Source organism: Pseudomonas sp. 2725 (genome assembly GCF_050434585.1).
In the GTDB taxonomy this organism is placed as follows: domain Bacteria; phylum Pseudomonadota; class Gammaproteobacteria; order Pseudomonadales; family Pseudomonadaceae; genus Aquipseudomonas; species Aquipseudomonas jessenii.
The window spans coordinates 115,344-173,014 of sequence record NZ_JBNDIV010000010.1 but is presented as its reverse complement, the minus strand read 5'-3'; the positions used below and the strand labels follow the sequence as shown (position 1 = coordinate 173,014).

Here is a 57,671-nt window from a genome sequence, read left to right as displayed (position 1 = left end):
AGGGCACCCGCTTGCTGCCAGTAGCTTTCGAGCCAGCCGTGCACGCGCTCCTCGGGCCAGCTGAGGAATGCGTCCTTGAAAAGGCAGGTCACGTCGTAGGTCACCGGGCCATACACCGCATCCTGGAAGTCCAGCACACCGGGATTGGGCTCGCTGAGCATCAGGTTGCGCGGCATGTAGTCGCGATGCACCAGGACTTTTGGCTGTGCCAGGGCGCTGTCGATCAACAGTTCGCTGACCTGCTGCCAGAGCACTTGCTGCGCCGCGTCCAGTTCGATGCCCAATTCGCGCTTCACGTACCACTCGGGGAACAGCTCCAGCTCGCGACGAAGCAAGGCCACGTCATAGCTCGGCAGAGGCGCAACCATCGGCAGCTGCTGGAAAGCCAGCAACGCTTGCAGGGCATCCTTGAACAAATCGTCGGCGTTTTCGCTTTCGATAACGTCCAGGTAGGTCTTGTTGCCCAGGTCATTGAGCAAAAGAAAGCCGCGTTCGAGGTCTTCGGCATAAATTTTCGGCACATTTATTCCGGATTTCGCCAGCAAAAAGGCGATATCCACGAAGGGTTTGCAGTTTTCCTGGGGCGGCGGCGCGTCCATCACGATGAAACTTTTGTGACCGCCTTCCCAGCGGAAATACCGCCGAAAACTCGCGTCGCTGCTGGCCGCAGTCAACGTGGCCGGGGGTACGACGCCCCAGCCCTGCTCGGCAAAAAGGGTCGCCAATTGTTCATCGAGCCAAACTTTCAGGTGTTGCAAGCGTACATCTTGATCAGGCATTGCAAGGGTCTCCGACGGCGCTAGCCGTCAAGCGGGTCATGCTTTATTATCCAGCATCTTTTTCAGACCATCGAGAGGCGTGCGGCCCACACCGCGGGCAGATGGCACGCAGGAAGCCCGGACTAATAAGATGGCATTGAAATCCCCCGCGTTTCGTAAAAAATTTCCGTTGTTGGTTACCGGCAGTTTGCTGGCGCTGCAACCCCTTGCCACTTCCTACGTGGTCGCCGCGGAACAGTTTGACTGCTCAGTCTCTGCTTCGGGTTCCTGGGACTGTGCGCCAAAGACGCCGGCGGCTGCATTGCCACCGCGTCCCGTCCATGACGGCAGCGCAGTTTCCGCCACCGGCGAAGCCCCGGCCGAAAACGGTTCCAGCGAAGACGCCGGCGCCAAGCCGGTGCTGGTCACCGAATCCAAAGGCCGTGGCCTGAAGTCGCGTAGCGCAGACTACAGTCACCTCGACTGGGTTCCCCGCGAGCAGCTTACCGCCGCACAATTGGCCGAAACCGGTCCTTATTGCTCCGGTTCCTATATCGAACCGATTCGTCCTGGCATGGATGACAAGACGGATAAAAGTGACGCTCCAACCTTTATCGGCGCAAAAGCCTCCCGCTATAAGCAGGATGAGCAAGTTGCGACCCTGGCCGGCGACGTTGTCATGCGTCAGGGCAGCATGCAGGTCGAAGCCGACGAAGCCAACCTGTATCAGGCCGAAAGCCGTGGCGAACTGAACGGCAACGTGCGCATTCGCGACAACGGTGCCCTGATCGTCGGCGACCACGCCGACGTGCAGCTCGACACCGGTGAAGCCAAGGTCGACAACGCCGAATACGTGATGCACAAATCCCGCATCCGCGGCAATGCGCTGTACGCCAAACGTGCCGAGAACGCGATCATCCGGCTCAAGGATGGTACGTACACCACGTGCGAACCGAACAGCAACGCCTGGCAGCTCAAGGGCAACAACATCACCCTGAACCCGGCCACCGGTTTCGGTACGGCGACCAACGTGACGCTGCGAGTCAAGGACATTCCGGTCCTGTACACGCCGTACATCTACTTCCCGATCGACGACCGTCGCCAGTCGGGCTTCCTGCCGCCGACCATCGGCACCGGCAGCGATACCGGCTTCATGCTGGTCACCCCGTACTACTTCAACCTGGCGCCGAACTACGATGCCACGTTGTACCCACGCTACATGGAAAAGCACGGCTTGTTGATGGAAGGCGAATTCCGCTACCTGACCAAGTCCAGCGAAGGCCAGTTCGGCGCGGCGTACCTCAACGACGAAAGCGACGAACGCGACAAGCAGAGCGACGCCGAAAAAACCCGCTACATGTACAACTGGCAGCACAAGGGTGGTCTCGACTCGCGAGTACTCACGCAAGTCGACTACACCAAGATCAGCGATCCGTATTACTTCCAGGATCTGCAGACCGACCAGATTGGCATCAAAAACAACGACTACGTGAACCAGCAGGGCTCCGTCACCTATCGTGGCGACAGCTATTCCGCTCGCGTGAACGCCCAGGCATACGAACTGGCGAGCGTATCGAACATTACGCCGTACGATCGCCTGCCGCAGCTCACCCTCGACGGCATGCTGCCTTATCATCCGGAAGGCCTGGACTTCACGTACAACACCGAACTCGTACGGTTTGACCGGGATCTGCAGAGCGGGACATACTTTGACGAAGACGGTGTCGGCTCTCCCCGTCTTGATAACAACGTTCAAGGTCTGGCCCGCGCCAATGGCGACCGCCTGAATCTCGCGCCCGCCATCAGCCTGCCGATGAACACGACCTACGGCTTCCTGACACCGAAGCTCAAGTACCAGTACACCCAGTATCAACTGGACCTGGACAGCACCGGCAAAGGTCAGATTGCGAATCAGACCGCAGAACAGGACAGGCTCCTGGGAACATTCGACAGCAACCAGAACCGCGGCGTACCGATCGCCAGCATCGACAGCGGCCTGTACTTCGATCGCAATACCCAGTATTTCGGCAAGAACTACCGCCAGACCCTCGAGCCGCGCCTGTTCTACCTGTACGTGCCTGAGGTCGACCAGGAAGACATCCCGATATTCGATACCAGCGAATACACCTTCAACTATGCGTCGCTGTTCCGTGACAACCGCTTCTCCGGCTCCGACCGTGTCGGTGACGAGAACAAACTGTCCCTGGGTGTGACCAGCCGCTGGATCGAAGACAATGGCTTCGAACGTCAACGCCTCAGCGTCGGCCAGGCCTTGTACTTCAAGGACCGCGAAGTTCAGTTGCCGGGTATCGATGCAAAAACCCGCAAGGATACGCAAGCCAACGTTTCGCCTTACGCCCTGGAATACGAATATCGCTGGAACCGCGACTGGCGCACCACGGCCGATTACAACTGGGACCCGGACAGCCGCAGCCCTCGCTCGGGTAGCGCGATGTTCCATTACCAGCCTGAAGACAACCCGAACAAGGTCATCAACGCCGGCTATCGCTATCGCAATGACCAGGTCCGTTACGACCAGAACACCGGTCAATGGAGCGTTGGTGGCGGTGACTACGGCACCCCTGGCCAGCCTGGCTACGTGAAGGATTACTACAAGATCAAACAGCACGACTTCTCGGTGATCTGGCCGATCGTGCCGCAATGGAACGCCATCAGCCGTTGGCAGTATGACTACAACCGCAACCGTACCCTGGAAGCCTTCGGTGGCTTCGAGTACGACAACTGCTGCTGGAAACTGCGCCTGATCAACCGTTACTGGGTCGCTTATGACGAGTTCAGTCAGGAAGCACCGCAAAACGAAAAAGGCGACCATGGCGTCTTCCTCCAAATTGTTCTGAAGGGACTCGGCGGCCTGACTGGCGCCAAGGTAGAGAGCTTCCTCGACAAAGGCATTCAAGGTTATCGTGAACGTGAAGACCAAGCTTTCTGATTGTCTGCGCCCGCTGATGCTGGGCGCGCTGTTCCTGAGTACGGCCGCGAACGCCGCCGTACAGTCCATCGATAAAGTGGTGGCCATCGTCGACAACGACGTGGTCATGCAGAGCCAACTGGACCAACGCGTTCATGAAGTTCAGCAAACTATTGCCAAGCGTGGCTCTGCCGTGCCGCCGGCCAGCGTGCTGGAGCAGCAGGTACTTGAGCGCCTGATCGTCGAAAACCTGCAATTGCAGATCGGCGAGCGTTCCGGCATCCGCATTACCGATGAAGAGTTGAACCAGGCTGTCGGCACCATTGCCCAGCGCAACAACATGTCGGTCGAGCAGTTCCGCGCCGCCCTGACTCGCGACGGCCTGTCCTACGACGACGCACGTGAGCAGATTCGCCGCGAAATGGTCATCAGCCGTGTACGCCAGCGTCGGGTTGCCGAACGCATTCAGGTCTCCGAGCAGGAAGTGAAGAACTTCCTGGCGTCGGACCTGGGCAAAATGCAACTGTCTGAAGAGTTCCACCTGGCCAACATCCTGATTCCTACGCCGGAAAGCGCCAACTCCGACGCGATTCAGAGTGCAGCCAAGCAGGCCGATGCGATTTACCAGCAGCTCAAACAAGGCGCTGACTTCAGTCAGTTGGCGATCGCCAAGTCCGCCAGCGAAACCGCACTGGAAGGTGGTGACATGGGCTGGCGTAAAGCCGCTCAATTGCCGCCGCCGTTCGATCGCCTGCTGAGCACCATGCCGGTGGGCGATGTCACCCAGCCAATGCGCACCCCGGGCGGCTTCATCATCCTGAAGATCCTCGAAAAGCGTGGCGGCCAGACCCAGATGCGCGATGAAGTGCATGTGCGCCACATCCTGGTCAAACCGAGCCCGATCCGCGACGAAGCAAAAACCAAGGCCCTGGCTGACTCGCTCTACAGCCGTATCGAGGCTGGCGAAGACTTCGGCGAGTTGGCGAAAAGCTACTCGGAAGACCCGGGTTCCGCCCTCAACGGCGGCGATCTGAACTGGATCGACCCGAACGCACTGGTGCCCGAGTTCCGCGAAGTGATGGCCAGTACCCCGCAAGGTCAGCTGTCCAAGCCGTTCCAGACTCAATACGGCTGGCATGTCCTGGAAGTCCTTGGCCGTCGCGCCACCGACAGCACCACACAGGCTCGCGAGCAGCAAGCAATGACCGTTTTGCGTAACCGCAAATACGACGAAGAGCTGCAAACCTGGCTGCGTCAGATCCGTGACGAAGCGTACGTGGAAATCAAACTCCCTGGCGCCGACCAGGCAGCGCAGTGAAACCCCAACGTTTCGCGCTGACACCCGGCGAACCGGCCGGCATAGGTCCCGACCTGTGCCTGCTGCTCGCCTCGCAAGCCCAGCCTCACCCCCTGATTGCCATTACCAGCCGCGACCTGCTCATTGAGCGGGCCGCGCAACTGGGTGTGGCTATCGATTTGCTGCCGGTCACACCGGACAGCTGGCCGGATGTACCCGCGCCAGCCAACAGCCTGTATGTCTGGGATACACCGCTCAACGCCAAGGTCGTCGCCGGGCAACTGAACAAGGCCAACGCTGCCTTCGTACTGGAAACCCTGACCCGCGCCGGCCAAGGCTGCCTGAGCGGAGATTTCGCCGGCATGATTACCGCGCCGGTGCACAAAGGCGTGATCAACGAATCCGGCATCGCCTTTTCCGGGCATACGGAATTCCTCGCCGACCTGACCCACACCGCGCAAGTGGTGATGATGCTGGCCACGCGCGGCTTGCGCGTAGCCCTGGTGACCACTCACCTGCCCCTTCGCGAGATTGCCGATGCAATCACGCCGGAGCGTCTGGAGCGCGTCACGCGAATCCTGCACGCCGACCTGCAAAACAAGTTCGGCATCGCCCGGCCACGCATCCTGGTTTGCGGGCTCAACCCCCATGCCGGCGAAGGCGGACACCTGGGCCATGAAGAAATCGATATCATCGAACCCACATTAGAGCGCCTGCGCGGCGAGGGCATGGACCTTCGAGGCCCCCTGCCCGCCGACACTCTGTTTACCCCCAAATATCTGGAGCACTGCGATGCGGTGCTGGCGATGTACCACGATCAGGGCCTGCCGGTGCTGAAGTACAAAGGCTTCGGCGCGGCAGTCAACGTGACCCTCGGCTTGCCGATCATCCGCACATCGGTCGACCACGGCACCGCCCTGGACCTGGCCGGCAGTGGCAAGATCGACACCGGCAGCCTGCAAGTCGCCCTGGAAACCGCCTACCAGATGGCCGAGACCCGTTTATGACCGAGCAATACCAACACAAGGCGCGCAAACGCTTTGGCCAGAACTTCCTGCACGATGCCGGCGTTATCGACCGCATCCTGCGCTCCATTCATGCCAAGGCAGAAGACCGCCTGCTGGAAATCGGCCCGGGCCAGGGCGCACTGACCCAAGGCCTGCTCAGCAGCGGCGCGCAACTCGACGTGGTGGAGCTGGACAAGGACCTGATCCCGATTCTCAACCAGCAGTTTGCCGGCAAGAGCAACTTCAACCTGCATCAGGGCGATGCGCTGAAGTTCGACTTCAACAGCCTCAATGCCGCGCCTGGCAGCCTGCGCGTGGTCGGCAACCTGCCGTACAACATCTCCACACCGCTGATTTTTCACCTGCTGCACAACTCGCACCTGATTCGCGACATGCACTTCATGCTGCAAAAGGAAGTGGTCGAGCGCCTGGCTGCCGGCCCTGGTGGTGGCGACTGGGGTCGCTTGTCGATCATGGTTCAGTACCATTGCCGGGTCGAGCACCTGTTCAATGTCGGCCCGGGCGCGTTCAACCCGCCGCCGAAAGTCGATTCGGCCATCGTGCGCCTGGTACCCCACGCGGTACTGCCACACCCGGCCAAGGATCACCGCCTGCTGGAACGCGTCGTGCGCGAAGCTTTCAACCAGCGCCGCAAAACCCTGCGCAACACTCTCAAGCTGCTGCTGAGCAATGCCGAAATCGAAGCAGCCGGCGTCGATGGCAGCCTGCGTCCCGAGCAACTCGACCTGGCCGCGTTCGTGCGCCTGGCCGACAAGCTCAGCGAACAAAAGCCTACCGCTGACTGACAGGCGATGAGCGCTATCGGGTAGGACGCCACTCTGGTCTACTACCCGATACTTGGCCTAGACTGAACCCCAACAGCTACGCCCCGCGTCCCGCTTCGTTTTTAAGGCCCTTTGCATGTCCGATCCTCGCTATCAGGTCGACGTCAGCGTCGTCACCCGCTATCTGGCAGAACAATCGCAACCCGAGCACGACCGCTTTGCCTTCGCCTACACCATCACCGTGCAAAACAACGGTGAAATGCCCGCCAAACTGCTTTCACGGCACTGGGTCATCACCGATGGTGACGGGCATGTCGAAGAAGTGCGCGGTGCAGGCGTAGTCGGCCAGCAACCGTTGATCGAGCCCGGCAAGAGCCACACCTACAGCAGCGGCACGGTCATGACCACCAAGGTCGGCACCATGCAAGGCACCTATCAGATGCTGTCCGACGACGGTAAACATTTCGATGCCATCATCGCGCCTTTCCGCCTGGCGGTGCCCGGAGCCCTGCACTGATGGCAACGTACGCTGTCGGTGACCTGCAAGGCTGTCTTCAGGCCCTGCAATGCCTGCTCAAACAAGTGGCGTTCGACCCGAAACGCGATCGTCTGTGGCTGGTGGGCGACCTGGTGAACCGCGGCCCGCAGTCGCTGGAAACCTTGCGCTTCCTCTACAGCATTCGCGAATCGCTGGTGTGCGTGCTCGGCAACCATGACCTGCACTTGCTGGCGGCCGGACGCAATATCGAACGCCTGAAGAAGGCCGACACCCTGCGCGAGATCATTGAAGCGCCCGATAGCGCTGAACTGCTCGAATGGCTGCGCCAGCAAAAACTCATGCACTACGACGAACAGCGCAACCTTGTACTGGTCCATGCCGGCATTCCACCGCAGTGGTCGCTGCGCAAGGCCTTGAAATGTGCCGCCGAAGTCGAGGCTGCCTTGCGTGACGACAACCTGTTGCCGCCCTACCTCGATGGCATGTACGGCAACGATCCGGCGAAATGGGACAACGACCTCAAAGGCGTGACGCGCCTGCGGGTGATCACCAACTATTTCACCCGCATGCGTTTCTGCACCGCCGAAGGCAAACTCGACCTCAAGAGCAAGGAAGGCCTCGATACCGCACCACCTGGCTACAAACCCTGGTTCCAGCACAAGGAACGCAAGACCAAGAATCTGAAAATCATTTTCGGTCACTGGGCAGCGCTGGAAGGCAACGTCGAAGAGCCGGGTATTTCGGCGCTCGATACAGGCTGTGTCTGGGGCGGCGCCCTGACCCTGATGAACGTCGACAGCTTTGAGCGCCTGTCCTGCAAATGCGATGAACACGGTCATGCCGTACCGCCAGTCGCCTCATCCATTCCCCAAACATCGCCAGCCAGCGCCCCGCGCTAGACTGCCCATTCAGCCGAGCCACAGGAGCCCGCCATGAGCGAATTCAAACGTATTCCCCCGGAACAGGCCCAAGCCCTGCGCAAACAAGGCGCAGTGGTGGTCGACGTCCGCGACCCGGCCACTTTTGCCGCCCTGCACATCGCAGGTTCCAAGCATCTGGACAACCATTCCCTGCACGCTTTCATCCAGGGTGCCGACCTCGATGCACCGACCGTGGTGGTCTGCTATCACGGCAATTCCAGCCAGGGCGCGGCCGCTTACCTGATCAGCCAGGGCTTCTCCGACGTCTACAGCATGGATGGCGGATTCGAGTTGTGGCGTACGACGTATCCTGCGGAAACGGCGCAAGGCACCACTGAATAATTTTTTTGTAACGTTGCAGGCCCCGGCTCCCGCGGGCTAGCGCGGTGGCAGACGAACGGTCTGCCACAACTAATTACGTATCTCGCCTTTACCTCCCGAATTCCCAACTATCCTTAAGCCCAGGCCATCCAAAACAGGGGAGAGCCGGTACACCGGCGCACGGGTCATCGGGAGTAGCTTTCGGAGTAGTCAGCTCCGGGAGAGTTCTGGGGGGTAAACAGCAATCGCCTGTTCGGTTGCTGCCAGCATCGACTGAGTGATCCGGCGTCGGCTCCACGTATCGAGCGAGGTGACGTCATGAGTATCTTTAGCCACTTCCAACAACGCTTCGAGTCCACACGCCAGGAAGAACTCTCTCTGCAAGAGTATCTTGAGCTGTGCAAACAGGACCGCAGCGCCTACGCCTCCGCCGCCGAGCGTCTATTGCTGGCCATCGGTGAACCGGAACTGCTCGACACCTCGACCAACTCGAGACTGTCGCGCATCTTCTCCAACAAGGTCATCCGCCGCTATCCGGCCTTTGAAGACTTCCACGGGATGGAAGAATGCATCGACCAGATCGTGTCGTATTTCCGCCATGCCGCTCAGGGCCTGGAAGAGAAGAAACAGATCCTGTACCTGCTCGGCCCTGTCGGTGGCGGTAAATCGTCCCTGGCCGAGAAGCTCAAGCAACTGATAGAAAAAGTGCCCTTCTATGCAATCAAGGGCTCGCCGGTTTTCGAGTCGCCCCTGGGTCTTTTCAACGCCACCGAAGATGGCGCGATCCTCGAGGAAGACTTTGGCATTCCACGGCGCTACCTCAACACCATCATGTCGCCATGGGCGACCAAACGCCTGGCCGAATTCGGTGGCGACATCAGTCAGTTCCGCGTGGTCAAACTCTACCCGTCGATCCTCAACCAGGTCGCTGTGGCCAAGACCGAACCTGGCGACGAAAACAACCAGGACATCTCGGCGCTGGTGGGCAAGGTCGATATCCGCAAACTGGAAGAATTCCCGCAAAACGACGCCGACGCCTACAGCTACTCGGGCGCCCTGTGCCGGGCCAACCAGGGCCTGATGGAATTCGTCGAAATGTTCAAGGCACCGATCAAGGTGCTGCACCCACTGCTGACCGCCACCCAGGAAGGCAACTACAACAGTACCGAAGGCCTCGGCGCAATTCCGTTCACCGGGATCCTGCTAGCGCACTCCAACGAATCGGAGTGGCACACCTTCCGCAACAACAAGAACAACGAAGCCTTCATCGACCGGATCTACATCGTCAAAGTCCCGTACTGCCTGCGGGTCAGCGACGAAGTGAAGATCTACGACAAGCTCTTGTTCAACAGCTCGCTGGCCAAGGCCCATTGCGCGCCCGACACCCTGAAGATGCTGGCCCAGTTCACCGTGCTCTCGCGCCTCAAGGAGCCGGAAAACTCCAACATCTACTCGAAGATGCGCGTGTACGACGGCGAGAACCTAAAGGACACCGATCCGAAAGCCAAGTCGATCCAGGAATACCGCGACAATGCGGGCGTCGACGAAGGCATGAACGGTCTGTCGACCCGCTTCGCGTTCAAGATCCTGTCGAAGGTGTTCAACTTCGACCCGCACGAAATTGCCGCCAACCCGGTGCACCTGCTCTACGTGCTGGAACAACAGATCGAGCAGGAACAGTTCCAGGCCGAGACCCGCGAACGCTATCTGCGCTTCCTCAAGGAGTACCTGGCACCGCGCTACATCGAATTCATCGGCAAGGAGATCCAGACCGCCTACCTCGAGTCCTACAGCGAGTACGGCCAGAACATCTTCGATCGTTATGTGCTGTACGCCGACTTCTGGATCCAGGACCAGGAATACCGCGACCCGGAAACCGGCGAGATCCTCAACCGCGTAGCGTTGAACGAAGAACTGGAGAAAATCGAAAAACCGGCCGGCATCAGCAATCCGAAGGATTTCCGCAACGAAATCGTCAACTTCGTACTGCGCGCCCGAGCCAACAACAACGGCAAGAACCCGACCTGGCTCAGCTACGAAAAACTGCGGGTGGTCATCGAGAAGAAAATGTTCTCCAACACCGAGGACCTGCTGCCGGTCATCAGCTTCAATGCCAAGGCCAGCAAAGAGGACCAACAGAAACACAACGACTTCGTCACACGGATGGTCGAGCGCGGCTACACCGACAAACAGGTACGACTGCTGTCCGAGTGGTACCTGCGGGTCAGAAAATCACAGTAACCCGCTGCCGGTCAGACCGGTTGTCGTCAGCCAGAGGCCTGTGTACGCGTTTTCTGTTACACAGACCTCTGGAAGGTGTTCGAAAGTCGGTAGCGAGGTACAGGCAGCATCCAAAAGCGCTTGGGGGAGCGTGAACATCCCTTGGCACCGGTCCGATGCTGCATAACCGCTCGCCCCTTTCAGGACAGCTTCTAAGGAGCAGTCATGAGCTATGTGATCGACCGACGTCTCAATGGCAAGAACAAGAGCACGGTGAACCGCCAGCGTTTTCTGCGGCGCTACCGTGATCACATCAAGAAGGCTGTCGAAGAGGCGGTCAGCCGGCGCTCCATTACCGATATGGAACACGGCGAACAAATCAGCATTCCCGGCCGCGACATCGACGAGCCGGTGCTTCATCACGGTCGCGGTGGCAAGCAGACGGTCGTGCACCCGGGCAACAAGGAATTCACCAGTGGCGAACATATCGCCCGGCCACCGGGAGGCGGTGGCGGTCGAGGCCCCGGCAAGGCGGGCAATTCCGGCGAGGGGATGGACGAATTCGTCTTCCAGATTACCCAGGAAGAGTTCCTCGAGTTCATGTTCGAGGACCTCGAACTGCCCAACCTGGTCAAACGCAACCTGACCGGCACCGACACCTTCAAGACCGTGCGCGCCGGGATCAGCAACGAGGGCAACCCGTCGCGGATCAACATCATCCGCACCCTGCGCTCAGCCCACGCCCGGCGAATCGCCCTGTCCGGCAGCAGCCGCGCAAAACTGCGTGAAGCCAAGGAAGAACTTCTGCGACTCAAGCAAGAAGAACCGGACAACTTCGGCGATATCCAGGAAATCGAAGCAGAAATCGAAAAACTCAGCGCGCGCATTCACCGTATACCGTTTCTCGACACCTTCGACCTCAAGTACAACCTGCTCATCAAACAGCCCAACCCCAGTTCCAAGGCCGTGATGTTCTGCCTGATGGACGTGTCCGGCTCGATGACCCAGGCGACCAAGGACATCGCCAAGCGCTTCTTCATCCTGCTGTACCTGTTTCTCAAACGTAACTACGACAAGATCGATGTCGTGTTCATCCGCCACCACACCAGCGCCCGCGAAGTGGATGAAGAGGAGTTTTTCTACTCCCGGGAAACCGGCGGCACCATCGTCTCCAGCGCCTTGAAACTGATGCAGGAGATCATGGCCGAGCGTTATCCGAGCAACGAGTGGAACATCTACGCCGCCCAGGCCTCAGACGGTGACAACTGGAACGACGACTCTCCGATCTGCCGCGACATCCTGATCAACCAGATCATGCCATTCGTGCAGTACTACACTTACGTTGAGATCACCCCGCGCGAACACCAGGCCCTGTGGTTCGAGTACGAGCGCATCGCCGAAGCCTTTTCCGATACATTTGCCCAGCAACAACTGGTCTCGGCCGGGGATATCTATCCGGTCTTCCGTGAACTCTTCCAGCGCAGGTTAGTGACATGACCGCCAAAGAGCAGAAACGCCAACCCATTTCCACCGGCTCCGAATGGACGTTCGAGCTGATCCAGGCCTACGACCGCGAAATCAGTCGTATTGCGGCCGGTTACGCACTCGATACGTATCCCAACCAGATCGAAGTGATCACCGCCGAACAGATGATGGACGCCTACGCCTCGGTCGGTATGCCGCTGGGTTATCACCACTGGTCCTATGGCAAGCACTTCCTCAGCACCGAAAAGTCCTACACCCGCGGCCAGATGGGGCTGGCGTACGAGATCGTGATCAACTCCGACCCATGCATCGCCTACCTGATGGAAGAAAACACCATCTGCATGCAGGCGCTGGTGGTGGCCCATGCCTGCTACGGGCACAACAGCTTTTTCAAAGGCAATTACCTGTTCCGCACCTGGACTGACGCCAGTTCGATCATCGATTACCTGGTGTTTGCCAAGCAGTACATCATGCAGTGCGAAGAACGCCACGGTATCGACGCGGTCGAGGATCTGCTCGACTCCTGCCATGCGCTGATGAACTATGGTGTCGATCGTTACAAACGCCCTTATCCGATCTCCGCGGAGGAAGAACGTCGCCGGCAAAAGGACCGGGAAGAGCATTTACAGAAACAGATCAACGATCTGTGGCGCACCATTCCCAAGGGCGCGGACAAGTACAGCGACAAGGACAACGCACGCTTCCCCGCCGAACCCCAGGAAAACATCCTGTACTTCATCGAAAAACATGCGCCGCTGCTGGAGCCATGGCAGCGGGAAATCGTGCGTATCGTGCGCAAGATCGCCCAGTATTTTTATCCACAGCGTCAGACCCAGGTCATGAACGAGGGTTGGGCCACGTTCTGGCACTACACACTGATGAACGACCTGTACGACGAAGGCCTGGTCACCGACGGCTTCATGATGGAGTTCCTGACGTCCCACACCAGCGTGGTGTTCCAGCCTGGCTTCGATAGCCCCTACTACAGTGGCATCAACCCCTACGCCCTGGGGTTTGCCATGTACCGCGACATCCGCCGCATGTGCGAAGAGCCTACGGAAGAAGATCGCCGCTGGTTCCCTGACATTGCCGGTACCGACTGGCTGGCAGCCATCAAGTTCGCCATGAGCAGTTTCAAGGATGAGAGCTTCATCCTGCAGTACCTGTCGCCCAAGGTGATCCGCGACCTGAAGCTGTTCAGCATTCTCGATGACGACCAGAAGGACGACCTGCTGGTGCCCGCCATTCACGACGAAGGTGGCTACCGCATCATCAGGGAAACCCTCGCGGCACAGTACAACCTGGGCAATCGCGAGCCTAACGTGCAGATCTACAGCATCGACCGTCGCGGTGACCGCTCCCTGACCCTGCGTCACCAGCAGCACGACCGCAAACCGTTGGGGGACTCGACCGAAGAAGTGCTCAAACACCTGCACCGCCTCTGGGGCTTCGACATTCACCTGGAAACCCTGCAAGGCGATCAGGTCATGAAAACCCACCATGTGCCGCCCAGAAGCGAGCACAGCGAAGGTGATTACGGCCGCCTGGACTTGGCCGTCATCCATCTTTGATCCGGTTTGTGCCTCCGAAAGCTCGATGCAACGGTTATCCTGTCGAGCTAACGGAGGTTTTTTATGCGTATTTATAAAGTCGGCGGTGCGGTACGTGATCGCCTGCTGGGTAAACCGGTTACCGATATCGACTGGGTTGTGGTCGGCGCTACCACCGAAGAAATGCTCGCCAAGGGCTTTCGCCCGGTGGGCGCGGACTTCCCGGTGTTCCTTCATCCCAAAAGCGGTGAGGAATACGCCCTCGCCCGCACCGAGCGCAAAAGCGGACGCGGTTATGGCGGGTTCACTTTTCACGCCAGCCCTGAAGTCACCCTCGAAGAAGACCTGATCCGCCGCGACCTGACCATCAATGCCATGGCCGAGGACGATCAGCAGAACCTGACCGACCCGTACCACGGCCAGCGCGATCTTGAAGCGCGCCTGCTTCGCCATGTTTCCCCGGCATTTGCCGAAGATCCACTCCGCGTCCTGCGTGTTGCCCGCTTCGCGGCGCGTTACGCGACGCTGGGTTTTACCGTTGCCCCGGAAACCCTGGCGCTGATGCGCCAACTCAGCGAGTCAGGCGAACTTGAAGCGCTGACCCCCGAGCGCAGCTGGAAGGAAATTTCCCGCGCCCTGTTGGAGGATCAGCCACAGGTATTTGTTGAGGTTCTGCGCGCATGCAGCGCACTCAAGGTTCTGATGCCCGAGGTCGACGCGCTGTTTGGCGTACCGCAACCACCCGCCCATCACCCGGAAATCGATACAGGTGTACATACCCTGAGCGTGTTGCAGCAAGCCGCACTACACAAACAGCCACTCACCGTGCGCTGGGCGTGCCTGCTGCACGACCTGGGCAAGGGACTGACGCCAGAGAATGAATGGCCGCGACACATTGCCCACGAGTTCAAGGGCCTGAAGCTGATCAAGGCGGTCAATGAACGCTTCAAGGTGCCGAAGGACTGCCAGGAACTGGCGCTGCTGGTGGGCGAGTACCACACCCATGGGCATCGCGCCCTTGAACTGAAGCCATCGACATTGCTGGAATTGTTGCAAAGCTTCGACATTTACCGTCGGCCACAGCGGTTCGAGGAGTTCATCGCCGCCTGCGAGATGGATGCGCGTGGGCGCAAAGGGCTGGAAGAAAGAAGTTACCCACAGGCAGATTACTTGCGCGGCGCGGCAACTGCGGCGCGTAGCGTGGCGGTTCAGCCGTTGCTGGAGAAAGGCTTCAAGGGGCCGGAGTTGGGGGAGGAGATCAAGCGCGAGCGGCTAAAAGCCTTGAAAGCCTACAAAGAGGCTGCGTCGACCTGAAAAGCTTCGCGGACAGGCTCGCTCCCACAGGCTTACGCCAACCCTGTAGGAGCGAGCCTGCTCGCGAAGACGTCAGTAAGGTCACAACAAATCTGAAGGTGTCAGCTGTTCACCGCACCATTCGAACGCTACTGGCGCCAACACCTGATCGATCTGCGCTTCAGCCCACAAAGTCGCAAAACTCTTGCCTGCGCCCGGGTGCACGCGATCCGGCGCTATCAACGACAACGGCCACAGAACGAACGCATTTTTCAGAATTTCTGCCCGCGGCAAGATCAAGCCATCGAAATTGCCCACCAGGTCACCGAACAACAATACGTCGATATCCAGCGGCAAACCTCGGCGATCCGGTGCGTAACGACCGTTATCCGCCTCAATGAACTTCAATCGACGATCAAGCTCCATCAGCGGCAGATCGGTATACGCCGACACCACGAAATTGAAGAACGGCCCGCTCTTGATGCCCACCGGCTGGCTTTCGAACACCGCCGAACAGCGGATATCGACAAGGAATGCCGCTAGAGCATCGAGTCCCGCCCGCAAATGGGTTTCACGCTCGATATTGCTACCGAGCCCGAGGTACACCTGAGTCAGCGACATCCGCGCTCGATCTCCACGCCCACACCGCCGGTGGCAGCCGGGACGGCCCCGGGCTTGGTCAACTTAAGGCGCATCCAGGTGATCTTGAATTCGCTCATCAGCACTTCAACCAGGCGCTCGGCAAAGGTTTCCACCAACTGGAATTGCGCCTGCTCGGCAAACGCCTGGATGCGCGAGGAAACACTGGCGTAGTCGAGCGCCAGGGTCAGGTCATCACCGGCTGCGGCCGGGCGATTATCCCAAGCGAAGCTCAGGTCAAGACGCAAGCACTGTCGGATGCCTCGTTCCCAGTCGTAGGCACCAATCACCGTGTCGACTTCCAGGCCCTCGATAAACACTCTGTCCAAGCACTTCTCTCCGCTACACGACAAGGGCGCAATGCGCCGTTAGAATCAGGGCTTCCTCGCCCGGAATAGTTAGCATGTTTTGGTTATTGGCGATCCTCGCCTACCTGCTCGGCTCTCTGTCCTTTGCCATTTTGCTCAGCCGCATGACCGGTAACCCCGATCCGCGAATGAGTGGCTCGGGCAATGCCGGTGCCACCAACATGTTGCGCCTGGCCGGCAAGAAGCTCGCCATCCTGACCCTGCTCGGGGACCTTTGCAAAGGCCTGCTGCCGGTACTGATTGCGCGTCTTGCGGGTCTTTCGCAGCAGGAACAGGCCTGGATCGGCGTCTATGCCGTCATCGGCCATCTGTTTCCGTTGTACTTTCGCTTTCGCGGCGGCAAGGGCGTCGCCACCGCTGCCGGCATGTTGCTGGGACTGTACCCGCCCGCTGCCCTTCTGGCGGTCTGCACCTGGCTCTTGACGTTCTACCTGACCCGCACCAGCTCCCTGGCCGCCCTCATCGCCACACCGCTGACCTTGCCGTTGCTGGCCTGGCAAGAACCGGCCGCCCTGCTGCCCATGAGCACGCTCACCGGGCTGATCGTCTGGCGTCATCGCGGTAATCTACGCGACCTGTTTGCCGGGCGCGAACGGCATTTCTAGCCGCCGGACATGAGCACCGCTCATCACAATGCGGTCAACTGCTCCATCGGCCAACGCGCCTGCACGCTGATCGCCAGGCTTTCCTGCTGACCGGCCTGCAAGCGCTGGCAGCCGGCAAAGGCAATCATCGCGCCGTTATCGGTGCAGAACTGCGCACGGGCATAAAACACATCGCCCTTCATGTCGCCGAGCATTTTCTCCAGGGAAGTGCGCAACGCCTTGTTGGCACTGACGCCCCCTGCAATCACCAGGCGCTTCATGCCAGCGGCCTTCAGGGCACGCTTGCACTTGATGGTCAAAGTCTCCACCACGGCCTGCTGGAATGCCAGCGCGATGTCGCAACGGGCTTGCTCTCCGTCGTCCCCGGCGTTGACGCACTGTTGCCAGGTGTTCAGCGCAAAGGTTTTCAGGCCACTGAAGCTGAAATCCAGGCCCGGACGGTCGCACATCGGCCGCGGGAAGACGAAACGCCCTGCAACGCCCTGTTCTGCAAGGCGAGCGATCTCCGGCCCGCCCGGATAATTGAGCCCCATCATCTTGGCCGTCTTGTCGAAGGCCTCGCCGGCGGCGTCATCCAGGGTCTCGCCCAGAAGCGTGTACTGACCGATTCCGTCGACCTGAACCAGTTGCGTGTGACCACCCGACACCAACAAAGCGACGAACGGAAATTCCGGCGGTTGCGACTCCAGCATCGGCGCCAGCAAATGGCCTTCCATGTGATGCACGCCAAGGGCCGGAATACCCCAGGCAAAGGCCAGCGCCTGAGCACAGGAAGCCCCTACCAGCAAGGCACCCACCAGGCCAGGACCCGCGGTGTAGGCGATCGCATCGATCTCGGTCGGCACGCAGTCGGCCTCGGCCAACACCTGACGAATCAAGGGCAGCATGCGTTTGACGTGATCGCGTGAAGCCAGCTCCGGCACCACGCCACCATAGGCACGGTGCAGGTCGATCTGACTGAACAACGCGTCGGCCAGCAGGCCGCGTTCACTGTCATACAATGCGACACCAGTTTCGTCGCAGGATGTTTCTAATCCCAGTACTAGCATGGGTTTGCGCCTTGTTTAGGCTGAATTCGAAGGCGCGCATAATAGTCGTCGCGTGATGCCCCTACCAGCGGTTTTCGATCAGAGGCTTTGCATTCCGAGCGTTGAGGGGTTAACATCCGCAACCCTTAAAAACCGACGTCTTCAAGTGCTCTTTTGCCGCGAGGATGTTGACCCCGGTAATGAATGAAGGTAGCTCTGGATGCCAGCCGTCAAAGTAAAAGAGAACGAACCCTTCGACGTAGCTCTGCGTCGTTTCAAGCGCTCCTGCGAAAAAGCCGGTGTACTGGCTGAAGTTCGTAGCCGCGAATTTTACGAGAAGCCAACTTCTGAGCGTAAGCGCAAAGCAGCAGCCGCTGTTAAGCGTCACGCCAAGAAAGTTCAGCGCGAACAGCGCCGCGCCGTTCGTCTGTACTAATACACAGACGATCGTAGCAAGCTTCTGCCAAGCCCGGCCCTCAGCCGGGCTTATGGCATTTGCGTAAAACGCTTGATGCTTCACTGTCAAAGCCGCAGACGCGACCGAGACAAATCTGCTTCACCGCGTCAGACCTGGCTCTTTTGCCAGCGGTGCACGTCTTTTCTGACGAGCCTTTCAAGGCTACTGACGAGCACACCCACTGATTCCTCTCACGACGATCAGCCCAAGGCACCTGCTTGCGTGCCAGATGATGAGCTATCCGGGGCCTTTGATTGGCCACAGCGGATTCAGCGCAACACATTCAAACAGTCGAATACTGATTGGCATTAACGTCAGTGGATTTTCGGCAGATACACTTCCCGACAGCGATTACGCAGACGACACTGGTCGAGCCGCACACTTTGCGCGCCTCAAACAATGACCGCGTTCGGTCGCCGTACGTTTCGGGTTCCTTTTCAGCGCAGATGACGAGAACGCCATGGCCGGGCTAATTCCCCAGAGCTTCATTGACGACCTTCTGAACCGCACCGACATCGTCGATGTGGTCAGCTCGCGCCTGCAATTGAAAAAGGCCGGCAAAAATCACACTGCCTGCTGCCCGTTCCACAAGGAAAAGACTCCGTCGTTCAGCGTCAGCCCCGACAAGCAGTTCTATTACTGCTTCGGCTGCGGCGCCGGCGGCAACGCCCTCGGCTTCATCATGGACCACGACAACCTGGATTTCGTCCAGGCTGTCGAAGAACTGGCCAAAGCCGCCGGCATGGAAATCCCCCGCGAAGAAAGCGGCCGGCCGCACAAACCGCGACAGCCGACCGATTCGCCGCTGTATCCGCTACTGAGCGCCGCTGCCGACTTTTATCGCCAGGCCCTCAAAAGCCACCCATCGCGCAAGGCCGCCGTGGAATACCTGAAAGGTCGCGGGCTGACCGGCGAAATCGCCCGGGACTTCGGCCTGGGCTTTGCTCCGCCTGGCTGGGACAACCTGTTCAAGCACTTGAGCAGCGATACCCTGCAACAAAAAGCCATGATCGATGCCGGCCTGCTGATCGAAAACGCCGAAAGCGGTAAACGCTACGACCGCTTCCGCGACCGCGTGATGTTTCCGATCCGCGACAGTCGCGGGCGCGTCATCGCCTTCGGCGGCCGGGTATTGGGCGACGACAAGCCGAAATACCTGAACTCCCCGGAAACCCCGGTTTTCCATAAAGGCCAGGAACTCTACGGCCTGTATGAAGCGCGCAAGACCAACCGCAACCTCGACGAGATCATCGTCGTCGAGGGCTACATGGACGTCATTGCCCTGGCCCAGCAAGGCCTGCGCAATGCCGTCGCGACCCTGGGCACCGCCACCAGCGAGGAACACCTCAAGCGGCTGTTTCGCGTCGTGCCCAGCGTGCTGTTCTGCTTCGACGGCGACCAGGCCGGCCGCAATGCGGCATGGCGGGCGCTGGAGGCGACACTTTCGAGCCTGCAGGACGGTCGTCGCGCACGTTTTTTGTTCCTGCCCGAAGGCGAAGACCCGGACACTCTGGTCCGCTCCGAAGGCACCGACGCCTTTCGCGCACGGATCAACCAGCACGCGCAGCCACTGGCCGATTACTTCTTCCAGCAACTGACGGAAGAAGCCGACCCGCGCTCGCTTGAGGGCAAGGCCCATATGGCCACCCTCGCCGCGCCGTTGATCGACAAAGTCCCGGGCGCCAACCTGCGCACCCTGATGCGTCAGCGCCTGAGCGAAATCACCGGCCTGAGCGGTGAAGCGGTCAGTCAGCTGGCACAAAGCGCCCCGCAAGAAGCACCGCCGGCCTACGACCCGGGCATCGATTACGACGCGATGCCCGATTACAGCGACTATCATCAGCCGCAGGCACAGGAAATGTATGTGCCGCAGCAGGAATGGACGCCGAAGAAACCCGGTGCAGGAGGCAAGAAATGGGACAAGAAACCGTGGGACAAGAATGGCAAACGGGGCGGTGATCGTGATCAACCCCGCGCGCCACGGGTGCCCGCCGCCGTAGAACCGCCAACCCTCGCCGCCTTGCGCACGTTGCTGCATCACCCGCAACTGGCCGAAAAAGTCGAGGATGCCGGGCACTTCGCCGCCGAGGATCACACCAACACGCAATTGCTGGTGGCGCTGCTCGAAGCTGTACAGAAGAATCCCAAGCTAAACTCAATTCAACTGATTGCGCGTTGGCACGGCACAGAACAAGGCCGCTTGCTGAAGGCCTTGGCGGAAAAGGAATGGCTGATTGATGGAGATAACCTTGAACAACAGTTTTTCGACACCATTACTAGCTTGTCAGCCCGCCAACGCGAGCGAAACCTGGAACAACTTCTGCGAAAAGCGCGTCAAAGCGAATTGACCAGCGAAGAGAAAAATCAACTGCGCGACCTCTTGAGTCGCAATGTTTCCGCATCAAACCCGACCTCAACTGGCGCGTGAGGTCATAGCTCAGGTATAATCCTCGGCTTGTTTTTTGCCCGCCAAGACCTTCAGTGGATAGGGTGTTATGTCCGGAAAAGCGCAACAGCAGTCTCGTATCAAAGAGTTGATCACACTTGGTCGTGAGCAGGGCTACCTGACTTACGCGGAGGTCAACGACCACCTGCCGGAGGATATTTCAGATCCGGAACAGGTGGAAGACATCATCCGCATGATCAATGACATGGGGATCAACGTATTCGAGGTTGCGCCAGATAAGGATTCCCTTATGCTGGCCGACGCCGATACCGACGAAGCCGCAGCCGAAGAGGCCGCTGCAGCGTTGGCTGCGGTCGAGACCGACATTGGTCGCACTACCGACCCGGTGCGCATGTACATGCGCGAAATGGGTACGGTGGAGCTCCTCACGCGTGAAGGCGAAATCGAAATCGCCAAGCGTATTGAAGAGGGCATCCGTGAGGTGATGAGCGCAATCGCGCACTTCCCTGGCACGGTTGATCATATTCTCTCCGAGTACACCCGCGTCACCACCGAAGGTGGTCGCCTGTCCGACGTTCTGAGCGGTTATATCGACCCGGACGACGGCATCGCGCCGCCTGCGGCAGAAGTGCCGCCGCCGATTGACGCGAAAGCCGTCAAGGCGGATGACGATTCCGACGACGAAGAGGGTGAAGCCTCCGATGACGAGGAAGAAGCCGAAAGCGGTCCGGATCCGATCATCGCTGCACAGCGTTTTGGCGCTGTGGCCGATCAGATGGAAATCACCCGCAAGGCGCTGAAAAAGCACGGTCGCAACAACAAGGCAGCGATTGCCGAGCTGTTGGCCCTGGCCGAGCTGTTCATGCCGATCAAACTGGTGCCGAAGCAATTCGAAGGCCTGGTCGAGCGTGTTCGCAGTGCCCTGGATCGCCTGCGTCAGCAAGAGCGCGCAATCATGCAGCTCTGCGTTCGTGATGCGCGCATGCCGCGTGCCGATTTCCTGCGCCAGTTCCCGGGCAACGAAGTCGACGAAAGCTGGAGTGATGCCCTGGCCAAAGGCAAAGGCAAATACGCTGAAGCCATTGGTCGTCTGCAGCCGGACATCATCCGTTGCCAGCAGAAGCTGACCGCGCTGGAAACCGAAACCGGTTTGACCATCGCCGAGATCAAGGACATCAACCGTCGCATGTCGATCGGTGAGGCCAAGGCCCGCCGCGCGAAGAAAGAGATGGTTGAAGCCAACTTGCGTCTGGTGATCTCCATCGCCAAGAAGTACACCAACCGTGGCCTGCAATTCCTCGATCTGATCCAGGAAGGCAACATCGGCTTGATGAAAGCGGTAGACAAGTTCGAATACCGTCGCGGCTACAAATTCTCGACTTATGCCACCTGGTGGATCCGTCAGGCGATCACTCGCTCGATCGCCGACCAGGCCCGCACCATCCGTATTCCGGTGCACATGATCGAGACGATCAACAAGCTCAACCGCATTTCCCGCCAGATGTTGCAGGAAATGGGTCGCGAACCGACCCCGGAAGAGCTGGGCGAACGCATGGAAATGCCTGAGGACAAGATCCGCAAGGTATTGAAGATCGCTAAAGAGCCGATCTCCATGGAAACCCCGATCGGTGATGACGAAGACTCCCATCTGGGTGACTTCATCGAAGACTCGACCATGCAGTCGCCAATCGATGTTGCAACCGTTGAGAGCCTTAAAGAAGCGACTCGCGAAGTACTGTCCGGCCTCACTGCCCGTGAAGCCAAGGTATTGCGCATGCGTTTCGGTATCGACATGAATACCGACCACACCCTTGAGGAGGTTGGTAAGCAGTTCGACGTGACCCGTGAGCGGATTCGTCAGATCGAAGCCAAGGCGCTGCGCAAGCTGCGCCACCCGACGAGAAGCGAGCATCTGCGCTCCTTCCTCGACGAGTGATCACAGAACCCCCGGCCCAGGCCGGGGGTTTTGCTTTGTACAGATTAAATCCCCCTGCTTCCCCCCTCCGCCCTGTAGCCGTCTACACTCGAAACATTCCCCCGAGCCATAACGAGACCGTTATGCCCAGACTGCCGACCGTGCTTTTTTTGCTGTCGCTGATGACCTGGACCGCAACGGCTGGCGCGCTGACTCTCACTGACGAAGAACGTAGCTGGCTGGCGGCTCACCCGGAATTGCGCCTGGGTGTCGATGCGTCATGGCCGCCCTTCGAGTTTCGTGACGATGAGGGCCGCTACCAGGGCCTTGCCGCGGATTACATTGAGGTCATCCGCAAAAGGCTGGCAACCCGGCTCACGCCCATCGAGCCGGTGAGCTGGACCGCCGTCCTGGAACAGGCCAAGAAGGGCAAGCTGGACCTGCTGCCGGGCATCATGTCGACCCCGGAACGCCAGAATTACCTGTCGTTCACCCGCCCCTATCTGGATTTTCCGATTGTCATCCTGGCCCATGTCGGGGGCCCTCAGCCACATAACCTGAAAGACCTGTACGGCCTGAAAATCGCCGTGGTGGAAAACTACGCCCCCCACGAACTGCTGCGCACCCACCATCCCGACTTGAACCTTGTGGCGATGCCCAACGTCAGTTCGGCGCTGCAGGCGCTGGCCATCGACGAAGTAGACGCAGTGGTAGGCGATCTGGCTTCCAGCGTCTGGAGCCTGCGCCAACTCAAGCTCGATGGGTTGTATGTCAGCGGTGAAACACCCTATCGCTATCAACTGGCCATGGGTGTACCCCGCAACAACAAAATGCTGGTCGGCATTCTCGACAAAGTCCTGGCGGACATGAGCCCGGCAGAAATCAGCGCCATTCAGGAGCATTGGGTCGGTAACGTCCTCGATCATCGAACTTTCTGGAGTGACTTACTGGTATACGGCCTGCCCGGATTGCTGCTGCTGACTACTGTGCTGGCGGTGGTTATCCGCATCAACCGCCGCTTGAGCTCGGAAATCGCCCGCCGGGTCGACCTTGAACAGGAACTGCGCAGCAGCGAATACCACTACCGCGGCCTGGTGGAGAGCCTGTCGGCAATCGCCTGGGAAGCAAAAGTCACGGACTTCACCTACAGCTATGTATCGCCCCACGCCGAAGACCTTCTCGGTTATCCCCTGTCCCATTGGCTGATTCCAGGCTTCTGGCGCAACATCATTCACCCCGCCGACCTGACCCGAGCCCAGACCTTCTGCGATCACGAAGTACTGGCCGGGCGCGATCACCGCCTCGATTACCGGGTGATCACCGCCGACGGCCGCTGCCTGTGGGTGCGAGATATCGTCAGCCTGATCGAGCACGGGCATGAGCCGGTGCTGCGCGGCTTGATGATCGATATCACCGACGCCAAGCGCACTGAAGAAGCACTGCGCCTGTCGGAACAGAAATTTGCCTCCGTGTTCCAGCAATGCCCGGACATTCTGGTGATCGCGCGCCTGAGCGACGGTTGCCTGCTGGAGGTCAACGAAGCGTTCGAGGAGCAAATCGGCCTCAAGGCCGAGGACGTCATTGGCCAGACCGCCACCAACCTGAACATCTGGGGGATTCCCGGTGTCGGGCCGGGCCTGCTGCAACGCTTGCAGGCCGGCAGCATCCGCAACCTGGAAATGCCCTTTCGCCGCAGCAACGGCCAGGTGTTTACCGGCCTGATCTCCGCCGAACCGTTCGACCTCGACATGACACCGGCGCTGGTGGTTGTGGTGCGGGACATCACCCAACTCAAGGAAACCCAGCAACAGCTACAAACATCCGAAGAAAAGTTCGCCAAGGCCTTCCACGCCTCCCCCGACGGTTTGCTGCTGTCACGGCAAAGCGATGGCTTGCTGTTGGAGGTCAACGACGGTTTTAGCCGCATCACCGGGTTCAACAGCGCCATGTCGGTGGATCGTTCGGCGCTGGACCTGGGGATCTGGGTCAACCTCAATGAACGCAAGCAAATGCTCGATCTGCTGCGCCGCGATGGCTTTGTCCGCGACTTCAGCTGCCATATCCGCCGCAGCGACGGGCAGATCCGACTCTGTGAAGTATCCAGCCGTCCACTGCCGATTGGCGATGACGACTGCATGCTGACCATCGCCCGGGACATCACCGAGCGGCACCTGATGCAGGAAAAACTGCAACAGGCCGCCACCGTGTTCGAAAGCACCGCCGAAGGCGTGTTGATCACCGATACCCAACAGCACATCAGCGCGGTCAACCGTGCTTTCACCGAAATCACCGGTTACAGCGAAAGCGAAGCCCTGGGCCACACGCCACGCCTGCTCGCCTCGGGCCTGCATGACAGCGCGTTCTACGCGGCCATGTGGCATCAATTGACCGCCGAAGGCCATTGGCAAGGCGAGATTTCCAACCGACGCAAGAATGGCGAGCTGTATCCAAGCTGGCTGACCATCAGTGCCGTGCGCAACCGGGAGAACTTCATCACCCACTTTGTCGCGGTGTTCGCCGACATTTCCAGCCTCAAGCACGCCCAGGCCAAACTCGACTACCAGGCACACCACGACCCGTTGACCGGCCTGCCGAACCGCACGCTGTTCGAAAGCCGTCTGCTGACGGCGCTCAACAGCCAGCAGGAAAACGGCGGCCAGGGCGCGGTGCTGTTCCTCGACCTCGACCGCTTCAAGCACATCAACGACAGCCTCGGCCACCCGGTCGGCGACCTGCTGCTCAAGGGCATTGCCGTGCGCCTCAAGGAACAGTTGCGTGACATCGACACCGTGGCGCGCCTGGGGGGTGACGAATTCATTATCCTGCTGCCGGGCCTGCAACAATCCAGCGATGCCGACCACATCGCCACCAAACTGCTCAACTGTTTCGCAGCGCCGTTCCAGGCCGGTGAACACGAGTTTTTCATCAGCGCCAGCATCGGCACCAGCCTCTATCCGAAGGATGGCTGCGACGTTGCCACACTGATCAAGAACGCCGACGCCGCGATGTACCGCTCCAAGGCCAAGGGCCGCAACCGTGTCGAAAGCTACACCCGTGACCTCACCGCCCAGGCCAGCGAACGCGTGGCGCTGGAACACGAACTGCGCCGTGCCATCGAGCGCAACGAGTTGCGCCTGTGCTACCAACCGAAAATCAGCCTCGAAGACTACAGCCTGGTCGGCGCCGAAGCCCTGATCCGCTGGCACCATCCGACCTTTGGCGACGTACCCCGGGAACACTTCATCCCGCTGGCCGAAGAAAACGGCATGATCCTGCAAATCGGCGACTGGGTCCTGGAAACCGCCTGCCGGCAGATGGCCGAATGGCACCGGCTGTACGAAAATCCCGGCCCGCTGTCGGTCAACCTGGCCGGTGCCCAACTACGCCAACCCAACCTGCTGGGTCGCATCGAACAGTTGCTCAAGGACAACGGTCTCAACCCCGGTTTCCTGCAACTGGAAATCACCGAAAACTTCATCATGAGCCAGGCAGAGGAAGCGCTGGCGGTATTGCATCAACTCAAACAACTGGGCGTGCAACTGGCCATCGATGACTTCGGCACCGGCTACTCGTCCTTGAGTTACCTCAAGCGCCTGCCGCTGGACATCCTCAAGATCGACCAGTCCTTCGTCCGCGGCCTGCCGGACGATCCCCACGACGCGGCGATCGTCCGCGCCATCATCGCCCTCGGACGCAGCATGCAGTTCACCGTGATTGCCGAAGGAGTCGAGACCCACGCGCAACAGCAATTCCTCGCCGCCGAAGGCTGTGAACAAATCCAGGGCTACATCGTCAGCCTGCCCCTACCCCCCGACGAATTTGCCGCAACGTTTCTTCGTACAGCAGTAAAGGCTTTTTCGGATAGCACAGTCGCAAAACCGTCGCTATAATCCGCGACCTACTGAGGGCCTATAGCTCAGTTGGTTAGAGCAGAGGACTCATAATCCTTTGGTCCACGGTTCAAGTCCGTGTGGGCCCACCAAACAAGAAAGCCGCGCAATGCGCGGCTTTTTCGTGCCTGGCGTTTAGTTTTGTTTACTTAAGCTCTCGCTTTATCGGATGACGCCCGCAGACCTTGTAGGCAAACTCCGAATCTTCTATTTGGGCACTTTGCCGCCTTGTTGCCCTTTTCTTCGACGGGATAGTCTCCGGACGTCGCTGACCATTCAGCGATCGGGCTTGGAAACCCGCCGAACTCTAGCCGCAACAGCGCCCTCATCACGATTGCTTGTATTGTGTGATCCTGAGTTATGACGGCTGTGCGTGGGACGCCTTCGGGCGTGCCGGTTCCTAGGTTCCCGGTTTTCCAACCTGCGTACAGCCGTCACCCATTCGCTTGGAAACGATTGTGGCGGCTCCTAGAACCCAGGAGTAAAACCATGACTGAAGCAGATTCACCCGCACCCTCAGACCTGAAAACCGCCGGCTTCACACCCTTCCCGTACCTCTCGGATCAACCTCTGTTCCACGTCTGCCGCAACGTCCCCATCGCCGACGCTCTGGCCCAAGCCTCCGACCTGCTGTTCCTCGCCAAGTCCCTCATCGTGGACGCCGCCTACTCCCAAGACTCCGACCGCCACGCCTGGGCCGCGCATTACCTGACGACGATGAGCAAAGCGGTGATTGATGATGTGGTAAAGGTGCTGACGCGCCGGCCTGTTCAAATGAGAAAGGAAGCAGACCCATCGAAAAACACATAATCACGGCAAAGTTGATAATTCCCAAAAAGGGACCTATCGTTCCCTTTTTGGGACTTATAGAACCGACCATGCCTGCCATCCCGCTAAGCGATGCTCTCTTTACTGCCACCCAGCAAAAAGTGCTGGGCATGTTGTATGGCAAACCGGATCAGAGCTTCTATGCCAATGAAATATCCCGCTGGGCGCAGGTCGGCAAGGGCAGCCTGATGCGTGAGCTGGAGCGTCTGCATAGCGCAGGCATTCTCACCATGAGTCGACGGGGTAATCAGACGCACTACCAAGCCAACCCTGAGTGCCCCATCTATGCAGAACTGCTTGGGATAGTGCGTAAGACTTTTGGCATTGCAGAGCAGCTGCGTGCGGCCTTGACTCCGCTGAATGATCAGTTGGTATGGGCGTTCATCTATGGCTCCATTGCCAAGGGTAACGAGCACGCAGGCAGTGACATTGACCTGATGCTGATTGGTGAAAATCTCAGTTACAGCGACTTGATGGAACGGGTACTGCCCGTAGAGGAACAGCTTGGCCGCACCATTAACCCAACGCTCTACACACTGGTCGACTGGCAAACCAAGAAGGCGGCCGGCAACAGCTTTGTAGTGCGGGTTGAACAACAGGACAAAATTGATTTGATTGGCCACAATCCAGCAGAGGTAGCCGATGGGCAGTAACGAAAATCTGGAAAACCTGGTGCGTAGCGGCGGCCTCAAAGCCGAACCGCCAGATCGCAAGGAATGTGAAGGGCTGCTGAGATCGGCCACGGACCGCTTGAAGGATGCCCACAGTTCGGCCCTGTCCTTCGCCAGTCGCTTCGACCTCGCCTACAACGCCGCACATGCCCTGGCACTGACGGCCATGCGTCTGCAGGGTTTTCGCTCCGACCGCCGCTATCTGGTATTTCAGTGCCTTGTACATACTCTCGGTCTGAACAAAATCCAGGTACGCCTGTTCGCACTTTGTCACGAGCGCCGCAATCTGGCTGAGTACGAAGGTTATATGGATGTGGACGAAACCCTTCTTGCCGAACTGTTGGCGGCAACTGATGCACTGTTGCCATTGGTGCAAGACGCTATGCTCGCGAGCAAGTAACGCTTCGACCCTTCGTTATTTCCAGTGCTGAACGGCATCACTGCAACTGTCAGTCCAAACACGCAACGAAGGGATGGCCTGCACCACCCGCAGTCGCTCCAGCATCTGCCCCGTCAACACCACCTCATACGTATCCGCCCCCCGCCCCCATTGCTCAACGAGCACCATGCCGTCGACCAATGTCGCCGCCAATTCGGCAATCGTCCCGGCCTGATCTTCGATAATTCCTTGAGTCCGAATCCAAACCCGATCTGTCATCGCTTTAAGCTCCGCCGCTATCTGCTCAGACGACGTGGGATCGGTATCGGGGCAAGTGATATTGCGCAGCAGATGCTGAAGCTCCCTGATTTTTGCGTAATCCTGTTCAGCCCCCTGCTCGCCTTTGAGGATGGCTGTGGCTTTCGGCTTATCGACGCGTTTGGCGGCTGAAGTTTTTGAAGGGAGTGTCTGCGCCATTGCGCCAGCCAGGAGCACCATCATCCGGGCTTCCAGATGCTCCTTCATGGCTTCCATCGACGAAATTGGGCGCACCAGCGTAATGCAGGCCCCTCCCTGGTGCCGCAGATCCATAGTCACCGTCAGGGTCACGCCGCCCGTTTCAAACCCCAGGGCGCGGGCCACGACGTAGTGGCCCATTTCGTGGTGGGCGATCTGCAGGGCATGATCTCGTACTGCGGGGGGCATCTTCCTCGTCATATCCATTGCCTCGGAACCTTCGTTCTCGCATTCGACTACGAGTGACGGTCGCTGTCCATCCTGATGCCCCGCGCAATGTGGGAGCGAGCCTGCTCGCGATGGACTTGAAAGCACCGCGCCCATTCAGACAGCACGCGTTATCGTTCACGACCTTCGCGAGTAAGCTCGCTCCTACATCACCTTATTTGGGCAAAGCATAGGCAATCACATAATCCCCACGATCGGTCGACTGCCGCGCACCACCCACCGTCAGCAGGATGTACTGCCTGCCGGTTTTCGGCGATACGTAAGTCATCGGCCCGGACTGGCTGCCCACTGGCAAACGCGACTTCCAGATTTCGTTGCCGTTGCCGGTATCGAAGGCGCGCAGGTAGAAGTCCTGGGTGCCGGCGAAGAACAGCAGGCCCGACTGGGTGGCCAGCGATGCGCCGAGGGTCGGCATGCCGATCGGGATCGGCAGGTGCATGCGGATGCCCAGCGGGCCGGTGTCTTGCACGGTGCCGACCGGGACTTGCCACATCAGCTTGTGGGTCTTGAGGTCGATGGCCGACATGGTGCCGAACGGTGGTTTCTGGCACGAAATGCCGACCGCCGAGAGGAAGCGCTCGCGCATGGCGCCGAACGGCGTGCCTTCCTGCGGTACCACACCCATTTCGATACCGCTGGCCCCGGCTTTGATCTTATCGCGCGGGATCATGTAGTTGGCCAGGCCCAGGCGCATGTCGTTGACGAACATGTAGTGGGTGTTCGGATCAACCGAGACGCTGCCCCAGTTCATGCCGCCCAGCGAGCCGGGGAATTGCAGGGCGCGGTCCATGCCCGGCGGGGTGTAGACGCCTTCATGGCGCATGCCTTTGAATTGGATGCGGCACATCAACTGGTCAAACGGCGTGGCGCCCCACATGTCGGATTCGGTCAGGGTCTTGTTGCCGATTGACGGCATGTCCACCGAGAACGGCTGGGTTGGCGAGTAGCGTTCGCCGGGAACCTTGCCTTGCGGCACCGGGCGCTCTTCGACGCGGGCGATAGGCACGCCGGTTTCGCGGTTTAGCAGGAAGATTTCGCCCTGCTTGGTGACTTGCGCCAGGGCTGGCTGGGTGCCGCCCTTGTCGTCCGGCACGTCGTACAGCAGTGGCTGTGCCGGCAGGTCAAAGTCCCACAGGTCGTGGTGAGTGGTCTGGAAGTGCCAGCGTACCTGGCCGGTCTTCACATCGATAGCGACGATGGACGAGCTCCACTTGTCGTCGAACTCGGTACGTTGGCCGCCGAAGAAGTCTGGCGTCGCGTTACCAGTCGGCAGGTACACCAGACCGAGCTTGGCGTCGTAGGACATGGCCGACCAGACGTTCGGCGTGCCACGGGTGTAAGTCTCGCCGGCCGGTGGGCGTTTGGTGGTGTTCGGGTTGCCCGGGTCCCATGCCCATACCAGCTCACCACTGCGCACGTCGTAGGCACGCACCACGCCCGGCGGTTCGCCGGTGGAGTAGTTATCGGCCACGCGACCACCGACGATCACCACGTCCCCAGCGACCAATGGGGTTGAGGTTTGCTGGTAGTAACCGGGCTTTACTTCGCCCATGTCAGTGGTCAGGTCAACGGTGCCTTTGTTGCCGAACTCTTCGCAGGGCTTGCCGGTGTCGGCGTTAATGGCGATCAGACGCGCGTCGCCGGTCGGCAGAAACAGACGTTTCGTACAGGCGGTTGGCTGATTGTCCGAAGACACCGGGGTTTCGGAGTAGCCCAGGCCACGGCAACGCTGCCAGTTGGGCGCGGTGCCTTGCGGGTCGAACTTCCAGCGCTGGGCGCCGGTGTCGGCATCCAGGGCGAAGACTTTGCCGTAGGCGGTGCAGGTGTAGACGGTGTCACCGATTTGCAGTGGAGTGTTCTGGTCTTCGGCGCCGGCACCGGTGCTTTGCGGAATATCGCCGGTGCGGAAGGTCCAGGCGACCTGCAATTTGTCGATGTTGCCCTTGTTGATCTGGTCCAGGGCCGCAAAGCGATTACCGGCGGTAGTGTTGCCCCAGTGCGCCCAGTCTTTCTGTTCGGTGCCCGGAGTGACCGGCGTTACCGCGGGTTCGGTGGTGGCCTTGACCACGTGGGTCGGCACGAACATGTAGGCCATCGTCGCAACGACTGCGACACCCAAAATGCCAGCCAGACCATAAGCGCCACGCCCGCCGGTCGCGCCCGAAGCACGGACCAGGGTCGGATAGATCAGCGCCACAACCAGACCGATCACGGCAAAGGTCAGTATCCGTGAGACCAGCGGCCAGTATTCAAGGCCCGCATCCCAAACGGCCCAAATCGCAGTGAGGACCAACGCCACACCATACAGCCAGGCGCCGAGCGGCTTGCGCCGGGCAATCATCAACCCGGACGCCAGCATCGCCAGCCCCATCAGCAGGAAATACCGACTGCCACCCAGCGCGATCAGATAGCCACCGCCACCGGCTAGGCCGAGCCCGATCAGTGCAATCAGCACACCCAGCCCCGCCAGCAACCATTTACTGCCGGCGGCAGCCCCAGAATTGTTCATGTCGGAATTTTTCCCCAGTTGTGACAAGGGCGGAATAATGTACTACCTAGTTACTTATGGCAATTTGTCGCAGGCAAAAATGTCATGAACGGTATTGAGGCTAGATCAAATCTCCGTCGCGAGCGTCCTGCAGAATCTGCCTGTAACATGCTTGCGCACTGATCCATGCCGCTGGAGATAACCCTTGCCTGACACTCGCACGCCTGTTCTCGATGAAATCGACCGCCAACTGATTGCCGCCCTGCAGATCAACGCCCGCGAGAGCGTGGCCATGCTCGCCCGGCAATTGGGCATTGCCCGCACCACTGTGACTTCGCGCCTGGCGCGGCTGGAAAAGGCCAAGGTGATCACCGGCTACGGCGTGCGCCTCGGGCAGCGGGTGGTGGATGGCGGGTTGCAGGCGTATGTGGGGATCACCGTGCAACCACGCTCCGGCAAGGAGGTGCTGCGGCGCCTGAGCGCGATGGCGCAGGTGCAGCAGTTGTGTGCGGTGAGTGGCGAATTTGATTATGTGGCGTGGTTGCGCACCGATTCACCGGAACAACTGGATCAGTTGCTGGACCAGATTGGCAGTGTGGATGGGGTGGAGAAGACCACGACTTCGATCATCTTGAGCAGCAAGATTGATCGGGGGCAGCCGGTTTGAGTTTCTGCCTGTAGTTTTTTGGGTGCCAGAGCTGGCCTCTTCGCGGGCAAGCCCGCTCCCACAGTGGTCAGTGTGTATTGATAGATCGTCATACCGATCAAACAAATAGCAAAATGACGACACTTTGCGTCTTATTAACGTGTTCCGTGCTCTCTAGAATGGCTGGCATCTTTTCCTATACTCAGATGCGCATTGCGCGTCGGGTCGCCAGCAAGGTCAGCCATGAACAAGAACAATCGCCATCCTGCAGACGGTAAAAAACCAGTCACCATTTTCGGCCCGGACTTTCCTTTCGCCTTCGACGACTGGATCGAACACCCGGCCGGGCTGGGCAGTATTCCCGAGCACAATCACGGTGCCGAAGTGGCGATTGTCGGCGGCGGGATCGCCGGCCTGGTGGCGGCGTATGAGTTGATGAAGCTGGGCCTGAAACCGGTCGTCTACGAAGCTTCGAAAATGGGTGGCCGTCTGCGCTCCCAGGCATTCAATGGCGCCGAAGGCATCGTTGCCGAACTGGGCGGGATGCGCTTCCCGGTGTCGTCAACCGCGTTCTATCACTACGTCGACAAACTGGGTCTGGAAACCAAACCTTTTCCCAACCCGCTTACGCCCGCGTCGGGCAGCACGGTGATCGACCTCGAAGGTCAGACCCATTACGCACAGAAGCTGTCGGACCTTCCTGCACTGTTCCAGGAAGTGGCTGACGCCTGGGCCGATGCCCTGGAAGCCGGCTCGCAGTTCTCCGATATCCAGCAAGCCATTCGCGACCGCGACGTACCACGCCTCAAGGAACTGTGGAACACCCTGGTGCCGCTGTGGGACGACCGCACCTTCTACGACTTCGTTGCCACCTCCAAGGCGTTCGCCAAGCTCTCGTTCCATCACCGTGAAGTGTTCGGCCAAGTCGGTTTCGGCACCGGCGGCTGGGATTCGGACTTCCCGAACTCGATGCTGGAAATCTTCCGCGTGGTGATGACCAACTGCGACGACCACCAGCACCTGGTGGTCGGCGGCGTGGAACAGGTGCCACAAGGCATCTGGCGCCATGTGCCGGAGCGTTGCGCGCATTGGCCGGTCGGCACCAGCCTCAGCTCGCTGCACAACGGCGCACCGCGTACCGGCGTGAAGAAGATTGCCCACGCGCCGGGCGGCCGTTTCGCCGTCACCGACAACTGGGGCGACACCCGCGAGTACGCCGCGGTGCTGACCACCTGCCAGAGCTGGCTGTTGACCACCCAGATCGAATGCGACGAAACCCTGTTCTCGCAAAAAATGTGGATGGCTTTGGACCGCACCCGCTACATGCAGTCGTCGAAGACTTTCGTGATGGTCGACCGCCCGTTCTGGAAGGACAAGGATCCGGAAACCGGCCGCGACCTGATGAGCATGACCCTCACCGATCGCTTGACCCGTGGCACTTATCTGTTCGACAACGGCGACGACAAGCCGGGGGTGATCTGCCTGTCGTACTCGTGGATGAGCGACGCGCTGAAAATGCTGCCCCAACCGGTGGAAAAACGCGTGAAACTGGCGCTGGATGCACTGAAAAAGATCTACCCGAAAGTCGACATCGCCGCGCGGATCATCGGCGACCCGATCACCGTTTCGTGGGAAGCCGACCCGCATTTCCTCGGCGCGTTCAAAGGCGCCCTGCCCGGCCACTACCGCTACAACCAGCGCATGTACGCCCACTTCATGCAGGACGACATGCCAGCCGAACAGCGCGGCATCTTCATCGCCGGCGACGACGTTTCGTGGACGCCGGCCTGGGTTGAGGGCGCGGTACAGACCTCGCTCAACGCGGTGTGGGGCATCATGAAACACTTCGGCGGTGCAACTCACGCCGAGAATCCGGGTCCAGGAGATGTGTTCAACGAGATCGGACCGATCGCCCTGCCCGAGTAAGAGGAATCCGAAATGCGCGTAGCCCTTTACCAATGTCCGCCGCTGCCCCTGGATGTCGCCGGCAACCTGCAACGCTTGCAGCAGCTTGCGCTGGAGGCAAAAGGCGCCGATCTGCTGGTGCTGCCGGAGATGTTCCTGACTGGCTACAACATCGGCGTCGATGCCGTCAGCGTGCTGGCGGAGGTGTACAACGGTGAGTCGGCGCAGCAGGTTGCGCGCATTGCCAAGGCTGCCGGGATCGCCATTTTGTATGGCTATCCCGAGCGCACCGAGGACGGACAGATCTACAACGCCGTGCAGTTGATCGACGCTGACGGCGAGCGCGTCTGCAACTACCGCAAAACCCATCTGTTCGGCGATCTGGATCACTCGATGTTCAGCGCAGGTTCCGACGAGTTTCCCATCGTTGAGCTCAACGGCTGGAAGCTCGGTTTCCTGATCTGCTACGACCTGGAATTTCCGGAGAACGCCCGACGCCTGGCCCTGGCCGGTGCCGAGCTGATCCTGGTGCCGACTGCGAACATGATTCCGTTCGATTTCGTCGCCGATGTCACCGTGCGCGCCCGCGCCTTCGAGAACCAATGCTATGTGGCTTACGCCAACTACTGCGGCCATGAAGGCGACATCCATTATTGCGGCCAGAGCAGCATCGCCGCACCGGATGGCAGCCGTATCGCCCAGGCAGGCCTGGATGAAGCATTGATTGTCGGTGAGCTGGATCGTCAGTTGATGGTCGAATCCCGCGCCGCCAATCGCTACCTCCTCGATCGCCGCCCCGAGCTTTACGGCGAGCTGAACAAGTCCTAATCCGCTAGCATTGGCACTTCACTGTTCTGGAAGTGCCCATGCCCGCGCTGAATCACCCTCGCCCCCACACTGAAACCTTGGCCAATGGCCTGCAGGTGACGCTGCGTCATGCCCCGAATTTGAAGCGTTGCGCAGCAGCGTTGCGGGTCGCCGCGGGCAGCCATGATGTGCCGTTGGCGTGGCCCGGCCTGGCGCACTTTCTTGAGCATCTGCTGTTTCTGGGCACTGAGCGTTTTCCCGCCGGGCAAGGGTTGATGGCCTATGTCCAGAGTCATGGCGGCCAGGTAAACGCGCGGACCAGCGAACGCACCACGGACTACTTTTTCGAACTGCCGCCCCAAGCGTTTGCCGGTGGGCTGGAGCGTTTGTCAGACATGCTCGCCCATCCGCGTATGAATCCGGACGACCAGCAGCGGGAACGGGAAGTGCTGCAGGCAGAGTTTGTCGCCTGGTCGCAGGATGCCAAGGCGCAGCAGCAATTTGCGCTGTTCAATGGCCTGGCCGAGGCTCATCCACTACGGGGTTTTCATGCCGGCAATCGCGACAGTCTGCCGCTGCAACAACCCGAGTTTCAGCAGGCGTTGCAGGATTTTTATCAGCGGTTTTACCAGACCGGGCAAATGACCTTGAGCCTGGCCGGGCCACAGAGTCTCGTTGAGTTGAAGGCAATGGCCGAAGCCTTTGGCAGTGTCATTGCCAAAGGCCAGACAGCCACTCAACTGCCCCCAGTACCGCTGATGGACGCCTCAACCAACAGTTATCAACAGACTGGCGAGCGACGCCTGGATCTGCTGTTTGCCCTTGAAGTGCTACCCGATTTCTCTGCCGATGCGTTGGCGTTCCTGTGCCACTGGCTGAACCTGGCAAAACCCGGTGGCTTAATGGCGGACCTGCGCGAGCGCGGGCTGGCCGATCACCTCAAAGCCCAGCCGCTGTACCAGTTCGCCGGGCAAGCCTTGCTGCATATCGAATTCACCCTGCCCACCGCAGACCCGGCTTCAGGCATCCGAGAACGCTTGATGGATTGGCTCGGTTTCTTTGCCGCGCAAGACTGGAGCCGATTGCGCGAAGAGTACGCCACCCTGCTCCAGCGCCAGCAGCAAGTCAGCGGCGCCTTGCAACTGGCCCGACTGGACAGCGAACAACGCGAAGTCGGGTTATCCGAGCCAGGTGTGACAGCCCTCAAGCAAATCCTTCAACAAATCGGCGCTGTGGATAACTTCAGCGGCCCATGGCAATTGCCGGCACCCAACCCGTTCTTGTGCTCCGAAGCACCGGCAGCCAACGCCGGATTGATTCGCGGCCAGACCAGCGCCCACCGAGGCCTGCGCACTTTTGCCCAGGACCGTTCGCGCAGCCGTCGTGAACGTTCGCCGATGCAATTCAGCCAGGCATGGCCGGACAACGGTGCTGAAGGCGCGATTTATCTGCGCTGGCGTCTGGACTCGGCTCCCGGTAGCCACCTTCAATCACGGCTGGAAAACCACCTGCAACCGTTGCGCGAAGACGCGCACCAGGCCGGTGTGGAATTTTCCTTCAGTGCATCGGGCAACGAATGGCTGCTCAAACTGAACGGGCTACAGGAGCCGATGCCCAGCGTCCTGGAGCATGTGCTGAAAGAACTGACAAAACCTGACGCCGCTGTCTCACAAGCCGAATCGACGAGCATTGCGCCAATACCGATTCGACAACTGCTCAAGGCATTACCCGAATACTGCCTCGGGCATACCGCGAACTCGGATGACGTGCAGTCACTCTGGTCGAGTGCGCGATGGGATGGGCTGGCCATCGGGTTATCGGCTCAGACACAAGCGGCCATGGGCCTGGCCTTGAGCCGCATACCCGGCACGCCGGACAATCAACTGACGCCGCCCTCTTCGATCCTTGCACGGCATCTGTGGAGCACTGTCGATACCGCCTCCAGCGAGCACGCGTTACTGCTGTTCTGTCCTGCAGCCACCCAGGAAATGGCCGACGAAGCCGCGTGGCGTTTGCTCGCGCATGTCTGCCAGACACCGTTCTACCAACGCCTGCGGGTGGAGTTGCAACTCGGCTATGCGGTGTTCAGCGCCCTGCGGCAGATTCACGGGCAAACCGGGATGCTGTTCGGCGTGCAATCGCCAAGCGTTGCGCCTGTGGAGCTGCTGCAACACATTGAGCAATTCCTGAATCGATTGCCGGAACTGATCAACGCACTCGACGACACCACCTTCAACGCTCAACGCCAGGCCCTGGCGGATCAGTTTTGCAGCGCTGCGCTCACCACGGCTCAAGCGGCCGAATTGCTCTGGCAAGGCAAACTGGCCGGCCGCTCGTCGGATTATCTGACGCACCTGCCCGAGGCCATTGTGCGCATTGACCGGAGCGTTCTACTGGCTGCGGCCCAACGCCTGAATCAGGCCGAAGGCGGCTGGCTGTGCCTTGCCAACAGCATTACCCCGGGTGCGCCATGGCAAGCGGCAAAATGATCATTACCGGGGCTGCAAGGAGCTTTCTCAAAGTTTCACGGGCAATTTCTTTGAAATTTTGAGTAACATAGCAACCTAACTATCTGGAACCTCTCTGATTTGAGGTGGACTATACCTATAGATAGCGCTGTCCTACCCTACCTGAAGGAGTTCAATTTATGGCTTGGACCAAACCGGCTTACACCGACCTGCGTATTGGCTTTGAAGTCACCATGTACTTCGCAAGCCGCTAATCTCAGCTTTGGCAGAGATGCAGCACAACGCCTCGGTTATCCGAGGCGTTTTATTTTCAGCGTTGAAATGATGGAGCGTCCATGTTTGTCCAGATTCTAGGTTCCGCTGCCGGCGGCGGCTTCCCCCAGTGGAACTGCAACTGCGTGAACTGCGCGGGCTTTCGCGACGGCAGCCTGCGGGCCAAGGCGCGGACGCAATCGTCCATCGCGATTTCCGATGACGGCGTGAACTGGGTGCTGTGCAACACCTCCCCGGACATCCGCGCCCAACTCCAGGGCTTCGCCCCGATGCAGCCGGGCCGCGCCCTGCGCGATACCGGGATCGGCGCGATCATCCTGATGGACAGCCAGATCGACCACACCACCGGCCTGCTCATGTTGCGCGAAGGATGCCCGCATCAGGTCTGGTGCACCGACATGGTCCATGAAGACCTGAGCACCGGATTTCCGCTGTTCACCATGCTCAACCACTGGAATGGCGGGCTGACCTGGAATCGCATCGAACTCGACCAGAGCTTCAGCGTACCGGCATGCCCGAACCTGCGCTTCACCCCGCTGCCGTTGCGCAGTGCCGCGCCGCCGTACTCACCCCACCGCTTCGACCCCCATCCGGGCGACAACATCGGCCTGATCGTCGAAGACCTCAACACCGGCGGCAAACTGTTCTACGCACCGGGCCTGGGCAAGGTGGATGAAGGGCTTCTGGAAATCATGGCCGGCAGCGATTGCCTGCTGGTCGATGGAACGTTGTGGGATGACGATGAAATGCAGCGTCGCGGCGTCGGCACCCGCACCGGTCGGGAGATGGGACACCTGGCGCAGAGCGGCCCCGGTGGCATGCTCGAAGTGCTTGAGCAATTGCCCAACCAGCGCAAAGTACTTATCCACATCAACAACACCAACCCGATTCTCGATGAAGACTCGCCAGAACTCGCGGAACTGGATCGGCGTCAGGTTGAAGTGGCGTATGACGGCATGAGTATTGTGCTGTAGCGGATGGCCCTATCGCGAGCAAGCTCGCTCCCACAGTTGACCGCATTCCCCTGTGGGAGCGAGCTTGCTCGCGATGAGGCCGGCAGCAGCAACACATATCCTGGTTGTTCCCCGGAGAACCGCAATGACTGACACCCCGATGTCCCCCGCCGAATTCGAAGCGGCTCTGCGCGCCAAGGGCGCCTACTACCACATCCATCACCCCTATCACGTGGCGATGTACGAAGGCCGGGCCACCCGCGAACAGATCCAGGGCTGGGTCGCCAACCGTTTCTACTATCAGGTGAACATCCCCCTGAAGGACGCGGCCATTCTGGCCAACTGCCCGGACCGCGAGATCCGCCGCGAGTGGATTCAACGCCTGCTGGACCACGACGGTGCGCCCGGTGAAGACGGCGGCATCGAAGCCTGGCTGCGCCTGGGCCAGGCCGTGGGCCTCGACCCGGACCAACTGCGTTCCCAGGAGCTGGTACTGCCCGGCGTGCGCTTCGCCGTGGACGCCTATGTCAATTTCGCCCGCCGCGCCAGCTGGCAGGAAGCCGCGAGCAGCTCGCTGACCGAACTGTTCGCCCCGCAGATCCACCAATCGCGCCTGGACAGTTGGCCCCAGCACTACCCATGGATCGACCCGGCCGGCTACGAGTATTTCCGCACGCGCCTGGGCCAGGCACGGCGTGATGTCGAGCATGGTCTGGCGATCACGTTGCAGCACTACACCACCCGTGAAGGCCAGGAGCGCATGCTGGAAATTCTCCAGTTCAAACTGGACATTCTTTGGAGCATGCTTGATGCCATGAGCATGGCCTACGAACTGAAACGCCCGCCGTATCACAGCGTGACCGGGGAACGGGTCTGGCACAAAGGAATCACCTTATGAGTTTCGATCGCAGCAAGACCCCGACCTGGCGTCCCGGCTACCGCTTCCAGTACGAACCGGCGCAAAAAGGCCACGTGCTGCTGTACCCGGAAGGCATGATCAAGCTCAACGAAAGTGCCGCGCTGATCGGCGGTTTGATTGATGGTGAACGGGATGTCGCGGCCATCATCAATGAGCTCGACCGACAGTTTCCCGGCGTGCCCGAACTCGGAGACGACATCGAGCAATTCATGGAGGTTGCCCGTGCGCAGCACTGGATCGAACTTGCCTGATTCATCAAGGCAAGTACCGCCCAAACCCGAGGTCGGCTTGCCGCTGTGGCTGCTCGCCGAGCTGACTTATCGCTGCCCGCTGCAATGCCCGTACTGCTCCAATCCGCTGGATTTCGCCGAGCAAGGCAAAGAGCTGAGCACCGAGCAGTGGATCAAGGTGTTTCGTGAAGCGCGGGAAATGGGCGCCGCGCAGCTTGGCTTTTCCGGTGGCGAACCGCTGGTGCGTCAGGACCTCGCAGAGCTGATCGTTGAAGCACGCAAGCTGGGTTTCTATACCAACCTGATCACCTCCGGCATCGGCCTGACCGAACAGAAAATCAGCGACTTCAAGAAGGCCGGCCTGGATCACATCCAGATCAGCTTCCAGGCCAGTGACGAGCAGGTAAACAATCTGCTGGCCGGCTCGAAAAAGGCCTTCGCGCAGAAACTGGAAATGGCCCGGGCGGTGAAGGCCCACGGTTATCCGATGGTGCTGAACTTCGTCACCCATCGGCACAATATCGACCAGATCGACCGCATCATCGAGTTGTGCATCGCACTGGAAGCGGACTTCGTCGAGCTCGCCACCTGCCAGTTCTACGGCTGGGCGCAACTCAATCGCGTTGGGCTTTTGCCGACCTGGGAGCAATTGGTGCGCGCCGAACGCATCACCAACGAATACCGCGCAAAACTGGAAGCCGAAGGGCATCCGTGCAAGCTGATTTTCGTCACGCCGGACTATTACGAAGAACGCCCGAAAGCCTGCATGAACGGCTGGGGCAGTATTTTCCTGACGGTCACGCCAGACGGAACCGCCCTGCCCTGTCACGGTGCCCGACAGATGCCGGTGCAGTTTCCCAACGTGCGCGACCACAGCATGCAGCACATCTGGTACGACTCGTTCGGTTTCAACCGCTTTCGCGGGTACGACTGGATGCCCGAACCGTGCCGCTCCTGTGACGAGAAAGAAAAAGACTTCGGCGGCTGCCGCTGCCAGGCGTTCATGCTCACCGGCGATGCAAGCAATGCCGACCCGGTATGCAGCAAGTCGCCACAACACGGCGTGATCCTCAAGGCTCGCGAAGAAGCCGGGCACGCGACCCAGACCATCGACCAACTGGCCTTTCGCAATGAACGAAACTCACGCCTCATCGCCAAAAGCTGAACCTTTCAGCGCTGCCAAAGCCGTGGCCGCCGGTATCGACTTTGCCGAACTGCAGGTCGGTCGACAGGGCCTGTTCTGGAACGAATACCGCCCCGAAGACGCTGCGTGCCGGATCTGGCATTGGCGTGACGGCGCAGCGAAATGCCTGACGCCACCGGGGTTCAGCGTTCGAAGTCGGGTGTACGAATATGGCGGTGGGGCGTTTTGTCTGACGGACGATGGAATCGTTTTCGTCAATGAGGCCGACCAGCAGTTGTATCGGCAATCACTGCAAGACGAAGCGCCCGAAAGGCTGACGTCCGGGGCGTGCCGTTATGGCGATCTGCAGTTCGCCAACGGGCAAGTGCTGGCGGTCGAGGAGCACCGCGATCAACACCGATTGGTGGCGATCGATCTGTTGGATGGCGCACGTCACTTGCTGGCCGAGGGTGCTGATTTCTACGCGGCACCGACGCTGAGCCCGGATGCCCGGCGCCTGGCCTGGATCGAGTGGAGTCGCCCGGATCAGCCATGGACAGCGACCCGCTTGATGGTTGCCGAGCGCCTCGCCAACGGCGGCTTTGCCGAGGCTCGTTGTGTGACGGGCGACGGCACTCAAGAGTCTGTGCAACAACCGCGGTTTGATGCCGGCGGTCGCCTGTATTGCCTGACGGATCGCGCGGGTTACTGGCAGCCTTGGAAAGAATCTGAAAAAGGCCTGAGCCCATTGCCAAGTGCCAGCGCCGACCATGGCCCCGCGCCCTGGCAACTCGGCGGCAGCACCTGGTTGCCGCTGAGCGATAACAGTTATCTGGCCAGTTGGACCGAGGGTGGGTTTGGCCGACTGGGCATAGGCGGCGATTCCAGCGCCGACTTTACCGGCGACTACAGCCGCTTCCGCCATCTCGCCGTGGATGAGCAGTTCATCTATTGCATCGCGGCGTCGCCCGTCAGTTCAGCCGCCGTCATCGCCATCGACCGTCAGAGCCGGCAAGTGCAAGTGCTGGCCGGCGGCATCGCACCGCTTGCTCCCGAACAGATCAGCCGCCCGCAAACCTTGCGCTACCCAAGTGGCTCAGGCGAAGCACACGGCTTCTTCTACCCGGCGATGACCGGCGAGGCGAAACCGCCATTGGTGGTGTTCGTCCATGGCGGACCGACTTCGGCGTGTTACCCGATGCTCGATCCGCGTATCCAGTACTGGGCACAGCGGGGCTTCGCCGTGGCTGATCTCAACTATCGCGGCAGCAGCGGTTATGGCCGGGCCTATCGCCAGGCACTGCACCTGGGCTGGGGTGATGTTGATGTGCAAGACGCCTGCGCCGTGGTCAGTTACCTCAAGCAGCGAGGCTTGATCGACGGCGATCAGGCGTTCATTCGCGGCGGCAGCGCTGGCGGCTACACCAGCCTTTGCGCCTTGGCCTTTCACAACGTGTTCCGCGCCGGCGCCAGCCTGTATGGGGTCAGCGACCCGGTGGCGCTGGGGCGCGCGACCCACAAATTCGAAAGCGACTATCTGGATTGGCTGATCGGCGATCCGCAACTGGATGCCGAACGCTACGCCGCCCGCACGCCGCTGCTGCATGCCGGCAACATCCGCGTGCCGATGATCTTCTTTCAAGGAGAACTGGATGCCGTGGTCGTCCCGCAACAGACCCGCGACATGGTCACGGCACTGCAGGACAATGGCATCCTGGTCGAAGCGCATTACTACGCCGATGAACGCCATGGCTTTCGCAAGGCCGGTAACCAGGCCCATGCGCTGGAGCAGGAGTGGTTGTTTTATCGGCGGGTGATGGATTCAGTGGACTGAAGCCTGCGTTCATTGCCGAAACGGTGGCGCCTCAATCGCGAGCAGGCTCGCTCCCACAATTAATCGCGTTCCTTTGGAAGAACTCGGTCGAATGTGGGAGCGAGCCTGCTCGCGAAGGCGATCTACCTGCCGACACTCGACTCAGCGCTTGGCAATGATGTACACCGCATGCACGATCCCCGGAATGTAACCGCACAACGTCAGCAGAATATTCAGCCAGAACGCTCCGCCGAATCCTACTTGCAGAAACACGCCCAATGGCGGTAACAGGATGGCGATGATGATGCGAATAAAGTCCATGGGGCAGCTCCTGATTGGGGTGGGCTCGCTCGAGCCCTACAGCTAATCGACCTGTGCCGTTTGTCAGGGTTCAGCCCGATTCCTCAGGCCAGTATCTCCAGACCGTGTTTGCGCACGATACTCAGCAACTTCAACGCCATGCCACTGGGGTGCTTATCCCCTGCTTCCCATTGCTTGACCGTGGAAGCACTGGTGTTCAGGTAGCGCGCGAACACCGGTTGGCTGACATTGTTGCGCTCGCGCAGTGCCTTGATCTCCTGCGCGGGAATCGCATCCGGCACTCTTGCAAGACAGGATTCATCGAACTCACGCATGGTCGCCTTGCTGATTGCACCTATGGCGTACAAGGCACTGGCCGATTCGTGGATCGACTCCGATAGCTCACTTTTGAATTTTTTACTCATTTAGTATCTCCACAAACTCCTTTGCATCCAGCAATTGCTGAATTTCCATTTCGGTCAGTCCACCATATGTCTTGGCCAACTCTCGCAAGTCGAGCAAATGCCTGGGACTGATATTGCTCTGATCTTTTTTTGCGTACAGAAACTGATAGACCCAATGAGCACCGCCCTTGGCCAGGATAATCGAGCGATGGCGGTTGGCATTCAAGCGCTTCTTCCAGACCCCGCCACCCAAATTGTCAGCCTGACCATTGAGCATTTCGGTGAATGCCTCCCTGAGCTCGTCATCACCGATCCAGGCCTTGGCAGCCTGCATTGCGAAGCGCTTTGTCTTGAACAGCCTTGGTGACATGGGCATCCCTTCCATAAAACATACCACTCAGTGGTATAGGAATCAAAACCAACGCGACAGCAACACCGTTTCGCTGGCACCGGCACTCCCTGCCGATGCACGCTAGAAAGCCATTAATGTGTTAACCGCTCAAGCCGAAACTGCCTTTGGAAAAAACCGGCCACAAAAAAACGCCCCACGCCAAAAGTATCGGGCGTGGGGCGTGCGTATTACCGCGAGACGGTTCTGGAATGTGTACAGGGCGCGTCTGATCAGACGGCAATCCCTTTGCGGCACTGCAATTGTGCGGTTCGCACTCGGGAGAAGGCGCGCGCCAGGCGCAGGAGCATTTCATCGATGTTGGCGTTGCTGACATTTAGCGCAGGGGTAAAGCGCAGGCAGTCGGCTTGCGGGGCATTGAGCAGCAAGCCTTCGTACAGCGCGGCCTTGACCACCGCGTCAGTGGAGTCGTCCGACAGCGTCAGCCCCCAAAGCAACCCTTGTCCGCGCAACTCGCCGTGACCGTAACGATGGGCCAAACGCCCTAACCCTTCACGCAGGTGTTGACCGGCCTCTGCGACGTGCTTGAGGAAAGCCTTGTCCTGCACGGTATCGAGCACCGAAAGCCCCGCCGCAGTCATCAACGCATTACCGTGATGAGTACCTGCCAACTCGCCAATGTCGAAACAGCAAGCTTTGCCCCGCGCCAGCAGCGCGGCCAATGGCACGCCGCCGCCCAAGCCTTTGCCGAGCACGACGATATCCGCCGTGATGCCGCAGGACTGTTCCGCGAGCAAGGTGCCACAACGGCCGATGCCGGTTTGCACTTCGTCGAAGATCAGCAAGATGCCGAGTTCACGGCACAGGCGTTCAACGCCCTTGAGATAGTGCACGGTGGCCGGGACCACGCCGGCTTCGCTCTGGATCGGCTCAAGCATGATCGCTACGGTCCGTTCATCCACGGCCGCATGCAACGCTGGCAGGTCATTGAACGGAACACGACTGAAGCCTGGCAATTGCGGCTCGAACCGGTTGGCCAATGTCGAACTGTCCGACGCCGAAATCGTCGCCAGGCTCCGGCCGTGGCAACCGTTGTTGGCCACAATGATTCGCGACGCACCGCCGCGATGCCGTTGACCCCATTTACGCGCCAGTTTGATCGCCGCCTCGCAGGCTTCGCTGCCAGTATTGAGCAGGTAGGCCTGATCACTGCCGGTGCTTGCACACAAATGTTCGGCGAGGCTGAGCATGCCGCGGTTATGCAGGCCAAAACCCGGGTTGATCAGCGACTGAGCCTGGGCTGTGATTGCATTGACCAGTACCGAAGGGCTATGACCGAGGCTGTTGGCCCCGCCGCCCTGGGAAAAATCCAGGTACGCACGATCATCGCTGTCCCACAACCATGAACCCTGGCCACGCACAAACACCTGTTTTGGCCGCTCGACACTGGGCATCAAGTACTCGCTGGAAAGGTTAACGCCTTGGGATGGCGGGGAGGCGTCCATGACCAGATCATCAAGACTGGGAGGGCTGCGGCGCAGACTGAACAGGTTCATCTGAAAAAAACCCTTTTGAGGTTTTTTGCCTTACCTATGTAAATACCATCGAAGCAAAGGGTATTCATCGCGCTCTGTGGCCCTGTAAGCCCTGTGAATGCGGTTAGACTAGGCTCAGGCGAGGCGTTCAGCCATTTCGATTTCCCAGCATTTTCGATAAGTAATACTTATGGATTTCAAGCAACTGCGTTATTTCGTCGCGGTCTATGAAGAAGGCCACGTGGGCCGGGCCGCCGAGCGCCTGTCCATCTCCCAGCCGGCGCTGTCCCAGCAAATCCGCCACCTCGAGCAAAACCTCGATGTGAGCCTGTTCGAGCGCAGCAGCAAACGCCTGTTGCCGACCCTCGCAGCCCATACGCTGTACAACCACGCCCTGCCTTTGCTCGATGGCCTGCAACGGGCACGGGAAGCGCTCGGCAACTTCAAGGGTCAGGCACTGCGCACCCTGGCCATTGGTGTATTGCAGACTGTGCACACCAGCCTCGTTCCGCAGATGCTCGAGCGGGTGCGCAAGGCGCAGCCGCATCTGGTGGTGCAGATCTACGAACTGACCGGCCTGGAAATCGAGCGGCGACTGCTCAACGGTTCTCTGGATATCGGCATCAGCTACCTGCCACCCCGCCAGCCTGGCTTGCATGGCGTGATGCTGTACGAAGACGAACTGACCCTGGTCATCCCGGCAGAGCATCCGCTGCGTGAATTCAAGAAAGTGTCCATGAGTCAGGCTGCCGAACTGCCGATGTTGCTGCTGGGCGAAGAGTTTCAGATCAGGCAGATCTGGCAGGCACAGCTGACAAGCCTCGGACGTCGCCCACAGGTGCAAGCCGAATTGAACAACATGGCCGGCATCCTCGACAGCCTGCCGCACACGCGCCTGGCGACGGTACTGCCCGGTCGTTCGCAAAAGACCCATGGTAACCACGAACTGCTGTGGAAACCCCTGAGCGAACCGCGAGTGCCGCTGAAAGTCGGTTTGGTGTGTCGGGATGTGCAACGGCAGCAGACCTCGCTGGCATTGCTGAGGACATTGCTGGAAGAGGTGATAAATGGCCCGGACGGGCGCTTGAACAGCGCGCAGGCTCTGGATGTGCCAAGCTGAAAACTTTTCTTCAGGCAAAAGAAAACCCCGCCGAAGCGGGGCTTTGCAGACTGTTTCCCTGACATCCATTTCACTCCGCCGTCCTGGCAGAATCCTACGTGTCCCTGTTGTTGCTTTGCGCTTCCTGCGCTACGTCCATGAGAAGTAGATTAGCTGTGGATCCAATTTGCATCTATGGGAGAACAGCAGCACGTTATGTAAGAGAATGCTTACATAACGTTACTTCATCAGAATTGTCCCGCATCCAGCAGGAACAACGATTCGCTACCGGCCTTCACCGACGCGCTCAACGAGTGAATCCGCGGCAGCAGGCGAGCGAAATAGAACCGCGCCGTGCCCAGTTTGCTGGCGTAGAAGTCGTCCTGCGCTTCCTTGCCGAAAGCCGCCTTGGCCATCAGGGCCCACATGTAGGCGTAGGCCACGTAGCCGAACACCTGCAGATACTCGACCGACGCCGCGCCGATTTCGTTCGGATTGCTCTTCGCCCGGTCCAGCAACCACGCAGTCAGTTCATCGAGGGTGGTCACGGCGTCGTTCAGCGGCTTGGTGAACTCGGCGAGGTCCGCGCTGGCGGTCGCTGTGAAGTGGCGAATCTCGTCGGCGAACAGGTTGTAGAACGCCCCGCCGCTACCGACGATCTTGCGCCCGACCAGGTCCAGCGCCTGGATGCCGTTGGTGCCTTCGTAGATCTGGGTGATGCGCACGTCACGCACCAGTTGCTCCTGGCCCCACTCACGGATGTAACCGTGGCCGCCGAACACCTGTTGGCCGTGTACGGTGGTTTCCAGCCCCAGATCGGTCAGGAACGCCTTGGCCACCGGGGTCAGCAACGCCACCAGGTCTTCCGCGCGCTTGCGGGTGGCGGCGTCTTCGCTGAATTTGGCGGTGTCCAGTTGCATCGCCACGTAGGTGGAGAACGCACGCCCCCCTTCGTTCGAGGCTTTCATGGTCAGCAGCATGCGCCGCACGTCCGGGTGGACGATGATCGGGTCAGCCACTTTGTCCTTGTTCTGCGCGCCGGTCGGCGAACGGCTTTGCAGACGGTCGCGGGCGTATTCCACGGCGTTCTGGTACGAGCGCTCGCCCGTGGCCAGGCCCTGGATACCGACGCCCAGACGCTCGTAGTTCATCATGGTGAACATCGCCGCCAGGCCTTTGTTTGGCTCGCCGACCAGGAAACCCACGGCTTCATCGAAGTTCATCACGCAGGTGGCGGACGCCTGGATGCCCATCTTGTGTTCGATCGAACCGCAGTTGGCCGGGTTGCGCGCGCCCAGGCTGCCATCGGCATTGACCATGAACTTCGGTACCAGGAACAGCGAAATGCCTTTCGGCCCCGCCGGTGCATCCGGCAGCTTGGCCAGCACCAGGTGGATGATGTTTTCGGTCAGGTCGTGTTCGCCACCGGTGATGAAGATCTTGGTGCCGCTGACCTTGTAGGATCCGTCGGCCTGAGGCTCGGCCTTGGTGCGGATGATCCCCAGGTCGGTACCGGCGTGCGGCTCGGTCAGGCACATGGAGCCGGCCCAGATGCCGGCGTACATGTTCGGCAGGTACGCGGCTTTCAGTTCTTCGCTGGCGTGGGCGTTGATCGACAGGCAAGCGCCGGCGGTCAGCATCGGATACAGGCCGAACGACAGGCTGGCGGAGTTGACCATTTCCTCGACCTGGGCCGAAACGGCTTTGGGCATGCCCATGCCGCCATAGGCCGGATCACCACCGACACCGACCCAGCCGCCTTCAGCGTAGGTCTGATAGGCCTGTGGGAAACCGGCCGGCGTGGTGACGGCACCGTCCGCCCAATGGCAACCTTCTTCGTCAGCGGCACGGCTCAGCGGTGCGATGCTTTTGCTGGTGACTTTGCCGGCTTCTTCCAGGATGGCTTCGACGGTTTCTGCATCCACAGTCTCGGCCAGTGCAGGCAGTTCGGCCCAGAGTTTGGCGACCTCGAAAACTTCATTGAGGACGAAGCGCATATCGCGCAGGGGCGCTTTGTAGTCAGCCATGGCAAACCTCGCAAGATCTATACAGGTGATTCACAGGAAGAGTGTTTTCGTTGGGTCGGAGTGTACCTCAACAACTTTTGCGACACATAGGGTCAACTCATGACCATTTTGTTATTTTTAGTCATTGTCGTAAACGGGAGTGAACGGATGAAACTGTAGGAGCGAGCCCGCTCGCGAAAAACCCCAAGGCGCCACTGGGCATCTGGTTTTACGCGTTATCGTTCACGACCATCGCGAGCAAGCTCGCTCCTATAGGGTAGGTGTCAGAGCGCAAATAGCTCCGCCGGCAGTTGCATCAGGCAATCGCTACCTGCTTCGACGGCCGCCCGATGAGCGGCAGTGCGTGGCAACAGACGCTTGAAGTAAAACTCGTTGGTCGCCAGCTTGCCCCGGCAGAAGTCACCATCACCGCTGCCCGCATCGAGCTGCGCCTGAGCCACCAGCGCCATGCGCAACCACAGGTAGCCGAGGATGATGTAACCGCTGTACATCAGGTAATCCACCGACGCAGCACCGACTTCGTCCGGGTTTTTCATCGCCGCCATACCGACCTTGGTGGTCAATTCACCCCACTGCTGGTTCAGTTGATTGAGCTGCGCCACATACCCGGCCAGTTGTGGATGTTCGGCGTTCGCCGCGCAGAACTTGTGGACGATTTTGGTGAAGCCACGCAGCAGCTTGCCCTGGCTGCCGAGTACCTTGCGCCCTAGCAAGTCCAGCGCCTGAATACCATTGGTACCTTCATAGATCGGCGCGATCCGGCAGTCGCGTACCAGTTGCTCCATTCCCCATTCACGAATGAACCCGTGACCGCCAAACACTTGCATGCCATGGTTGGTCACCTCCAGCCCGGTGTCGGTCATGAAGGCTTTGCAGATTGGCGTGAGGAACGCCAGCAAGTCTTCGGCATCCCGGCGCGCCGTTTCGTCCGGGCTCAGGTGTGCAACGTCGAGCAACTGTGCGGTGAAGTAGGTCAGCGCGCGGTTGCCCTCGTTGAAGGCTTTCATGGTCAACAACATCCGCCGCACATCAGGGTGCACGATGATCGGGTCGGCGGCCTTTTCCGGCGCTTTCGGGCCGCTCAGCGAGCGCATCTGCAAACGGTCGTTGGCGTATTTGATCGCGCCCTGGAAGCTCGCCTCCCCCAGACACAGCCCTTGCATGCCAGTGCCCAGTCGCGCGTGGTTCATCATGGTGAACATGCAGTTGAGGCCCTTGTTCGGCTCGCCGATCAGGAAGCCCTTGGCCTCGTCGAAGTTCAGCACGCAGGTAGCCGAAGCCTTGATGCCCATTTTGTGTTCGATCGAGCCGCAGGACACGCCGTTGCGCTCGCCTGCGTCCCCCGTCGCATCAGGCAGGAACTTGGGCACGATGAACAGCGAAATGCCCTTGGTCCCGGCCGGTGCGTCCGGTAATTTGGCCAGCACCAGGTGAATGATGTTGGCGCTCATGTCGTGCTCGCCGGCGGAGATGAAGATCTTGCTGCCGGAGATCGCGTAGCTGCCATCGGCCTGAGGTACGGCGCGGGTCTTGATGATGCCCAGGTCGGTGCCGCAATGGGCTTCGGTCAGGCACATGGTGCCGGTCCATTGGCCAGCGGTGAGCTTCTTCAAATAAGTCTGTTTCTGCTCCTCGGTACCATGGGCGTGGATCGCCGACATCGCACCGTGGGTCAGACCGGGGTACATGCCCCATGAGGTGTTGCTGGAAGCCACCATCTCGCTGATCACCAGGCCCAGAGAGATCGGCAACCCTTGACCGCCGTAAACCGGATCCGCCGCCAGGCCATGCCAGCCGCCCTCGACATATTGGGCGAATGCCTGCTTGAAGCCCGCGGGCGTCGTGACCACGCCATTGTCGAAATGGCAGCCTTCTTCATCGCCACTGCGGTTCAGCGGCGACAGTACGTTTTCGCAGAACTTCGCCCCTTCTTCGAGGATCGCATTGACCATGTCCGGGCTGGCATCGGTGGCCCCCAGCGCGGCGTAGTTGCTGTGAAAGTCGAAGACGTGGTCGATCAGAAAGCGCATGTCGCGCAAGGGAGCTTTGTACTCGGGCATGGTCATTCTCCGTCGGCAGATTTCTCCAACCTACTGCTGCCGACCACGCCTCACAATCACTTTGCGCTCGCTGAATGCGCCATCATCACTCAACCGTAGCGGCGTCCATGCGCACGGCGCCACGACGGTTCTGCCCGAACGCCATCACGCAGTTGCGCCCGGCGCCCTTGGCGCTGTAGAGCGCCTGGTCAGCGGACTTGAGCACCTCTTCGGGGGTGCGTTGTTCGATCCGTTCGGCAACGCCGATACTGACCGTCACCGACACACTCGACGCACCGGAACCGGCACGCCGCTGGCGCCCCTGACTATCGTCCTGCGGGCGGTTTTCCTGATTGCGCAGCTGAATGTTGTAAGTGGCGATGGACTCGCGGATGACTTCCAGGTGCGGCATGCACTCTTCGAGGGTCTTGCCTGCAAACACCAGGGCAAATTCCTCGCCGCCATAGCGATACGCCTTACCGCCACCGCCGATTTTCGACAGCTTGCTGGCCACCAGTCGCAGCACCTGGTCGCCGACGTCGTGGCCGTGGGTGTCGTTGAATTTCTTGAAGTGGTCGACGTCGCTCATGGCCAACACGTAGTTGCGCCCCAACCGTTGCATGCGTTCATTCAACGCGCGACGGCCCGGCAGCCCGGTCAGTTCGTCGCGGAACGCCATTTGATAGGCCTCGTGGGCAACGGCGGCGGCAATCATCAGCATCACCTGGCTGCACATGATGTTCAGCGTGAACGGCAGGATGAAGGTTTTCGGCAACATCCAGAACAACCCGAGCAGCCCCACCCATTGCGCGGCATGCAGCGGTCGCGGGTTGCGCCAGTATTGCCAGGTCAGCAGCAGGAACGCAGCGATGAACACCGGATAGGACAACTGGATCAGGCTCATCCAGGCGCCATGCAAGGCAGGCCAGCGAATCTCCGACAGCCAGATCAGCAGCGCGTGTGGATAACTTTGCTCAAGCCCCAGCGCAACGCTGCCGACCGCCAGCAAGACTGCGAAGCGCGCCACCATGTCCTGGAACAGATGGGTGCGTTCCTGCCACGCCGCGAACACGCCAAACAGCAGCGGCAGCAGCAGGCAACACAAATGAAAGACCACCGCGGCATCGTCGCGCACCTTGCCGTTGTCGCGGTAATAGTCGGTCTGGGTGTCGAGCAGGAAGTAGGCGATGTACACCGTGACCATCAGAAACAGTTCACGCTGGCGTCGGTACACCGCGCAATAGGCGCCACCGAGCAACAACACCAGGGTGGGCAGCACGTTGAACAGCGACGTGAAGAAGACGTTCAGATCCTTGATGTAAGCAGCCGCAAGCCCCGCCACCAACAGCAGCAATGACGGCAGGAAATGACTGAAACGTACAGCAGATGAGCGCGGCAAGGGTAAAGCTCCGACCCGTCAAATCAATAGATGGCAATGTGCCAACTACTGTAACGGCAGGAAGCCCGAGTTACTGAGTGAATTACTGAGGTATTTTTCAAAGGGCGTTGCAAACATTTTCCACCGCCAACCTTTAAAGCAAAAAAGCCGCTGTTCCCGAAGGAGCAGCGGCTTTTTCAAGTACTTCGCTAAGGCTTAGTAGCCCAGGTCGAAGTTCTCTTCTTTCATGTCCATCAGGTTGTTGGCGCCCGACAGCATGGTTACGACGTGAGTGCGGGTACGCGGCAGGATGCGCTGGAAGTAGAAGCGCGCAGTCTGCAGCTTGGCGGTGTAGAACGCCTCTTCGGAAGTGCCGGCAGCCAGTTTCTCGGCAGCCAGGCGCGCCATGTCGGCCCAGAAGTAGGCCAGGCAGGCGTAACCGGAGTACATCAGGTAGTCCACGGAGGCTGCGCCGACTTCTTCGCGATCTTTCATGGCGGCCATACCGACCTTCATGGTCAGCTCGCCCCATTCCTTGTTCAATGCGGCCAGCGGAGCGACGAACTCTTGAACCGCTTCGTTGCCTTCGTTGGTCTGGCAGAACTTGTGGACGATCTTGGTGAAGCCTTTCAGAGCCTCGCCCTGGGTCATCAGCACTTTACGGCCCAGCAGGTCGAGTGCCTGGATGCCGGTGGTGCCTTCGTACAGCATCGAGATGCGGCTGTCGCGGACGTTCTGCTCCATGCCCCACTCGGCGATGAAGCCGTGGCCGCCGTAGATCTGCACGCCGTGGTTGGCCGACTCGAAACCGACTTCGGTCATGAAGGCTTTGGCGATTGGAGTCATGAACGCCAACAGTGCGTCGGCTTTCTTCTTCTCTTCTTCGTCCACGCCGTACTTGACGATGTCGACCTGCTTGGCGGTGAAGTAAACCATTGCGCGGTTGCCTTCGGCGAATGCCTTCATGGTCAACAGCATGCGGCGTACGTCAGGGTGCACGATGATCGGGTCAGCGGCTTTGTCCGGCGCTTTGGGACCCGTCAGCGAGCGCATCTGCAGACGGTCGCGAGCGTATTTCAGGCCGCCCTGGAAACCGACTTCAGCGTGGGCCAGGCCTTGCAGCGCAGTACCCAGGCGTGCGGTGTTCATGAAGGTGAACATGCAGTTCAGGCCTTTGTTCGCCGGGCCGATCAGGAAACCGGTAGCGCCGTCGAAGTTCATTACGCAGGTAGCGTTGCCGTGGATGCCCATTTTGTGTTCCAGGGAACCACAGGACACAGCGTTACGCGCGCCAACCGAACCATCGGCGTTCGGCATGAACTTCGGCACGATGAACAGGGAGATGCCTTTGGTGCCGGCCGGGGCATCCGGCAGGCGGGCCAGTACGATGTGGACGATGTTGTCGGCCATGTCGTGTTCACCGGCCGAGATGAAGATCTTGGTGCCGGAAACCTTGTAGGAACCGTCGGCCTGAGGCTCGGCCTTGGTGCGCAGCATGCCCAGGTCTGTGCCGCAGTGCGGCTCGGTCAGGCACATGGTGCCCGTCCACTCGCCGGAAACCAGCTTGGTCAGGTAAGCCTCTTGCTGCTCAGGGGTGCCGTGCTCGGAGATGGTGTTCATCGCACCGTGCGACAAGCCTGGGTACATGCCCCACGACCAGTTGGACTCGCCAACCATTTCGCTGATGGCCAGACCCAGGGACTCTGGCAGGCCTTGGCCGCCGTGCTCTACGTCGTGAGCCAGGCTTGGCCAGCCACCTTCGACGAATTGCTTGTAGGCTTCCTTGAAACCAGTCGGGGTCTTAACGCCGGACTCGCTCCAGGTGCAGCCTTCGAGATCGCCCACGCGGTTCAGCGGAGCCAGTACCTGCTCACAAAACTTGGCGCCTTCCTCAAGAATGGCGTCAACCATGTCCGGAGTTGCGTCGGCACAAGCCGGAAGGCTCTGATAGTGCGCTTCGTAGCCGAGCAGCTCGTCACGAACGAAGCGAATATCACGCAAGGGGGCCTTGTAGTCAGGCATAGCGATAAACCTCTGCTGATGTAACCGGGAATGAACGACCGCATTGATTTGTTGTTGCGATCAAACAGTTGTTTGAAACATACGTTTACGCCCAAATCTTGTCAAGCGTCGATCTTTTTCCATTCGTCACCGCCGATCAGGCACATCTGCGCGCAACCGCACGACGGGCATAGACCGAGCGAGCCACCCTGCAGAAAAGATTAGTTGAGTGAGAAGGACTTACGCAGAAAAACGCCGCGAACAGACGCGGCGTTGGAGAGACGGATTCAATGAGGATCAGGCGAAAGTATCGATCAGCGTTCCGAGCACTTCGTCGGATGCCTTGGCGACTTTGGCGCCCAGTTCGACTTGAAATTTGCCTTGGGCCATTTCGACCACATTGCTGGCCAGGTCCGATTGCCGGCTGCGATCAACCGATCGCAGACGATCGACCTGCGCCTCGGAGGACTGGCTGGTGACCGAGCGCTCGATCGTCGTGTTGGCGATCTGCCCGGCGGCTTGATCGACACGGTTCTGCCCTGTCTGAAGAGTGCTCAGACCGGCATAAAAAGCGGTGTTTCCTGAGATTTCCAAGGGAGAGCTCGTCCTTTCAAAGGATCAATAGTGCCCATTGAAGCAGAGTGGCCGGTAAAACACTCGACAAAAACACTAATGGCACAGTGCCTTGCCATAGGCAAAGCCCGCAAGCCACTCGCCTCAGTCCAACAGGTCCAGTTGCAAGTGCTCGGCCACTGCCTCGGCCGTAACGGCCTTGAGTTTCGGCACACGCCCCAGGCACGGTGCCGGGAGGCGCTCGGCCAGGGTAGCCAGGTTTTCTTCCAACCGCGAGGTCTTCGGGTCGATGATGTTGGCCACCCATCCCGCCAGTTGCAAACCGTCCCGGGCAATCGCTTCGGCGGTCAACAAGGCATGGCTGATACACCCCAGGCGTACACCGACCACCAGGATCACCGGCAGCTTCAAGGCGATGGCCAGGTCCGACAGATTGTCCTGATCCGCCAGGGGTACGCGCCAGCCGCCAGCGCCTTCGATCAGGGTGAAGTCCGCCTGCATGCCCAGAATCTGCCGCATCGGCGCCAGCAACGACTGCACCGTCAGCGCCACGCCCGCCTCTCGCGCCGCCAGATGCGGGGCAATGGCCGGCTCGAAGGCCATCGGATTGACCTGTGCATAGGTCAGCGGCAGCGAACACTGCGCCAGCAAGGCCAGCGCATCGGCGTTGCGCAGGCCTTTAGGTGTCACATCGCAACCGGAAGCGACCGGCTTGCCCGCCGCCGTGCTCAAACCTGCCGAACGCGCCGCATGCAGCAACCCCGCAGCGATCGTGGTTTTACCGACATCGGTATCCGTGCCGGCGATGAAATAGGCTGCGCTCATAAGGGTTTCTCCAAAACGGCGTACACCACTTGATAAGTCGCCGGCAGTCCCTGGGCCTGACGAAACTGTTCGTAAGCCTCGATCAAACCCAAAATCCGCGCCCGGCCGGTCAAGCCACCCGGCCGCCCGGGATTGAGATTGTGCGCACCCAACGCCTTGAGTTCATGGGTCAGGCTGCGCACATCCGGGTAATACAGCACGTGCGCAAGGTTTTGCAGACTGACCGCCCTCAAGCCGCTGGCCGCACACAGTTGTTGATAAACACCAAACTCCCGGAAGCGGTTGACGTGCACCATGCCGTCGACTTCGCGCCAGCTGTCGCGCAATTCAAACAACGTCCCTACACACAGACTAGCAAACGCGAAAATGCCGCCCGGTTTCAGTACTCGAAAGGCTTCACTGAGCACCGAGTCGAAGTCCGCGCACCACTGCACCGCCAGGCTGGAGAAGATCAGGTCGCAAGACGAATCTTGCAGTGGCAGTCGCTCGGCATCGCCGGCCACGAAGTATGTGGCACCGCCCAATGGCCGGGCGTGGTTGAGCATGCCCTCGGCAATGTCCAGCGCCACCCCGTGGCTGCCCGGAAATTGCTCACCCAGAGCACGACTGAAATGCCCGGTGCCACAGCCCAGGTCCAGCCAGCGCTGCGGTACGAAGTCGTGCGGCAAGCGCCCGAGCAGTTGGCTGCCCACATCACGCTGCAACTCGGCCACGCTGTCGTAGCTTGCTGCCGCACGGGAGAATGAGGCTGCTACCTGGCGCTTGTCGGGCAAGGCGCCGGGCAGGTTGGGAAGGGATAAATCAGTCATCGCCGGACTCATGCAAAAAGGCCTGGATCGCCCCCGCCACACCGTGGGGATCCTCCAAGAGAAACACGTGGCTGGCCTGTTCAATCAGACCAATTTCGACATCCGGCAGCAATGCCAACAACTCGCCCGCCGCTTCCACCGGCACCAGCCCGTCGAGGCCGGCGAACAGATGCAATTGCGGACCGCGGAACGAATGCAGCGCCTGTCGTGTATCCAGTTGCGCGAGCACTTGCAGGCCACTCAGCAACACCGGCGCAGCGGTGTTCGGGGCACCGCCGAGCAACAACCGCGACAATCCGCGTGGGTCTTCGGCGCCTTGGGCGCAAAGCAGTGAAAAGCGTTTCAAGGTCGCGCGCGGATCGGCTTCACATCCCGCCAGAAACGCATCGAAGGTTTCCCCGGACATGGCGCTTGTCCATTGATCGTGAGCGACAAAAGAAACGTTGCTGGCCAGGGTGAACACACCACAGCAGCGATCGCCACGCCGGGCCGCCAATTCGCAGGCGAGCATGCCGCCCAATGACCAACCGCCCAGCCACACGTCTTGCGGCAAGGTCGAATCAAGCTCATCGAGCCACTCTTCAAGATCGCTCGACTCCAGCTCCGGCAACGGCTCGATCTCGACGCGCAGGTGCTCATCCAAACCGCGCAAGGCCGCCGCCAGAGGCTCCAGCGGTGAAACGCCAAGGCCCCAGCCGGGCAGCAGAATCAGACGATCACGCATGGCTTGGCTCCGGCTTCAGTTGTTGAAAACAATCGGCCAGTCCGTTTAACAATAGCTGTACCTGAGCCTCACTGTGGGCAGCCGTCAACGTGACCCGCAGCCGGGCACTGCCGGCGGGTACGGTCGGCGGGCGAATCGCGGTCACCATCAACCCGCGTTCACGCAGCATTTGCGAAAGGCGCACCGCTCGCCCCGCGTCACCGATCATGATCGGCTGGATCGGCGTGAAGCTGTCCATGAGCTCCAGGCCAATCTGTTCGGCACCCGCGCGGAACTGGCGGATCAGCGTCTGCAAATGCTCGCGGCGCCAGTGTTCGCTGCGCAGCAGTTCCAGGCTTTTCAACGTGGCGCAGGCCAGCGCGGGGGGCTGGCTGGTGGTGTAGATGTAGGGGCGAGCGAACTGGATCAGGCTTTCGATCAGCTCATCGCTGCCAGCCACAAAGGCACCCGCCGTACCGAACGCCTTGCCGAGGGTGCCGACCAGCACCGGAACGTCATCCTGGCTCAAGCCAAAGTGTTCGACGATGCCGCCACCGTTGGCACCCAGCGGTCCAAAACCATGGGCATCGTCGACCATCAACCAGGCGCCTTTGGCCTTGGCTTCTCGGGCCAGCGCCGGCAAGTCGGCAATATCACCGTCCATGCTGAACACGCCGTCGGTGACCACCAGCGTATTGCCGGTGGCTTTTTCCAGGCGCTTGGCCAGGCTCGCCGGGTCGTTGTGCAGATAACGATTGAACCGCGCGCCGGACAACAACCCCGCGTCTAGCAGCGACGCATGATTGAGCCGGTCTTCGAGCACCGTATCACCCTGCCCCACCAACGCCGTGACTGCGCCGAGGTTGGCCATGTAGCCGGTGGTGAACAGCAACGCCCGCGGGCGACCGGTCAGGTCGGCCAACGCTTCTTCCAGGGCATGGTGCGGGGAACTATGGCCGATGACCAGATGCGATGCCCCTCCGCCCACACCCCACTTCGAAGCGCCGGC

At 59.9% G+C, this 57,671-nt stretch carries 49 protein-coding genes and 1 tRNA gene (2 of these 50 cut by a window edge); 31 read left to right on the top strand and 19 right to left on the bottom strand.

Translation table 11 applies throughout. The annotated features are described in order from the left end of the window. A protein-coding gene (locus tag ABIE16_RS26100; RefSeq protein WP_429522211.1) for an aminoglycoside phosphotransferase family protein crosses the window boundary here: on the bottom strand, positions 1 to 779 show its 5' portion. It extends 241 nt beyond the left edge of the window; 779 of the gene's 1,020 nt are visible here — the first part of the coding sequence; its start codon is at positions 777 to 779; its stop codon lies off the left edge, out of view. Positions 780 to 909: 130 nt separating this feature from the next. On the opposite strand from ABIE16_RS26100, the gene ABIE16_RS26095 reads away from it, so the two are divergent. The 11 genes from ABIE16_RS26095 (at position 910) to ABIE16_RS26045 (ending at position 15,085) form a co-directional block, all read left to right on the top strand. After that, complete coding sequence (locus tag ABIE16_RS26095; RefSeq protein ID WP_218494777.1) at positions 910 to 3,708, top strand: LPS-assembly protein LptD; 2,799 nt, start codon at positions 910 to 912, stop codon at positions 3,706 to 3,708. After that, positions 3,689 to 5,005, top strand: coding sequence for a peptidylprolyl isomerase SurA (gene surA / locus ABIE16_RS26090; protein ID WP_157858918.1), 1,317 nt, complete (start codon positions 3,689 to 3,691; stop codon positions 5,003 to 5,005). The genes ABIE16_RS26095 and surA overlap by 20 nt, the downstream gene beginning before the upstream one ends. After that, positions 5,002 to 5,991, top strand: a complete 990-nt coding sequence (pdxA, locus tag ABIE16_RS26085; protein ID WP_429522210.1) for a 4-hydroxythreonine-4-phosphate dehydrogenase PdxA — start codon at positions 5,002 to 5,004, stop codon at positions 5,989 to 5,991. Before surA ends, pdxA begins: the two co-directional genes overlap by 4 nt. Continuing rightward, on the top strand, positions 5,988 to 6,797 hold the full coding sequence (rsmA, locus tag ABIE16_RS26080) for a 16S rRNA (adenine(1518)-N(6)/adenine(1519)-N(6))-dimethyltransferase RsmA (RefSeq protein WP_057713072.1): 810 nt from the start codon (positions 5,988 to 5,990) through the stop codon (positions 6,795 to 6,797). The genes pdxA and rsmA overlap by 4 nt, the downstream gene beginning before the upstream one ends. A gap of 115 nt (positions 6,798 to 6,912) precedes the next feature. After that, positions 6,913 to 7,293, top strand: a complete 381-nt coding sequence (apaG, locus tag ABIE16_RS26075) for a Co2+/Mg2+ efflux protein ApaG (protein WP_095944860.1) — start codon at positions 6,913 to 6,915, stop codon at positions 7,291 to 7,293. Further along, a complete protein-coding gene (locus tag ABIE16_RS26070) occupies positions 7,293 to 8,174 on the top strand; it encodes a symmetrical bis(5'-nucleosyl)-tetraphosphatase (RefSeq protein ID WP_150813997.1) in 882 nt (293 codons plus the stop codon). The genes apaG and ABIE16_RS26070 overlap by 1 nt, the downstream gene beginning before the upstream one ends. A gap of 33 nt (positions 8,175 to 8,207) precedes the next feature. Then, positions 8,208 to 8,537 (top strand): thiosulfate sulfurtransferase GlpE, encoded by a 330-nt coding sequence (gene glpE / locus ABIE16_RS26065; protein WP_429522209.1) that lies wholly within the window; start codon positions 8,208 to 8,210, stop codon positions 8,535 to 8,537. A 297-nt stretch (positions 8,538 to 8,834) separates the two neighbouring features. Beyond that, positions 8,835 to 10,757: a PrkA family serine protein kinase gene (locus ABIE16_RS26060; RefSeq protein WP_057713069.1), complete on the top strand. Its 1,923-nt coding sequence runs from the start codon at positions 8,835 to 8,837 to the stop codon at positions 10,755 to 10,757. Between the two features lie 204 nt (positions 10,758 to 10,961). Next, on the top strand, positions 10,962 to 12,233 hold the full coding sequence (locus ABIE16_RS26055; protein WP_057713068.1) for a YeaH/YhbH family protein: 1,272 nt from the start codon (positions 10,962 to 10,964) through the stop codon (positions 12,231 to 12,233). Further along, positions 12,230 to 13,792: a SpoVR family protein gene (locus ABIE16_RS26050; protein WP_057713067.1), complete on the top strand. Its 1,563-nt coding sequence runs from the start codon at positions 12,230 to 12,232 to the stop codon at positions 13,790 to 13,792. The genes ABIE16_RS26055 and ABIE16_RS26050 overlap by 4 nt, the downstream gene beginning before the upstream one ends. A gap of 63 nt (positions 13,793 to 13,855) precedes the next feature. Beyond that, on the top strand, positions 13,856 to 15,085 hold the full coding sequence (locus tag ABIE16_RS26045) for a multifunctional CCA addition/repair protein (protein ID WP_429522208.1): 1,230 nt from the start codon (positions 13,856 to 13,858) through the stop codon (positions 15,083 to 15,085). An 81-nt stretch (positions 15,086 to 15,166) separates the two neighbouring features. Here the strand turns inward: ABIE16_RS26045 and folK are convergent, their stop codons facing one another. Further along, positions 15,167 to 15,685, bottom strand: a complete 519-nt coding sequence (gene folK / locus ABIE16_RS26040) for a 2-amino-4-hydroxy-6-hydroxymethyldihydropteridine diphosphokinase (protein WP_057713065.1) — start codon at positions 15,683 to 15,685, stop codon at positions 15,167 to 15,169. After that, positions 15,676 to 16,032, bottom strand: a complete 357-nt coding sequence (folB, locus tag ABIE16_RS26035) for a dihydroneopterin aldolase (RefSeq protein ID WP_008051601.1) — start codon at positions 16,030 to 16,032, stop codon at positions 15,676 to 15,678. The genes folK and folB overlap by 10 nt, the downstream gene beginning before the upstream one ends. Before the next feature lie 74 nt (positions 16,033 to 16,106). On the opposite strand from folB, the gene plsY reads away from it, so the two are divergent. Next, positions 16,107 to 16,676 (top strand): glycerol-3-phosphate 1-O-acyltransferase PlsY, encoded by a 570-nt coding sequence (plsY, locus tag ABIE16_RS26030; RefSeq protein ID WP_057713064.1) that lies wholly within the window; start codon positions 16,107 to 16,109, stop codon positions 16,674 to 16,676. A gap of 23 nt (positions 16,677 to 16,699) precedes the next feature. Here the strand turns inward: plsY and tsaD are convergent, their stop codons facing one another. Beyond that, positions 16,700 to 17,725 (bottom strand): tRNA (adenosine(37)-N6)-threonylcarbamoyltransferase complex transferase subunit TsaD, encoded by a 1,026-nt coding sequence (gene tsaD, locus ABIE16_RS26025; protein ID WP_057713063.1) that lies wholly within the window; start codon positions 17,723 to 17,725, stop codon positions 16,700 to 16,702. 199 nt (positions 17,726 to 17,924) lie between these two features. Between tsaD and rpsU the strand changes: the two genes are divergently transcribed. From rpsU to ABIE16_RS25985, 8 genes are all read left to right on the top strand, one after another. After that, positions 17,925 to 18,140: a 30S ribosomal protein S21 gene (rpsU, locus tag ABIE16_RS26020; RefSeq protein WP_002551877.1), complete on the top strand. Its 216-nt coding sequence runs from the start codon at positions 17,925 to 17,927 to the stop codon at positions 18,138 to 18,140. 481 nt (positions 18,141 to 18,621) lie between these two features. Further along, complete coding sequence (dnaG, locus tag ABIE16_RS26015; protein ID WP_008051597.1) at positions 18,622 to 20,589, top strand: DNA primase; 1,968 nt, start codon at positions 18,622 to 18,624, stop codon at positions 20,587 to 20,589. A gap of 67 nt (positions 20,590 to 20,656) precedes the next feature. Further along, on the top strand, positions 20,657 to 22,504 hold the full coding sequence (gene rpoD, locus ABIE16_RS26010; protein ID WP_057713062.1) for an RNA polymerase sigma factor RpoD: 1,848 nt from the start codon (positions 20,657 to 20,659) through the stop codon (positions 22,502 to 22,504). Positions 22,505 to 22,626: 122 nt separating this feature from the next. Beyond that, positions 22,627 to 26,373: a bifunctional diguanylate cyclase/phosphodiesterase gene (locus ABIE16_RS26005; protein WP_150814000.1), complete on the top strand. Its 3,747-nt coding sequence runs from the start codon at positions 22,627 to 22,629 to the stop codon at positions 26,371 to 26,373. Positions 26,374 to 26,388: 15 nt separating this feature from the next. Then, positions 26,389 to 26,465, top strand: a tRNA-Ile gene (locus tag ABIE16_RS26000). Positions 26,466 to 26,862: 397 nt separating this feature from the next. Continuing rightward, positions 26,863 to 27,183: a DUF3077 domain-containing protein gene (locus ABIE16_RS25995; protein ID WP_349736343.1), complete on the top strand. Its 321-nt coding sequence runs from the start codon at positions 26,863 to 26,865 to the stop codon at positions 27,181 to 27,183. Positions 27,184 to 27,251: 68 nt separating this feature from the next. Further along, positions 27,252 to 27,854: a nucleotidyltransferase domain-containing protein gene (locus ABIE16_RS25990; protein WP_057713049.1), complete on the top strand. Its 603-nt coding sequence runs from the start codon at positions 27,252 to 27,254 to the stop codon at positions 27,852 to 27,854. After that, a complete protein-coding gene (locus tag ABIE16_RS25985; RefSeq protein ID WP_057713048.1) occupies positions 27,844 to 28,272 on the top strand; it encodes a hypothetical protein in 429 nt (142 codons plus the stop codon). Before ABIE16_RS25990 ends, ABIE16_RS25985 begins: the two co-directional genes overlap by 11 nt. 15 nt (positions 28,273 to 28,287) lie before the next feature. Here the strand turns inward: ABIE16_RS25985 and ABIE16_RS25980 are convergent, their stop codons facing one another. Both ABIE16_RS25980 and ABIE16_RS25975 read right to left on the bottom strand, forming a co-directional pair. After that, positions 28,288 to 28,968, bottom strand: a complete 681-nt coding sequence (locus ABIE16_RS25980) for a peptidase M41 (protein WP_429522222.1) — start codon at positions 28,966 to 28,968, stop codon at positions 28,288 to 28,290. A gap of 181 nt (positions 28,969 to 29,149) precedes the next feature. Then, positions 29,150 to 31,504 carry a glucose/quinate/shikimate family membrane-bound PQQ-dependent dehydrogenase gene (locus ABIE16_RS25975; protein ID WP_429522207.1) on the bottom strand — a complete coding sequence of 785 codons (2,355 nt, stop codon included), beginning with the start codon at positions 31,502 to 31,504 and terminating at the stop codon, positions 29,150 to 29,152. A 184-nt stretch (positions 31,505 to 31,688) separates the two neighbouring features. Between ABIE16_RS25975 and ABIE16_RS25970 the strand changes: the two genes are divergently transcribed. The 10 genes from ABIE16_RS25970 to ABIE16_RS25925 all read left to right on the top strand — a co-directional run bounded on the left by ABIE16_RS25970 (position 31,689) and on the right by ABIE16_RS25925 (position 42,641). Continuing rightward, the gene (locus ABIE16_RS25970) at positions 31,689 to 32,150 is read left to right on the top strand and encodes an Lrp/AsnC family transcriptional regulator (RefSeq protein ID WP_046039454.1); all 462 of its coding nucleotides are present in this window, start codon (positions 31,689 to 31,691) and stop codon (positions 32,148 to 32,150) included. A gap of 222 nt (positions 32,151 to 32,372) precedes the next feature. After that, a complete protein-coding gene (locus ABIE16_RS25965; protein ID WP_154861035.1) occupies positions 32,373 to 34,055 on the top strand; it encodes a flavin monoamine oxidase family protein in 1,683 nt (560 codons plus the stop codon). 12 nt (positions 34,056 to 34,067) lie between these two features. Further along, positions 34,068 to 34,862 carry a carbon-nitrogen hydrolase family protein gene (locus ABIE16_RS25960; protein WP_429522206.1) on the top strand — a complete coding sequence of 265 codons (795 nt, stop codon included), beginning with the start codon at positions 34,068 to 34,070 and terminating at the stop codon, positions 34,860 to 34,862. A gap of 38 nt (positions 34,863 to 34,900) precedes the next feature. Next, entirely contained in the window at positions 34,901 to 37,330 is a 2,430-nt protein-coding gene (gene pqqF, locus ABIE16_RS25955; RefSeq protein WP_429522205.1) for a pyrroloquinoline quinone biosynthesis protein PqqF, read from the top strand. 158 nt (positions 37,331 to 37,488) lie between these two features. Then, a complete protein-coding gene (gene pqqA / locus ABIE16_RS25950) occupies positions 37,489 to 37,563 on the top strand; it encodes a pyrroloquinoline quinone precursor peptide PqqA (RefSeq protein ID WP_003444522.1) in 75 nt (24 codons plus the stop codon). Positions 37,564 to 37,644: 81 nt separating this feature from the next. Beyond that, the gene (gene pqqB, locus ABIE16_RS25945; RefSeq protein ID WP_429522204.1) at positions 37,645 to 38,556 is read left to right on the top strand and encodes a pyrroloquinoline quinone biosynthesis protein PqqB; all 912 of its coding nucleotides are present in this window, start codon (positions 37,645 to 37,647) and stop codon (positions 38,554 to 38,556) included. Between the two features lie 124 nt (positions 38,557 to 38,680). Continuing rightward, entirely contained in the window at positions 38,681 to 39,433 is a 753-nt protein-coding gene (pqqC, locus tag ABIE16_RS25940) for a pyrroloquinoline-quinone synthase PqqC (protein ID WP_007993179.1), read from the top strand. Continuing rightward, the gene (pqqD, locus tag ABIE16_RS25935; RefSeq protein WP_090451769.1) at positions 39,430 to 39,705 is read left to right on the top strand and encodes a pyrroloquinoline quinone biosynthesis peptide chaperone PqqD; all 276 of its coding nucleotides are present in this window, start codon (positions 39,430 to 39,432) and stop codon (positions 39,703 to 39,705) included. The genes pqqC and pqqD overlap by 4 nt, the downstream gene beginning before the upstream one ends. After that, on the top strand, positions 39,677 to 40,849 hold the full coding sequence (gene pqqE / locus ABIE16_RS25930; RefSeq protein ID WP_429522203.1) for a pyrroloquinoline quinone biosynthesis protein PqqE: 1,173 nt from the start codon (positions 39,677 to 39,679) through the stop codon (positions 40,847 to 40,849). Before pqqD ends, pqqE begins: the two co-directional genes overlap by 29 nt. After that, on the top strand, positions 40,815 to 42,641 hold the full coding sequence (locus ABIE16_RS25925) for a S9 family peptidase (protein ID WP_429522202.1): 1,827 nt from the start codon (positions 40,815 to 40,817) through the stop codon (positions 42,639 to 42,641). The genes pqqE and ABIE16_RS25925 overlap by 35 nt, the downstream gene beginning before the upstream one ends. 141 nt (positions 42,642 to 42,782) lie before the next feature. Here the strand turns inward: ABIE16_RS25925 and ABIE16_RS25920 are convergent, their stop codons facing one another. The 4 genes from ABIE16_RS25920 to ABIE16_RS25905 form a co-directional block, all read right to left on the bottom strand. Further along, positions 42,783 to 42,941 carry a YqaE/Pmp3 family membrane protein gene (locus ABIE16_RS25920; RefSeq protein ID WP_003228885.1) on the bottom strand — a complete coding sequence of 53 codons (159 nt, stop codon included), beginning with the start codon at positions 42,939 to 42,941 and terminating at the stop codon, positions 42,783 to 42,785. An 83-nt stretch (positions 42,942 to 43,024) separates the two neighbouring features. Next, positions 43,025 to 43,345, bottom strand: coding sequence for a helix-turn-helix domain-containing protein (locus ABIE16_RS25915; RefSeq protein WP_046039442.1), 321 nt, complete (start codon positions 43,343 to 43,345; stop codon positions 43,025 to 43,027). Next, on the bottom strand, positions 43,338 to 43,694 hold the full coding sequence (locus tag ABIE16_RS25910) for a type II toxin-antitoxin system RelE/ParE family toxin (protein ID WP_429522221.1): 357 nt from the start codon (positions 43,692 to 43,694) through the stop codon (positions 43,338 to 43,340). The genes ABIE16_RS25915 and ABIE16_RS25910 overlap by 8 nt, the downstream gene beginning before the upstream one ends. Before the next feature lie 251 nt (positions 43,695 to 43,945). Continuing rightward, the gene (locus ABIE16_RS25905) at positions 43,946 to 45,229 is read right to left on the bottom strand and encodes an aspartate aminotransferase family protein (RefSeq protein WP_429522201.1); all 1,284 of its coding nucleotides are present in this window, start codon (positions 45,227 to 45,229) and stop codon (positions 43,946 to 43,948) included. Positions 45,230 to 45,398: 169 nt separating this feature from the next. On the opposite strand from ABIE16_RS25905, the gene ABIE16_RS25900 reads away from it, so the two are divergent. After that, a complete protein-coding gene (locus tag ABIE16_RS25900; RefSeq protein WP_429522200.1) occupies positions 45,399 to 46,328 on the top strand; it encodes a LysR family transcriptional regulator in 930 nt (309 codons plus the stop codon). 227 nt (positions 46,329 to 46,555) lie between these two features. Here the strand turns inward: ABIE16_RS25900 and ABIE16_RS25895 are convergent, their stop codons facing one another. The 9 genes from ABIE16_RS25895 to bioF form a co-directional block, all read right to left on the bottom strand. Next, positions 46,556 to 48,334 carry an acyl-CoA dehydrogenase C-terminal domain-containing protein gene (locus ABIE16_RS25895; RefSeq protein ID WP_429522199.1) on the bottom strand — a complete coding sequence of 593 codons (1,779 nt, stop codon included), beginning with the start codon at positions 48,332 to 48,334 and terminating at the stop codon, positions 46,556 to 46,558. A 263-nt stretch (positions 48,335 to 48,597) separates the two neighbouring features. Then, complete coding sequence (locus tag ABIE16_RS25890) at positions 48,598 to 50,394, bottom strand: acyl-CoA dehydrogenase C-terminal domain-containing protein (protein WP_429522198.1); 1,797 nt, start codon at positions 50,392 to 50,394, stop codon at positions 48,598 to 48,600. A gap of 85 nt (positions 50,395 to 50,479) precedes the next feature. Continuing rightward, positions 50,480 to 51,772 (bottom strand): GGDEF domain-containing protein, encoded by a 1,293-nt coding sequence (locus tag ABIE16_RS25885; RefSeq protein ID WP_429522197.1) that lies wholly within the window; start codon positions 51,770 to 51,772, stop codon positions 50,480 to 50,482. A gap of 195 nt (positions 51,773 to 51,967) precedes the next feature. Next, positions 51,968 to 53,773: a phenylacyl-CoA dehydrogenase gene (locus ABIE16_RS25880; protein ID WP_095944826.1), complete on the bottom strand. Its 1,806-nt coding sequence runs from the start codon at positions 53,771 to 53,773 to the stop codon at positions 51,968 to 51,970. Between the two features lie 276 nt (positions 53,774 to 54,049). Beyond that, positions 54,050 to 54,346 carry a pyrroloquinoline quinone biosynthesis protein PqqE gene (locus tag ABIE16_RS25875; protein WP_090451779.1) on the bottom strand — a complete coding sequence of 99 codons (297 nt, stop codon included), beginning with the start codon at positions 54,344 to 54,346 and terminating at the stop codon, positions 54,050 to 54,052. A gap of 123 nt (positions 54,347 to 54,469) precedes the next feature. After that, a complete protein-coding gene (gene bioD / locus ABIE16_RS25870) occupies positions 54,470 to 55,150 on the bottom strand; it encodes a dethiobiotin synthase (RefSeq protein WP_154946850.1) in 681 nt (226 codons plus the stop codon). After that, positions 55,147 to 55,959 carry a malonyl-ACP O-methyltransferase BioC gene (bioC, locus tag ABIE16_RS25865; RefSeq protein ID WP_429522196.1) on the bottom strand — a complete coding sequence of 271 codons (813 nt, stop codon included), beginning with the start codon at positions 55,957 to 55,959 and terminating at the stop codon, positions 55,147 to 55,149. The genes bioD and bioC overlap by 4 nt, the downstream gene beginning before the upstream one ends. Then, the gene (locus ABIE16_RS25860; RefSeq protein ID WP_154946847.1) at positions 55,952 to 56,683 is read right to left on the bottom strand and encodes an alpha/beta fold hydrolase; all 732 of its coding nucleotides are present in this window, start codon (positions 56,681 to 56,683) and stop codon (positions 55,952 to 55,954) included. Before ABIE16_RS25860 ends, bioC begins: the two co-directional genes overlap by 8 nt. Then, positions 56,676 to 57,671 carry the 3' portion of an 8-amino-7-oxononanoate synthase gene (bioF, locus tag ABIE16_RS25855; RefSeq protein WP_429522195.1) on the bottom strand. 183 nt of this gene lie beyond the right edge of the window, so the window shows 996 of its 1,179 coding nt (coding positions 184-1,179); its start codon lies off the right edge, out of view — the gene reads right to left on this strand; the stop codon is at positions 56,676 to 56,678. Before bioF ends, ABIE16_RS25860 begins: the two co-directional genes overlap by 8 nt.

Coding starts and splice junctions, on each gene's coding strand:
- ABIE16_RS26095 (WP_218494777.1), top strand. CDS start 910: ATGGCATTGAAATCCCCCGCGTTTCGTAAAAAATTTCCGTTGTTGGTT.
- rsmA (WP_057713072.1), top strand. CDS start 5,988: ATGACCGAGCAATACCAACACAAGGCGCGCAAACGCTTTGGCCAGAAC.
- apaG (WP_095944860.1), top strand. CDS start 6,913: ATGTCCGATCCTCGCTATCAGGTCGACGTCAGCGTCGTCACCCGCTAT.
- ABIE16_RS26070 (WP_150813997.1), top strand. CDS start 7,293: ATGGCAACGTACGCTGTCGGTGACCTGCAAGGCTGTCTTCAGGCCCTG.
- glpE (WP_429522209.1), top strand. CDS start 8,208: ATGAGCGAATTCAAACGTATTCCCCCGGAACAGGCCCAAGCCCTGCGC.
- ABIE16_RS26060 (WP_057713069.1), top strand. CDS start 8,835: ATGAGTATCTTTAGCCACTTCCAACAACGCTTCGAGTCCACACGCCAG.
- ABIE16_RS26055 (WP_057713068.1), top strand. CDS start 10,962: ATGAGCTATGTGATCGACCGACGTCTCAATGGCAAGAACAAGAGCACG.
- ABIE16_RS26050 (WP_057713067.1), top strand. CDS start 12,230: ATGACCGCCAAAGAGCAGAAACGCCAACCCATTTCCACCGGCTCCGAA.
- ABIE16_RS26045 (WP_429522208.1), top strand. CDS start 13,856: ATGCGTATTTATAAAGTCGGCGGTGCGGTACGTGATCGCCTGCTGGGT.
- folK (WP_057713065.1), bottom strand. CDS start 15,685: ATGTCGCTGACTCAGGTGTACCTCGGGCTCGGTAGCAATATCGAGCGT.
- plsY (WP_057713064.1), top strand. CDS start 16,107: ATGTTTTGGTTATTGGCGATCCTCGCCTACCTGCTCGGCTCTCTGTCC.
- tsaD (WP_057713063.1), bottom strand. CDS start 17,725: ATGCTAGTACTGGGATTAGAAACATCCTGCGACGAAACTGGTGTCGCA.
- rpsU (WP_002551877.1), top strand. CDS start 17,925: ATGCCAGCCGTCAAAGTAAAAGAGAACGAACCCTTCGACGTAGCTCTG.
- dnaG (WP_008051597.1), top strand. CDS start 18,622: ATGGCCGGGCTAATTCCCCAGAGCTTCATTGACGACCTTCTGAACCGC.
- rpoD (WP_057713062.1), top strand. CDS start 20,657: ATGTCCGGAAAAGCGCAACAGCAGTCTCGTATCAAAGAGTTGATCACA.
- ABIE16_RS26005 (WP_150814000.1), top strand. CDS start 22,627: ATGCCCAGACTGCCGACCGTGCTTTTTTTGCTGTCGCTGATGACCTGG.
- ABIE16_RS25995 (WP_349736343.1), top strand. CDS start 26,863: ATGACTGAAGCAGATTCACCCGCACCCTCAGACCTGAAAACCGCCGGC.
- ABIE16_RS25990 (WP_057713049.1), top strand. CDS start 27,252: ATGCCTGCCATCCCGCTAAGCGATGCTCTCTTTACTGCCACCCAGCAA.
- ABIE16_RS25985 (WP_057713048.1), top strand. CDS start 27,844: ATGGGCAGTAACGAAAATCTGGAAAACCTGGTGCGTAGCGGCGGCCTC.
- ABIE16_RS25980 (WP_429522222.1), bottom strand. CDS start 28,968: ATGACGAGGAAGATGCCCCCCGCAGTACGAGATCATGCCCTGCAGATC.
- ABIE16_RS25975 (WP_429522207.1), bottom strand. CDS start 31,504: ATGAACAATTCTGGGGCTGCCGCCGGCAGTAAATGGTTGCTGGCGGGG.
- ABIE16_RS25965 (WP_154861035.1), top strand. CDS start 32,373: ATGAACAAGAACAATCGCCATCCTGCAGACGGTAAAAAACCAGTCACC.
- ABIE16_RS25960 (WP_429522206.1), top strand. CDS start 34,068: ATGCGCGTAGCCCTTTACCAATGTCCGCCGCTGCCCCTGGATGTCGCC.
- pqqF (WP_429522205.1), top strand. CDS start 34,901: ATGCCCGCGCTGAATCACCCTCGCCCCCACACTGAAACCTTGGCCAAT.
- pqqB (WP_429522204.1), top strand. CDS start 37,645: ATGTTTGTCCAGATTCTAGGTTCCGCTGCCGGCGGCGGCTTCCCCCAG.
- pqqC (WP_007993179.1), top strand. CDS start 38,681: ATGACTGACACCCCGATGTCCCCCGCCGAATTCGAAGCGGCTCTGCGC.
- pqqD (WP_090451769.1), top strand. CDS start 39,430: ATGAGTTTCGATCGCAGCAAGACCCCGACCTGGCGTCCCGGCTACCGC.
- ABIE16_RS25925 (WP_429522202.1), top strand. CDS start 40,815: ATGAACGAAACTCACGCCTCATCGCCAAAAGCTGAACCTTTCAGCGCT.
- ABIE16_RS25920 (WP_003228885.1), bottom strand. CDS start 42,941: ATGGACTTTATTCGCATCATCATCGCCATCCTGTTACCGCCATTGGGC.
- ABIE16_RS25915 (WP_046039442.1), bottom strand. CDS start 43,345: ATGAGTAAAAAATTCAAAAGTGAGCTATCGGAGTCGATCCACGAATCG.
- ABIE16_RS25910 (WP_429522221.1), bottom strand. CDS start 43,694: ATGTCACCAAGGCTGTTCAAGACAAAGCGCTTCGCAATGCAGGCTGCC.
- ABIE16_RS25905 (WP_429522201.1), bottom strand. CDS start 45,229: ATGAACCTGTTCAGTCTGCGCCGCAGCCCTCCCAGTCTTGATGATCTG.
- ABIE16_RS25900 (WP_429522200.1), top strand. CDS start 45,399: ATGGATTTCAAGCAACTGCGTTATTTCGTCGCGGTCTATGAAGAAGGC.
- ABIE16_RS25895 (WP_429522199.1), bottom strand. CDS start 48,334: ATGGCTGACTACAAAGCGCCCCTGCGCGATATGCGCTTCGTCCTCAAT.
- ABIE16_RS25890 (WP_429522198.1), bottom strand. CDS start 50,394: ATGCCCGAGTACAAAGCTCCCTTGCGCGACATGCGCTTTCTGATCGAC.
- ABIE16_RS25880 (WP_095944826.1), bottom strand. CDS start 53,773: ATGCCTGACTACAAGGCCCCCTTGCGTGATATTCGCTTCGTTCGTGAC.
- bioD (WP_154946850.1), bottom strand. CDS start 55,150: ATGAGCGCAGCCTATTTCATCGCCGGCACGGATACCGATGTCGGTAAA.
- bioC (WP_429522196.1), bottom strand. CDS start 55,959: ATGACTGATTTATCCCTTCCCAACCTGCCCGGCGCCTTGCCCGACAAG.
- ABIE16_RS25860 (WP_154946847.1), bottom strand. CDS start 56,683: ATGCGTGATCGTCTGATTCTGCTGCCCGGCTGGGGCCTTGGCGTTTCA.